Source organism: Algoriphagus mannitolivorans DSM 15301 (assembly GCF_000429425.1).
Taxonomy (GTDB): Bacteria; Bacteroidota; Bacteroidia; order Cytophagales; family Cyclobacteriaceae; genus Algoriphagus; species Algoriphagus mannitolivorans.
The window spans coordinates 56,304-113,201 of sequence record NZ_AUBV01000016.1 but is presented as its reverse complement, the minus strand read 5'-3'; the positions used below and the strand labels follow the sequence as shown (position 1 = coordinate 113,201).

At 44.1% G+C, this 56,898-nt stretch carries 55 protein-coding genes and 4 tRNA genes (2 of these 59 running past the window's edge); 27 read left to right on the top strand and 32 right to left on the bottom strand.

The genetic code is table 11. The features are described from left to right. Window positions 1-445: the beginning of a ribonucleoside-diphosphate reductase subunit alpha gene (locus tag G458_RS0116240; protein WP_026952829.1), read on the bottom strand. It extends 1,952 nt beyond the left edge of the window; only the first 445 of its 2,397 coding nucleotides appear in the window; its start codon is at window positions 443-445; the stop codon falls past the left edge of the window. A 41-nt stretch (window positions 446-486) separates the two neighbouring features. Further along, window positions 487-1,467, bottom strand: coding sequence for a ribonucleotide-diphosphate reductase subunit beta (locus G458_RS0116235; RefSeq protein ID WP_026952828.1), 981 nt, complete (start codon window positions 1,465-1,467; stop codon window positions 487-489). 579 nt (window positions 1,468-2,046) lie between these two features. Here G458_RS0116235 and rplU point away from each other — a divergent pair. From rplU to G458_RS0116215, 3 genes are all read left to right on the top strand, one after another. Then, window positions 2,047-2,358 carry a 50S ribosomal protein L21 gene (gene rplU, locus G458_RS0116225; RefSeq protein WP_026952827.1) on the top strand — a complete coding sequence of 104 codons (312 nt, stop codon included), beginning with the start codon at window positions 2,047-2,049 and terminating at the stop codon, window positions 2,356-2,358. Window positions 2,359-2,393: 35 nt separating this feature from the next. After that, window positions 2,394-2,654 carry a 50S ribosomal protein L27 gene (rpmA, locus tag G458_RS0116220; RefSeq protein WP_026952826.1) on the top strand — a complete coding sequence of 87 codons (261 nt, stop codon included), beginning with the start codon at window positions 2,394-2,396 and terminating at the stop codon, window positions 2,652-2,654. Window positions 2,655-2,805: 151 nt separating this feature from the next. After that, window positions 2,806-5,862 (top strand): WD40/YVTN/BNR-like repeat-containing protein, encoded by a 3,057-nt coding sequence (locus G458_RS0116215; RefSeq protein ID WP_157359833.1) that lies wholly within the window; start codon window positions 2,806-2,808, stop codon window positions 5,860-5,862. Between the two features lie 85 nt (window positions 5,863-5,947). Here the strand turns inward: G458_RS0116215 and G458_RS0116210 are convergent, their stop codons facing one another. From G458_RS0116210 to lipB, 6 genes are all read right to left on the bottom strand, one after another. After that, window positions 5,948-6,577 carry a rhomboid family intramembrane serine protease gene (locus G458_RS0116210; protein WP_026952824.1) on the bottom strand — a complete coding sequence of 210 codons (630 nt, stop codon included), beginning with the start codon at window positions 6,575-6,577 and terminating at the stop codon, window positions 5,948-5,950. A 3-nt stretch (window positions 6,578-6,580) separates the two neighbouring features. Further along, window positions 6,581-7,567 carry a polyprenyl synthetase family protein gene (locus G458_RS0116205; protein WP_026952823.1) on the bottom strand — a complete coding sequence of 329 codons (987 nt, stop codon included), beginning with the start codon at window positions 7,565-7,567 and terminating at the stop codon, window positions 6,581-6,583. Beyond that, window positions 7,530-9,740 (bottom strand): ribonuclease R, encoded by a 2,211-nt coding sequence (rnr, locus tag G458_RS0116200; RefSeq protein WP_026952822.1) that lies wholly within the window; start codon window positions 9,738-9,740, stop codon window positions 7,530-7,532. The genes G458_RS0116205 and rnr overlap by 38 nt, the downstream gene beginning before the upstream one ends. Window positions 9,741-9,787: 47 nt before the next feature. After that, the gene (locus G458_RS0116195) at window positions 9,788-10,537 is read right to left on the bottom strand and encodes a 3'-5' exonuclease (protein WP_026952821.1); all 750 of its coding nucleotides are present in this window, start codon (window positions 10,535-10,537) and stop codon (window positions 9,788-9,790) included. Window positions 10,538-10,548: 11 nt separating this feature from the next. After that, window positions 10,549-10,950, bottom strand: a complete 402-nt coding sequence (locus G458_RS0116190; protein WP_026952820.1) for a hypothetical protein — start codon at window positions 10,948-10,950, stop codon at window positions 10,549-10,551. 148 nt (window positions 10,951-11,098) lie between these two features. Continuing rightward, window positions 11,099-11,818 (bottom strand): lipoyl(octanoyl) transferase LipB, encoded by a 720-nt coding sequence (gene lipB / locus G458_RS0116185; RefSeq protein WP_026952819.1) that lies wholly within the window; start codon window positions 11,816-11,818, stop codon window positions 11,099-11,101. A gap of 168 nt (window positions 11,819-11,986) precedes the next feature. On the opposite strand from lipB, the gene G458_RS0116180 reads away from it, so the two are divergent. After that, window positions 11,987-12,343, top strand: a complete 357-nt coding sequence (locus tag G458_RS0116180) for a YraN family protein (RefSeq protein WP_026952818.1) — start codon at window positions 11,987-11,989, stop codon at window positions 12,341-12,343. A gap of 29 nt (window positions 12,344-12,372) precedes the next feature. Here G458_RS0116180 and G458_RS0116175 read toward each other — a convergent pair whose 3' ends face one another. Then, entirely contained in the window at window positions 12,373-13,233 is an 861-nt protein-coding gene (locus G458_RS0116175; RefSeq protein ID WP_026952817.1) for a toxin-antitoxin system YwqK family antitoxin, read from the bottom strand. 174 nt (window positions 13,234-13,407) lie between these two features. On the opposite strand from G458_RS0116175, the gene G458_RS0116170 reads away from it, so the two are divergent. The 6 genes from G458_RS0116170 (at window position 13,408) to amaB (ending at window position 20,100) form a co-directional block, all read left to right on the top strand. Continuing rightward, window positions 13,408-14,610 carry a pyridoxal phosphate-dependent aminotransferase gene (locus G458_RS0116170; RefSeq protein WP_026952816.1) on the top strand — a complete coding sequence of 401 codons (1,203 nt, stop codon included), beginning with the start codon at window positions 13,408-13,410 and terminating at the stop codon, window positions 14,608-14,610. Window positions 14,611-14,701: 91 nt separating this feature from the next. Next, window positions 14,702-15,412 carry a glycosyltransferase gene (locus G458_RS0116165; protein ID WP_026952815.1) on the top strand — a complete coding sequence of 237 codons (711 nt, stop codon included), beginning with the start codon at window positions 14,702-14,704 and terminating at the stop codon, window positions 15,410-15,412. Window positions 15,413-15,417: 5 nt separating this feature from the next. Further along, window positions 15,418-16,230 (top strand): rhamnan synthesis F family protein, encoded by an 813-nt coding sequence (locus G458_RS0116160; protein WP_157359831.1) that lies wholly within the window; start codon window positions 15,418-15,420, stop codon window positions 16,228-16,230. 21 nt (window positions 16,231-16,251) lie between these two features. Beyond that, the gene (locus G458_RS0116155; protein WP_157359829.1) at window positions 16,252-17,052 is read left to right on the top strand and encodes a DUF4422 domain-containing protein; all 801 of its coding nucleotides are present in this window, start codon (window positions 16,252-16,254) and stop codon (window positions 17,050-17,052) included. Window positions 17,053-17,507: 455 nt separating this feature from the next. Then, window positions 17,508-18,506, top strand: coding sequence for a DUF4421 domain-containing protein (locus G458_RS21035; RefSeq protein WP_157359827.1), 999 nt, complete (start codon window positions 17,508-17,510; stop codon window positions 18,504-18,506). Window positions 18,507-18,555: 49 nt separating this feature from the next. Continuing rightward, window positions 18,556-20,100 (top strand): L-piperidine-6-carboxylate dehydrogenase, encoded by a 1,545-nt coding sequence (gene amaB, locus G458_RS0116140; protein WP_026952812.1) that lies wholly within the window; start codon window positions 18,556-18,558, stop codon window positions 20,098-20,100. A 58-nt stretch (window positions 20,101-20,158) separates the two neighbouring features. Here the strand turns inward: amaB and G458_RS0116135 are convergent, their stop codons facing one another. Next, the gene (locus G458_RS0116135; protein ID WP_245579282.1) at window positions 20,159-21,109 is read right to left on the bottom strand and encodes a polyphosphate kinase 2 family protein; all 951 of its coding nucleotides are present in this window, start codon (window positions 21,107-21,109) and stop codon (window positions 20,159-20,161) included. 149 nt (window positions 21,110-21,258) lie between these two features. On the opposite strand from G458_RS0116135, the gene G458_RS0116130 reads away from it, so the two are divergent. From G458_RS0116130 to G458_RS0116120, 3 genes are all read left to right on the top strand, one after another. Then, on the top strand, window positions 21,259-22,350 hold the full coding sequence (locus G458_RS0116130) for a 6-phosphofructokinase (protein ID WP_026952810.1): 1,092 nt from the start codon (window positions 21,259-21,261) through the stop codon (window positions 22,348-22,350). Window positions 22,351-22,453: 103 nt separating this feature from the next. Next, window positions 22,454-22,849 carry a PAS domain-containing protein gene (locus G458_RS0116125; protein ID WP_026952809.1) on the top strand — a complete coding sequence of 132 codons (396 nt, stop codon included), beginning with the start codon at window positions 22,454-22,456 and terminating at the stop codon, window positions 22,847-22,849. Beyond that, complete coding sequence (locus tag G458_RS0116120; RefSeq protein WP_026952808.1) at window positions 22,846-23,682, top strand: MBL fold metallo-hydrolase; 837 nt, start codon at window positions 22,846-22,848, stop codon at window positions 23,680-23,682. The genes G458_RS0116125 and G458_RS0116120 overlap by 4 nt, the downstream gene beginning before the upstream one ends. 65 nt (window positions 23,683-23,747) lie before the next feature. Here G458_RS0116120 and G458_RS0116115 read toward each other — a convergent pair whose 3' ends face one another. Beyond that, window positions 23,748-24,533: a DUF3050 domain-containing protein gene (locus G458_RS0116115; protein WP_026952807.1), complete on the bottom strand. Its 786-nt coding sequence runs from the start codon at window positions 24,531-24,533 to the stop codon at window positions 23,748-23,750. Window positions 24,534-24,770: 237 nt separating this feature from the next. Further along, a complete protein-coding gene (locus G458_RS0116105) occupies window positions 24,771-25,514 on the bottom strand; it encodes an MBL fold metallo-hydrolase (RefSeq protein WP_026952806.1) in 744 nt (247 codons plus the stop codon). A gap of 175 nt (window positions 25,515-25,689) precedes the next feature. Here G458_RS0116105 and G458_RS0116095 point away from each other — a divergent pair, with 175 nt between their 5' ends. Further along, window positions 25,690-26,088: a DUF2784 domain-containing protein gene (locus G458_RS0116095; RefSeq protein ID WP_026952805.1), complete on the top strand. Its 399-nt coding sequence runs from the start codon at window positions 25,690-25,692 to the stop codon at window positions 26,086-26,088. 152 nt (window positions 26,089-26,240) lie between these two features. On the opposite strand, the gene G458_RS0116090 is transcribed toward G458_RS0116095, so the two are convergent. From G458_RS0116090 to G458_RS0116065, 6 genes are all read right to left on the bottom strand, one after another. Next, entirely contained in the window at window positions 26,241-26,807 is a 567-nt protein-coding gene (locus G458_RS0116090) for a hypothetical protein (RefSeq protein ID WP_026952804.1), read from the bottom strand. 104 nt (window positions 26,808-26,911) lie between these two features. Continuing rightward, a complete protein-coding gene (locus tag G458_RS0116085) occupies window positions 26,912-27,784 on the bottom strand; it encodes an ORF6N domain-containing protein (protein ID WP_026952803.1) in 873 nt (290 codons plus the stop codon). A gap of 18 nt (window positions 27,785-27,802) precedes the next feature. Continuing rightward, window positions 27,803-29,341, bottom strand: coding sequence for a YifB family Mg chelatase-like AAA ATPase (locus G458_RS0116080; RefSeq protein ID WP_026952802.1), 1,539 nt, complete (start codon window positions 29,339-29,341; stop codon window positions 27,803-27,805). 64 nt (window positions 29,342-29,405) lie between these two features. Beyond that, window positions 29,406-29,774 carry a hypothetical protein gene (locus tag G458_RS0116075; RefSeq protein ID WP_026952801.1) on the bottom strand — a complete coding sequence of 123 codons (369 nt, stop codon included), beginning with the start codon at window positions 29,772-29,774 and terminating at the stop codon, window positions 29,406-29,408. A 30-nt stretch (window positions 29,775-29,804) separates the two neighbouring features. Beyond that, window positions 29,805-31,637, bottom strand: coding sequence for an ABC transporter ATP-binding protein (locus tag G458_RS0116070; RefSeq protein WP_026952800.1), 1,833 nt, complete (start codon window positions 31,635-31,637; stop codon window positions 29,805-29,807). Between the two features lie 58 nt (window positions 31,638-31,695). Then, window positions 31,696-33,435, bottom strand: a complete 1,740-nt coding sequence (locus G458_RS0116065) for a hypothetical protein (protein WP_245579281.1) — start codon at window positions 33,433-33,435, stop codon at window positions 31,696-31,698. A 129-nt stretch (window positions 33,436-33,564) separates the two neighbouring features. On the opposite strand from G458_RS0116065, the gene pafA reads away from it, so the two are divergent. Beyond that, window positions 33,565-35,193, top strand: coding sequence for an alkaline phosphatase PafA (gene pafA / locus G458_RS0116060; RefSeq protein ID WP_026952798.1), 1,629 nt, complete (start codon window positions 33,565-33,567; stop codon window positions 35,191-35,193). A 134-nt stretch (window positions 35,194-35,327) separates the two neighbouring features. Here pafA and G458_RS0116055 read toward each other — a convergent pair whose 3' ends face one another. Beyond that, entirely contained in the window at window positions 35,328-36,491 is a 1,164-nt protein-coding gene (locus tag G458_RS0116055; RefSeq protein ID WP_026952797.1) for a homogentisate 1,2-dioxygenase, read from the bottom strand. A 128-nt stretch (window positions 36,492-36,619) separates the two neighbouring features. Between G458_RS0116055 and G458_RS0116050 the strand changes: the two genes are divergently transcribed. Together G458_RS0116050 and G458_RS0116045 are read left to right on the top strand one after the other, a co-directional pair. Further along, window positions 36,620-37,423, top strand: a complete 804-nt coding sequence (locus tag G458_RS0116050; RefSeq protein WP_026952796.1) for a glycoside hydrolase family 16 protein — start codon at window positions 36,620-36,622, stop codon at window positions 37,421-37,423. A gap of 89 nt (window positions 37,424-37,512) precedes the next feature. After that, entirely contained in the window at window positions 37,513-38,163 is a 651-nt protein-coding gene (locus tag G458_RS0116045; RefSeq protein ID WP_026952795.1) for an MCP four helix bundle domain-containing protein, read from the top strand. On the opposite strand, the gene G458_RS0116040 is transcribed toward G458_RS0116045, so the two are convergent. The 5 genes from G458_RS0116040 to G458_RS0116020 all read right to left on the bottom strand — a co-directional run bounded on the left by G458_RS0116040 (window position 38,160) and on the right by G458_RS0116020 (window position 43,512). Then, complete coding sequence (locus G458_RS0116040; protein ID WP_026952794.1) at window positions 38,160-39,053, bottom strand: sugar phosphate isomerase/epimerase family protein; 894 nt, start codon at window positions 39,051-39,053, stop codon at window positions 38,160-38,162. The genes G458_RS0116045 and G458_RS0116040 overlap by 4 nt on opposite strands. A 66-nt stretch (window positions 39,054-39,119) precedes the next feature. Continuing rightward, window positions 39,120-39,674, bottom strand: coding sequence for a gluconate 2-dehydrogenase subunit 3 family protein (locus tag G458_RS0116035; protein WP_026952793.1), 555 nt, complete (start codon window positions 39,672-39,674; stop codon window positions 39,120-39,122). 20 nt (window positions 39,675-39,694) lie between these two features. After that, window positions 39,695-41,374, bottom strand: a complete 1,680-nt coding sequence (locus G458_RS0116030) for a GMC oxidoreductase (RefSeq protein ID WP_026952792.1) — start codon at window positions 41,372-41,374, stop codon at window positions 39,695-39,697. A gap of 25 nt (window positions 41,375-41,399) precedes the next feature. Next, complete coding sequence (locus G458_RS0116025) at window positions 41,400-42,272, bottom strand: hydroxypyruvate isomerase family protein (RefSeq protein ID WP_026952791.1); 873 nt, start codon at window positions 42,270-42,272, stop codon at window positions 41,400-41,402. Between the two features lie 19 nt (window positions 42,273-42,291). After that, on the bottom strand, window positions 42,292-43,512 hold the full coding sequence (locus tag G458_RS0116020; protein WP_026952790.1) for a nucleoside permease: 1,221 nt from the start codon (window positions 43,510-43,512) through the stop codon (window positions 42,292-42,294). A gap of 235 nt (window positions 43,513-43,747) precedes the next feature. On the opposite strand from G458_RS0116020, the gene G458_RS0116010 reads away from it, so the two are divergent. From G458_RS0116010 to G458_RS0115995, 4 genes are read left to right on the top strand one after another with little or no spacing between them, the layout of a single operon-like run. Then, window positions 43,748-44,917: a Gfo/Idh/MocA family protein gene (locus G458_RS0116010; protein WP_026952789.1), complete on the top strand. Its 1,170-nt coding sequence runs from the start codon at window positions 43,748-43,750 to the stop codon at window positions 44,915-44,917. Window positions 44,918-44,950: 33 nt separating this feature from the next. After that, window positions 44,951-46,003 carry a sugar phosphate isomerase/epimerase family protein gene (locus G458_RS0116005; RefSeq protein ID WP_026952788.1) on the top strand — a complete coding sequence of 351 codons (1,053 nt, stop codon included), beginning with the start codon at window positions 44,951-44,953 and terminating at the stop codon, window positions 46,001-46,003. Between the two features lie 20 nt (window positions 46,004-46,023). Continuing rightward, a complete protein-coding gene (locus G458_RS0116000) occupies window positions 46,024-46,449 on the top strand; it encodes a c-type cytochrome (RefSeq protein WP_026952787.1) in 426 nt (141 codons plus the stop codon). Window positions 46,450-46,452: 3 nt separating this feature from the next. Continuing rightward, complete coding sequence (locus G458_RS0115995; protein WP_026952786.1) at window positions 46,453-47,193, top strand: DUF1080 domain-containing protein; 741 nt, start codon at window positions 46,453-46,455, stop codon at window positions 47,191-47,193. A 29-nt stretch (window positions 47,194-47,222) separates the two neighbouring features. Here G458_RS0115995 and G458_RS0115990 read toward each other — a convergent pair whose 3' ends face one another. After that, on the bottom strand, window positions 47,223-47,846 hold the full coding sequence (locus G458_RS0115990) for a tetratricopeptide repeat protein (protein ID WP_245579280.1): 624 nt from the start codon (window positions 47,844-47,846) through the stop codon (window positions 47,223-47,225). A 283-nt stretch (window positions 47,847-48,129) separates the two neighbouring features. Here G458_RS0115990 and G458_RS0115985 point away from each other — a divergent pair. The 5 genes from G458_RS0115985 to G458_RS22085 all read left to right on the top strand — a co-directional run bounded on the left by G458_RS0115985 (window position 48,130) and on the right by G458_RS22085 (window position 48,854). Further along, a tRNA-Lys gene (locus tag G458_RS0115985) sits at window positions 48,130-48,202 on the top strand. Between the two features lie 39 nt (window positions 48,203-48,241). Then, window positions 48,242-48,315, top strand: a tRNA-Pro gene (locus tag G458_RS0115980). A 29-nt stretch (window positions 48,316-48,344) separates the two neighbouring features. Beyond that, window positions 48,345-48,418: transfer RNA gene (locus tag G458_RS0115975), tRNA-Arg, on the top strand. Between the two features lie 176 nt (window positions 48,419-48,594). After that, a tRNA-Lys gene (locus G458_RS0115970) sits at window positions 48,595-48,667 on the top strand. A gap of 43 nt (window positions 48,668-48,710) precedes the next feature. Continuing rightward, the gene (locus G458_RS22085; RefSeq protein ID WP_084438890.1) at window positions 48,711-48,854 is read left to right on the top strand and encodes a GIY-YIG nuclease family protein; all 144 of its coding nucleotides are present in this window, start codon (window positions 48,711-48,713) and stop codon (window positions 48,852-48,854) included. A gap of 278 nt (window positions 48,855-49,132) precedes the next feature. Here the strand turns inward: G458_RS22085 and G458_RS0115960 are convergent, their stop codons facing one another. Continuing rightward, window positions 49,133-49,753 (bottom strand): LON peptidase substrate-binding domain-containing protein, encoded by a 621-nt coding sequence (locus G458_RS0115960; protein WP_026952784.1) that lies wholly within the window; start codon window positions 49,751-49,753, stop codon window positions 49,133-49,135. A 90-nt stretch (window positions 49,754-49,843) separates the two neighbouring features. Next, a complete protein-coding gene (gene gap / locus G458_RS0115955; protein WP_026952783.1) occupies window positions 49,844-50,848 on the bottom strand; it encodes a type I glyceraldehyde-3-phosphate dehydrogenase in 1,005 nt (334 codons plus the stop codon). A 255-nt stretch (window positions 50,849-51,103) separates the two neighbouring features. On the opposite strand from gap, the gene G458_RS0115950 reads away from it, so the two are divergent. Then, window positions 51,104-51,976: a S1 family peptidase gene (locus G458_RS0115950; RefSeq protein ID WP_026952782.1), complete on the top strand. Its 873-nt coding sequence runs from the start codon at window positions 51,104-51,106 to the stop codon at window positions 51,974-51,976. Between the two features lie 34 nt (window positions 51,977-52,010). Here the strand turns inward: G458_RS0115950 and G458_RS0115945 are convergent, their stop codons facing one another. From G458_RS0115945 to G458_RS0115925, 5 genes are all read right to left on the bottom strand, one after another. Then, entirely contained in the window at window positions 52,011-54,239 is a 2,229-nt protein-coding gene (locus G458_RS0115945) for an NADP-dependent isocitrate dehydrogenase (RefSeq protein ID WP_035468384.1), read from the bottom strand. A gap of 180 nt (window positions 54,240-54,419) precedes the next feature. Beyond that, window positions 54,420-55,217: an amidohydrolase gene (locus G458_RS0115940; protein WP_026952780.1), complete on the bottom strand. Its 798-nt coding sequence runs from the start codon at window positions 55,215-55,217 to the stop codon at window positions 54,420-54,422. Further along, window positions 55,217-55,771 carry a peptide deformylase gene (gene def, locus G458_RS0115935; protein ID WP_026952779.1) on the bottom strand — a complete coding sequence of 185 codons (555 nt, stop codon included), beginning with the start codon at window positions 55,769-55,771 and terminating at the stop codon, window positions 55,217-55,219. Before def ends, G458_RS0115940 begins: the two co-directional genes overlap by 1 nt. Further along, window positions 55,768-56,181: a Holliday junction resolvase RuvX gene (ruvX, locus tag G458_RS0115930; RefSeq protein WP_026952778.1), complete on the bottom strand. Its 414-nt coding sequence runs from the start codon at window positions 56,179-56,181 to the stop codon at window positions 55,768-55,770. The genes def and ruvX overlap by 4 nt, the downstream gene beginning before the upstream one ends. Then, window positions 56,181-56,898, bottom strand: partial view of a hemerythrin gene (locus G458_RS0115925; RefSeq protein ID WP_026952777.1) — the 3' portion only. 41 nt of this gene lie beyond the right edge of the window; only the last 718 of its 759 coding nucleotides appear in the window; the start codon falls outside the window, past its right edge; it ends in the stop codon at window positions 56,181-56,183. Before G458_RS0115925 ends, ruvX begins: the two co-directional genes overlap by 1 nt.

Below are 56,898 nucleotides of genomic sequence, written 5' to 3'. Positions count from 1 at the left end.
TGTACCCAAAATAATCATACCCAAAGTCCCTTTTGTAATCAATTGCCTCATCCAGTTTGGCCGCATGCTTTTTGATGATGCCATACACTTCTGTATCGATCAGCTGAGCATTTTCACCTGTTTTTGGATTGACATAGGTGTACAGCCTTTTCATGGTATTAGAAAAGGACTGGCTAGTAGTCTTGTGCAGATTGGAGATGGCAATTCTTGCCGCCAAAATTGCATAATCCGGATGCCGTACCGTCAAGGAGGCACAGACCTCTGCGGCTAGGTTATCCAGCTCGGAGGTCGTTACCCCGTCGTAAAGTCCATCGATCACTTTTTTAGCAACCTCGATGGGCTGGATGAATTTGGGATCCAATTCATAGCAAAGATTCTCGATCCTTGCGGTGATTTTGTCGAATCGTACTGATTCGCGTCTTCCGTCTCGTTTGATTACTAGCATACTAAAGATATTTAAGGGTGGGGAATTGGGAAAAGTGGTGGTTAAAAGTCTTCTTCAATGGAGAATCTTGAAGAGGACTCAGTGGCTTCAGTAGACTTCATGACACCAGCTTTTTGGTAGTCTCCCACTCTTTTCTCAAAGAAGTTGGTTTTACCTTGAAGAGAAATCATGTCCATAAAGTCAAATGGATTGGTGCTGTTCCAAACTTTTGGGCAACCCAGCTCCATGAGGAGACGATCAGCAACAAACTCGATATATTGACACATTAGGTCGGCATTCATACCGATCAGTCTCACTGGAAGAGCATCGGTAACGAATTCTTTTTCGATGGCCACCGCATCCATGATGATCTCTTTCACGGTCTCTTTTGGAAGCTGGTGGACCACATGTTTGGTATAAAGGTGACAAGCAAAATCACAGTGCAATCCCTCATCACGGGAGATAAGCTCATTGGAGAAGGTCAAACCTGGCATCAAGCCTCTTTTCTTCAACCAGAAGATGGAGCAAAAAGATCCGGAAAAGAAAATCCCTTCCACTGCTGCAAAGGCGATCAGTCTTTCCTGAAAGTTGCCATTGTCGATCCATCTAAGAGCCCATTCTGCTTTCTTCTTGACACAATCGATATGCTCAATGGCGTTTAGTAGTTTGTCTCTTTCTTGGGCATCTTTAATATAAGTGTCGATCAAGAGAGAGTAAGTTTCGGAATGGATATTTTCCATGGCAATCTGAAACCCGTAGAAAAATTTAGCCTCGGTGTATTGAACTTCAGATACGAAATGCTCAGCGAGGTTTTCATTGACAATCCCATCACTGGCAGCAAAGAAAGCTAGCACGTGAGAAATGAAATGTCTCTCTCCGTCATTTAGATTTTTCCAATCGGTCAAGTCCTGACCCAAGTCAATTTCCTCAGCAGTCCAAAAGCTAGCTTCTGCTTTCTTATAATACTGCCAGATGTCATTGTGCTGGATTGGGAAGAGGACAAATCGGTTATTGTTCTCTAAAAGTATTGGTTCTTGCTGCATCGTTCTCTCAGGTTTTAATTTTTATGAATAATAAGAGAGCAAAACTCTCTTAAGTAAGTCCAGGGATGACAAAAGCGGCTTTTGCATGACCGCCCTGAACAAATATGTAAAGCAAATCGGTAAAAAAAAACCTCTAAAGTACCGGTTTAGGCTAGTTTTTGACCGATATTCGAAAAATGTATAAAATATTGTAAATCAAAAAGTAAGGATATAATAGATAAATCATAGAATCAATCATTTTGGGAATTATGGGGGTGCTGAATAATTTTCAACATTTTCGAAAAAGTTTTCCACAAACAAAATCGACTCATATTTTGACCAATGGTCAGAAAAAATATCTCTTCCCGGCTGAATTAATCCCTTTGAAAATCAAGTTGTTTGTTTTTTCAGGGGGATTTTGGTGAGCCATCTCTTGCGGAAACAAGCTGGAATTTGTAAGAGAATTCTCAGAGTGAATTGGTCTTGTAAAGGTAGGGGATTCCAAGGTTAACTTTGGAAAGGGGAGTATTTTGGAGTCATGTTTTTTTCTTCAAAATCTCTTTCTTATATTTGCACTCCGATTTCGATAAATCAATTATCATGTACGCAATTGTAAACATCGCAGGTAAGCAGTTCAAAGTAACAAAAGATCAGTTCGTCTATGCTCCAAAGTTGGAAGGCGAAGCTGGCGCTTCCGTGGAATTTGACCAAGTATTGTTGGCTGAAGCTGACGGTAATGTGTCTGTAGGAGCTCCCCTATTGGCAGGAGCCAAGGTGTCCGGGAAAATCCTGGATCATGTAAAAGGTGACAAAGTGATTGTCTTCAAAAAGAAGCGTAGAAAAGGCTACAAGAAGAAGAATGGTCACAGACAAGACTTCACCAAAGTATTGATCGAAAATATTACACTCTAAGATCTCCTTCTGGGGGTCCATAAACGAATAAAACCATGGCACACAAAAAAGGTGTAGGTAGTTCCAAAAACGGTCGTGAGTCACATTCCAAAAGATTGGGTGTGAAGAAATTTGGCGGTGAGGCAGTTATCGCCGGAAATATTTTGGTAAGACAAAGAGGTACTAAGCATCATGCTGGCCTCAATGTGGGAGTTGGTAAGGATCATACCTTGTTTGCATTGTCTGACGGGGTGGTTGCTTTCAAAACCAAGTCTGACGGTAAGTCTTACGTAAGTGTAGTTCCTTCTCAGGCCTAATACTTTCCTACAAACAAAACATTAACCTCTTCTTCGGAAGAGGTTTTTTTTTGCCCGTCCGAAATTTTTGCCACTGGTCAAGAATTGAATGGTTTTTCAGGGATTACCCCTAACTTTTGAATTGAATCAACACCAACCAAATTAGATGAAGATGATCACTAGATTTTCCTGGTCGGGACTTGTCTTGCTCCTGACGCTTGCCGGGAATCTGCTTTTTGCGCAGCAGGTACCCGATCCCAAAGTTTATGATGCCGTCCAGTGGCGCTTGATTGGTCCCTTCCGAGGCGGTAGAGCCGATGGAGTTACGGGTGTAAACGGAAGTGACAAAACCTATTATTTTGCTTCCACTGGGGGAGGAATTTGGAAAACCACCAATGCTGGACAAACTTGGAAATCTGTATCTGACGGATTTTTCGGCGGCTCCATGGGAGCTGTAGCTGTGGCTCAGAGTGATACCTCCGTGGTGTATGCAGGAGGGGGAGAGAAGACAGTCCGTGGGAATGTCTCTTTCGGATATGGCATGTGGAAAAGTACCGATGCCGGCAAGACCTGGTCCAAAGCAGGACTTGAGAAAAGCAGATTCATTTCTCGACTTCGAATTCATCCGACTAATCCTGACATCGTCTATGCGGCTGTTTTGGGGGATATTTTTCAACCCACCGATATGCGAGGAGTTTACAAAACTACCGATGGAGGAAAAAACTGGGAGAAGATCCTGTATACCAATGAGCAGGCTGGTGCAGTGGATTTGATTTTGGATCCCAACAATCCGGAAATAGTCTATGCCACAACTTGGGAAGTTAAAAGAACTCCCTATAGCCTAGAAAGCGGCGGACCGGGTTCCAAAATGTTTAAGTCCACCAATGGGGGCAAAAACTGGGAGGAACTTTCCGCCAAAGAGACTTTCCCGAAAGGGGTGCTGGGGATCATGGGAATTACTGTTTCTCCAAAAAATTCCAACCGTCTCTATGCCATCATCGAAAATGACAACGGCGGGGTGTACACCTCCAAAGATGCCGGACAGACTTGGGAAAAAGTGAATGAGGACCGCAGCCTTCGTCAACGAGCCTGGTACTATTCCAGAATTTTTGCAGATACTCAAGACGAAGAGACGGTTTACGTCCTTAATGTGAGCTATCACAAATCCACCGATGGAGGCAAAACATTCAAGGGATCCAATGCCCCTCATGGAGATCACCATGACTTGTGGATCGACCCGAATAACAATCAGCGGATGATCATTGCTGACGACGGAGGTGCACAGGTTTCAGAAGATGGGGGAGAAAATTGGTCCACCTATATGAATCAGCCTACTTCTCAGTTTTATAGAGTCACCACCGATAACAGTTTTCCTTACCGAATCTACGGCGCACAGCAGGACAATTCTACTGTCCGCATCCGTCACCGAAATGACGGCGGAGCCATTACCGAAGACGATTGGGAGCCAACAGCCGGAGGGGAATCCGGATGGATTGCTCCAAATCCCCTAGACAATGACATAGTGTTTGGAGGATCTTATGGTGGTCTTTTGACTTGGGAAAATCACCGAAACGGAACTTCCCGAACTGTTAATGTATGGCCTGACAACCCGATGGGACATGGGGCTGAGGGCATGAAGTACCGATTCCAGTGGAACTTCCCGATATTCTTTTCCCCTCATGATCCGAAATTACTTTACACGACCAGTAATCAGTTTCACCGATCGACGAATTATGGGCAAAGCTGGGAAGTGTTTTCTCCGGATTTGACTCGGAATGACAAGAGCAAATTGGGCCCTTCTGGCGGACCAATCACCAAGGATAATACCTCGGTAGAATACTACGCGACCATTTTCACTGCGGCTGAGTCGCCCTTAAAACAAGGTGTGATCTGGGCGGGTTCGGATGATGGCTTGGTGCATGTGACCACGGACAATGGAAAAACCTGGCAAAACGTCACCCCGAAAGACATGCCGGAGTGGCTTCAGATCAATTCGATCGAGGCAAGCCCATTTGAGGCAGGGGAGGCTTATTTTGCTGCCACTGGATATAAAATGGGGAACTACCAGCCATATCTCTACAAGACCAAGGATTATGGGAAAACCTGGACCAAGATCGTAACGGGCATCGATCCGGAGCATTTCACCCGAGTGGTACGAGCAGATCCTGTGAAAAGAGGAATGCTCTATGCCGGTACGGAAACAGGCATGTATTACTCCAAGGACGATGGAGCAAGCTGGCATTCTTTGCAGTTGAATCTTCCTATCGTTCCTATCACGGATTTGACGATCAAGGAAAACAACCTGATTGCGGCAACGCAGGGACGATCATTCTGGATCATCGATGATTTGACCGTCTTGCATCAGGCAGAGCCTGGAATCGAAAACAAATCTTTCCACCTGTACAAACCTCAGGATTCCTACCGAATGGACGGAACGAAAAGAACCAGTTTGACCAATGGAACCAATCGTCCGGGCGGTGTTTTGGTCTACTATTTTCTGAAGGAAAAGCCTCAAGACGAGCTTAAAATCGAGTTTTTCAATGCTAATAAAGAACGTATCCGATGGTTTTCTACCAAAGGGGTGAATGGAGATACCCTGAAAGTGAAGCCTGGAGCTGGGGAATTTAACTGGAACTTGAGGGTAGAAAATGCGGAAGGATTCGATGGCTTGATCATGTGGGCTGCTAATCTTCGAGGTCCTAAAGTGGTGCCGGGAACCTACACGGTGAAAATGACAGTCGATGGACAGGTTCAAGAGCAATCCTTCAAAGTACTGGCTGATCCACGCTACGAATCCACTCAGGCCGAGTTGGAAGAGCAGTACAACTTCCTTTTGGCAGTTCGGGATAAAATCACCGAAACTCATCAGGCGATCAAGTTGATCCGGGCGTATCGATCCGAGTTGGATTCCTTGGAAAAAAAGCCGGCCAATCTCGAGAAGATTAAGGCGGAAATGCAGGAGATTGAGGAGACTTTATATCAAACTCAAAACAGAAGTGGTCAGGATCCGCTGAACTTTCCGATTCGTCTCAATAACAAACTGGCTCATTTGAGCAGCGTGGTTGGCAATGGAGATTTCAAGCCTACGGATCAGTCCGAAGCGGTAAGAAAAGAGCTGACTGAACAGATCGATGTACAGCTGGCCCGATTCCGAAAACTGGAACGGGAGCAGATATCCCGACTGCTCAATATTGAGGAAATGAAAACCAAACTCGAAATCAAGAAATAAAGGAAAAGGCCTCCGGAGCGATCTGGAGGCCTTTTTTTGATTAAATGATTCTGAAGGTTTTCATGATCCGAAAGGTCATTAGGTTTCAAAACAACTTGAAATCTTTGAGTTGGCTGATAAACTGAAGAGCACTCGAGGGAGAAAGAATCAAAATAAACACAATCCCGAAAATGGCTCCATACAGGTGTGCGTCGTGGTTGATGCCGTCACTGTCCTGCTTGCCTTTGACATAGGAATAGATTAAAAACAAGCCTCCAAGAATAAAGCCGGGAAGACAGAGAATCCCAAAGAGGCAGATGTCCGCCAGCGGCATGATAATGATACTCGCAAATACCGTGGCCGCAGTACCTCCGGATGCTCCCAAAGCCCGGTAGTAGCTGTTGTCTTTGTGCTTGAGATAAGTGGGGATATCCGAAATGATAATTCCCAAGAGGTAAAAGGCCACAAAAACGACTCCTCCCAAGCCCTGACCAAATTGATACTTTAAAAACATTTCCACCACTCCTCCAAAGAAGTAGAACGTAAACATGTTGAACAGCAGGTGGACGTAATCTTTGTGGATAAAGCCCGAGAGGATAAAGCGGTCCCATTGGTTTCGGTGTTTGATCCGATAGGGGGTAAACATCCATCGGTCGAGAAGCTCGGGCTTGCTAAACCCGAGGATGCTGGTAATCGCCGTGATCCCGATGATCAAGGTCGTCAAAGTCAGTTCCATAATTTATTTTTCCCGGTGAACGAGGTCTTGGACAATGGCCGAAAGGGTTTGAAAATAGTCTTCATTTTTGAAGTGGATGCTTTCCAGCTGCCTAAAACCGGCATCGAAGTAAAATTGCATTTTGGCTTCTGTCAGGGCTTTTATTCCCAATTTTTCATAGATGGTTTTTACGGCATTTACTTTTTCATCCTTGTCAAACTCCTGAAGAGAAAGCCAATGATTTAATTCCTCTGCATCAGATCCTTTCGCCAGTTCCAGAGCTTTGAGCAAGAGGAAGGTTTTTTTATTGGAAATGATATCCCCTCCAACCTGCTTTCCGAATTTCGCTTTGTCCGCATAGACATCGAGCAGGTCATCTTTCAGCTGAAATCCCACGCCGATATTCACCCCGAAATCATAAAGCTTTTGGGCATCTTCCTTTTCAGCTCCTGCCAGAACGGCTCCGAGCTGTAGTGCAAAGCCCAGTAACACGGCAGTCTTCAGACGGATCATGTTGATGTAATCGGCCTCGTGGACAGTCTCGTAGGCTTCGAAATTCATGTCAAACTGTTGTCCTTCGCAGACCTCTGCAGCTGTTTTATTGAACAGGCGGATGACTTCCGGAAGTAAAAGGGGGGCAGTCGGCAATAAAAGATCATAAGCTCGGACCAACATGACATCCCCTGAGAGAATCCCGATGTTGGCATTCCACTTTTCATGGACGGTAGCCTTTCCTCTCCGCAATGGAGCATTGTCCATGATGTCGTCATGCATCAGGGTAAAGTTGTGAAAAACCTCTACCGCGGCAGCCTGGCTAAGAATTTCCTCTGGATTTTTTCCATAAATCCCATAAGCCAACAAGGAAAGTAGCGGACGGATCCGCTTTCCTCCAAGGCTTAGGATATAGGTAATTGGTTCGTAAAGTTCTTGTGGTGATTCTCCGAAATTGTGGGAGGTAATGTGATGCTCAAGCTTAGTTAAAAGCGCGTTGGCGAGGCTTTTTTCTGTCATTGTCTGCAAATTCCAAATCGATGGTTCGTCGGTCGATATCGGTATTAACTACCCGGACGACTACTTTGTCACCCAAAGTGATCATTTTTTTACTTCGCGTCCCAATCAGGCGCATGTTTCTTTCGTCAAATTCATAGTAATCATCGTCCATGTCCTGAACTCGGATCATGCCTTCACACTTGGTTTCGGTGATTTCCACAAAGACTCCCCACTCGGTCACTCCACTGACAATGCCCTCGTAATCTTTAGCTTCTGCCAAGGACATGTATTCCACTTGCTTGTATTTGATGGAAGCTCGCTCAGCGTCCGCAGCTCTTTTTTCCCTTTCGGAAGAATGCAGACATTTTTGCTCCCAAGGCTCGGCCTCCGGAGATTTTCCTCCATCCAAATAATGCTCCAGCAAGCGATGTACCATCATATCGGGATATCGGCGGATAGGAGAGGTGAAGTGGGTGTAATGAGGAAAAGCCAAGCCAAAGTGCCCTTTGGGTTCTGTGGTGTATTTGGCTTTGGCCATGCTTCTGATGGCGAGTTGCTCCAGGACATTTTGCTCGGGTTTGCCCTGAATCTCATCCATCAATTTATTGAGAGAGGCTGAGATTTTCTGCACATTGGTCACGTCCATCTGATGGCCAAATCGCTTCGCAAAGCCGGAGAAAGTCTCCAATCGATCCAAATCAGGACTGTCGTGCGTTCGGTACACAAAAGTGTCGGCTCCCTGATTTTTCCGGAAGATAAATTCTGCCACATACTTATTGGCGAGAAGCATAAACTCCTCAATGAGCTTGTGGATGTCTTTTCGTTCCTTGACAAAAAGCCCGAGCGGTGTTCCTTTTTCATCTAGTTTAAACTTCACTTCGACGGTCTCAAAGTTGACCGCGCCTTTGTCAAATCGCTGCTTCCGGATCTTTTTAGCCAATTCATTGAGCAAGGTCAACTCTTGGAAATAATCCCCGGATTGGGTATCGATGCATTCCTGGGCTTCCTCGTAGGCATAGCGTCGATCGGAGTGAATGATCGTTCTCCCAATCCAATGATTGACCACTCGGGCCTCTTTGTCCATTTCAAAGACGCAGGCAAAAGTCAGTTTGTCCTCGTTGGGTCGGAGGGAACAGAGTCCATTACTCAAACGCTCGGGAAGCATGGGAATGGTCCTGTCCACGAGGTAAACGGAAGTGGCCCTGTTGTAGGCTTCTTTTTCCAGTTCTGTTTTGGGCTTCACATAGTGAGTCACGTCGGCGATATGCACGCCGATTTCCAAATTTCCGTTTTCCAGCTCCCTATAGGAAATCGCATCGTCAAAGTCCTTGGCATCGACCGGGTCAATGGTAAAGGTGAGTACATCGCGGAAGTCTTTTCGGGCTTTGATTTCCTTGCTAGAGATCTTTTCCGGAATGGCATTGGCTTCGGCATCGGCTTCTTTGGGATATTCAAAAGGCAATCCGAATTCTGCCATGATGGAGTGCATTTCGACCTCATGGAGCCCGGCCTTTCCGAGAACTCTTGTGACTTTTCCGGTGGGGTTTTTATCTCCGTCTCTCCATTCGGTGAGTTTGACCACTACTTTCTCGTTGTGTTCAGCGCCCATCAAATCTCCCCGGTGTACGAAGATATCCTTGTGCATTTTCTTGAAATCCGGAACAATGAAGGCAAAGCGCGGGGAGATTTCCACTCTTCCAACAAATTCATCCCGACTTCTTTCCAGGATTTCCAATACTCTTCCTTCTGTTCGTCCGGTTTTTCCTTTCACAGGAAATACCATCAGGCGAACTTTATCACCGTCTAAGGCCTGTTTCAAATCGGCTTCTTTGACCAAAATATCTCCTGTTTCCGACTTTGGGTCATCGGGCACAATAAATGCAAAGCGGGGATTGACATAATCAACCGTTCCGGTGATAAAGTCTGGGTCTTTGGTCGAGGAAAAGTAATTACGGGAGTTTCGGGACACTTTTCCCTGATCCACCAATTTATGGAGGACAGGCTCTACGCCTCCTTTATTCAAGGCGTCCCGGATTTCCAGCCGTTTGATGATTTGCTTGGAATTGAATTCCTGTCCAAAATGTGCGTCTAAAAATTGGAGAATTCTTTGGGATAATGCCTCAGCATCATTTCTTCCCTGATATCCGCCTGTATTTTTTTTCTTGGATTGTTTTCTGTCTGATTTTCTTCCCATGATGGGTTAGTTTGTTCTAAGGTAAAAAGATTTATATGCCCTATTAATTAATCTTTGAGATCTTTTTTGGATTCTTCACTGGGGACGACTTCAATTTTCAATTCGTCCCATTCCGGATGCATGGCCATGAAAATCCGGGCGGTGACTTCCACGTCTCTTAAGCAATACTGGGTGATTTTGGCGAGATCTTTTTCCTTATAAAAAGTAGCATTGACCTCGCTGCCATCAATTGACTCCTTGGAGGATGGAATTCCAAAAGTTGCAGCCAAAAGCTCCAGTCGAGTGTAATATTTGTAATCCCCGAATCTCCAAAGCTCCATGGTATCCAGATGGCGGATTTCCCAGGGCTTTTTTCCTGCGATTTGAAGTGGTTCAGGTAGGGCAACACCCTGAATCAGCATTCTTCGGCAGAGGTAAGGAAAATCAAATTCCTTCCCATTATGTGCGCATAGCACCCACTTTTTCTTTTCCAATAAAGCCTTTAACTCCAAAAGAAGTTCCTTTTCGGATTCCTGAGCAAAAGCTTTAGACCGGAAGAAGAGCTTTTTTTCTTTCTTTTTGGTCTGAAAATACCCAACTCCCACGCAGATGATTTGCCCGAACTCCGCATGGATTCCTGCCCGGTCAAAATACAGGGAGCCTGGTTCAGATACCGGAGTTTCAGTCCGGATTAATTTTTCCTTTTTGACCCATTCCTGCTGAAGTCTGGGGTCAAGATCTTCAAAATGCTCGGTCTGGGAGGATGTTTCAATATCCAAAAAAAGAATCTCTCCGAGTTGGTCCAAAAAATCTGCCATACGCTGAAAGTTTAACTGTGAAGTACTCCTTCCAGTCCCAATTCTGAGATCATCCGGAAGTTGACAGAATCAAAACTGCCTGGAGTAAAGATAAACTTTTTGTCAAAAATTTGATCGAGAATGTAATAGCTCACCCAGAACTCATTGGTCAGAGAAAAGACGGCTGGATCAATGGGCTCTACCTTTGCGACAGACTGGGCTCCGAGTTCCTGGATCATGTGTCGAAGGGTGGAGGTTTGGCGCTTTTCCCCTTCCAAAATCCCATATCCTTTGGAGGTGATCATGACCGTATTCAGTTCGATCAGGTTGAGGTTGATGATATAAACAGCCCATTCGGTGCCGGTTGCGGATTCTTCTTTGGCGATGGCTAGTTTTACTCCCGTCACGGGAGAGAAGTCTATGTCTTTTTTCATTTTCCTATATGAGTATTCAGGAATTGCTTTTTTCGTGCAATCAATTTTTTAAATCCCCCTAGCCCCCGTAGGAAGGGGGAATTGCCAGATTTAGAACCTCAAACCCCAGGGCTAAAATTTGAAGGTTGTTATTTTTTTAAATCAATTTTCATTCAATCAGATTCATTTCAAAAAGCTCTGCGAGGTGTTTTTTCATTTGAGCTTTGACCAGATTTTCATCCACTGCCTTTCCAAGTTCCAGATGCAGGGAAGTAACAGCTTTGTCGTCGATGCCGCAAGGGATGATGTGGCCGAAATAATTCAGGTCGGCGTTTAGGTTGAATGCAAATCCATGCATGGTGACCCAACGACTGGACTTCACGCCCATGGCGCAGATTTTTCGGGGATTTTTTTGGACTATATGATCTAGCCATACTCCAGTCAGCCCATCAATTCTTCCAGCTTCGATGTCGTATTCTGCCAAGGTTCGGATCACCGCTTCCTCCAAAAATCTGAGGTATTTATGGATATCCGTGAAGAAATTGTCCAGATCCAAAATCGGGTAACCCACCAGCTGCCCGGGGCCATGATAGGTGATGTCTCCACCCCGGTTGATTTTATAATAGCTGGCTTGATGAGCTTCCAAGCCTTTTTCATCCAAAAGCAGGTTTTCTGGTTTTCCGCTTTTTCCTAAGGTGTAAACATGGGGATGCTCCACGAAAAGGAGGTAATTCGGGGTGAGAGCTTGCTGTGCAGGAGGTAAATTTCGGTTCTGGATTTTCAGGGAAACGATTTCTGCGAAAATCTTCTCCTGGTAGTCCCAAGCCTCTTGGTAATCCATGCGGCCCAGATCTCGGAATTCTACGGTTTTATTGATATTTTCATTCATGTGTTTTCTTTGATTTCCAGTTGTCACATGGAATCTTGCAGAAATGATCATCCACCGGTGTGACTCTTTGATAATGCTTGATTTCATCGGAATTCCTTCCGGAACCTACTTTTAACCATCAAATAGAACACATCGTTCTACGATTTTTCAAAATTAACCAATTCTCCAATGGCAGAACACAATGAATCGGGAAGACTAGCCGAACAATTGGCAGCTGAATGGTTGGTCAGCAAAGGGTATGAACTGAAAGAGACGAATTACCGGCATGGCTATGCAGAGATCGATCTGATCTTGGAGCATAAAGGCTTGCTAATATTTGTGGAGGTGAAATTTCGCTCCGGAACAGGTTTTGGATACGCGGAAGAGTTTGTGGATTCGGTAAAGAAAAAGTTAATCGTGAAGGCAGCAGACCAATATATCCATGAAAATGACTGGAAAAAGGATATCCGGTTTGATATTGTCGGAGTGTATAAAGACCGGGAAGGAACCGTGAGATTCAAGCAGTTTGAGGATGCCTTTTATTGAAGATTCAACTTTTTGAGGAAAAGAAAGGGTTAATTCAGTCCGGGTTTTCGATAAACCAGATTCCCGTCTTTATCCCATTCTGCACGGATGTAAGGGCGGAAATTTTTGGTGTATGGCTTTTCTTGGTACTGAATTTCCCGTTTGCGGATTGCCTTGGTGTTTTTGGTGTCCCAGTATTCAGTCCATAATCCTACTTTTTCCCCATACCGATATTCACCGGTTACCGCGATTTGTTGGTCTTCATGAAAGTAAAAATAGTTTCCTTCCTCAAGTCCATATTGTACGGGGATGATTTCTTCTACAGACTTGGAAGTTCTGTTGTAATAGGAGATGCGGGATTCTTTGGGCCAACCCTCGCTGTAATGTGCTTTGTCCTGTAAGACATTTCTTTCATCATAAACCATCCAGGTCTTATGCTTGGTTCCGTAATAGAACATACCGGATTCTACTACCGTCTCATTGACCACCCGTTCGTAGGGCCCGTGAAGCAGGTATCCTTTTCCAAGAATATAGCCTTCTGTGCGGATTGCCTTTTCGCTGGGATCATACCAATACACATCCCGGATATAGGGATCAGGGTTTCTTGCCGCGTCGGTGTAGTTGAAGAATTCGTAGTAAGTCTGGCCCCGTAATTCTCTTTTAGTAAATCCCCGCTGGGTTTTTACGCCAAACCAAATGTTTTTTCTTGCCTTTTTCTTTTTCTCCTTCTTTTCCTCCTTCTCCTTTTCTTCGTCAAAAAGCAAAAGAGGAGCCACGGAAGGCAGCAATGCTGAGCTTACTATGCCGGAAGAATCCGGGTCGGATTTTCGGTCTGAATTTCCTTTTTGAGCCAAGGTCATTTTGCCAAGTCCAAAAACCAACAGAATTAAAACAGAAATTTCTCTCCTCATAAGAAAAAAACGGGGCGAAGGGCCAAGTATTTTATCCAAAAATAACATTTCGCCTGATTATAACTTGAATTTTATTGGCGGTGACTGCCTTTTCCCCATCAAATCATCGGGATTGTTTAGATTTTATAATCTTCTGCCTATTTTTGAGGAATTTGTAAAAAACGACCTATTAAAATGAATTCTATTCTATCAGATCGCATCTTGAATATGGAGGAATCAGCGACTCTTGCGATGGCCAAAAAGGCCCGAGAGCTGAAGTCCCAAGGTATTGATATCATCAGCTTGAGCTTGGGTGAGCCGGATTTCAAGACTCCCAAACACATCCAACAAGCCGCTAAGGATGCGATTGATGAAGGAAAATATTTTTCATACCCTCCGGTAGCTGGATACCAGGACCTCCGTGAGGCCATTGCAAAAAAACTCCGAGAAGAAAACAACATCGGATCTGCGAAAGCAGAAAATATCGTAGTATCTGTGGGGGCCAAGCATTCCATTGCCAATACCTTCATGTGTTTGCTCAATGAAGGTGATGAGGTAGTTATCTTCTCTCCTTACTGGGTGAGTTATGCGGAGATTATCAAGCTCTGTGGAGGTGTTCCGGTTTTGATTGAAGGAAATCTGGAAAACAACTTCAAAGCTTCCGCGGCTCAGCTGGAAGCTGCTATTACTCCTAAAACCAAAGCGGTAATTTATTCATCTCCTTGTAACCCAACCGGCTCGGTGTTTTCTCAGGCGGAGTTGGAAGCCATCGCTGCTGTTGTGATGAAGCATCCGAACATGGTGGTAATCGCAGATGAAATCTATGAATTGATCAACTTTACCGGGAAAAACTTCAGCATTGCTTCTATTCCGGGTATGTTTGAAAGAACAGTAACCGTCAACGGATTCTCCAAAGGATACGCCATGACCGGTTGGAGAGTAGGATATATCTGTGCACCTCTTGAAATCGCCAAGGCGGTGGAGAAAATGCAAGGTCAATTTACTTCCGGAAATACCGGGATTGCTCAGCGGGCGGCTCTGGCAGGAATCGCCGGAGATCAGACTCCTTCTCAGGAAATGGCGGCTCAATACCTTAAAAGAAGAGACTTGGTTTTGGGATTGTTGAAAGACATCCCAGGGATCAAAACTCACCTACCAGAAGGAGCTTTCTATTTCTTCCCGGACGTAACTGCCTTTTTTGGTAAATCCGCTCATGGGCATACGGTAAACAACGCAGATGACCTTTGTCTATACCTTTTGGCAGTTGCCAATGTGTCCTTGGTGACCGGGGCAGCTTTTGGCGCTCCTGAATGTGTGAGAATTTCTTATGCAGCTTCGGAAGCCGAATTGATCGAGGCGATGGCCCGAATCAAAAAGGCATTGGGGGAACTAGCTTAAGTTCAAGGATAAGTTTACTAAGCCCCGGTGCAAATCGGGGCTATTTTTTTGCAATACCAGAATGAAGTAATTTTAACCCAAATTCGATTTTATGCCTCAGGTTTTAGTTATTACCCCTGTTAAAAACTCCATCGAGACCACTTTAGATACCGCAAAAGCTATCCAGGGTTCTAGTGTGGAGGTCAAACACCTCATTTTTAATGATTTTAGCACTGAGGAAACCAAAACTACCTTGGAGGAAAAAAAGGACGAAATCGGTTTTGAGCTGATTCATTTGGAGGAGATCACTGATCATCCTTCGCCTAATTACAAATTGGTGCTTCAAATCGCTCAGAGAAGAGCCTTGGAAGAGAATCTACCGCTTTTGGTTGTAGAGTCGGATGTGGTCATAAAGCCGGATACGATTGAAAGGTTGCTAAAATCCTTGTCCGAAAATCCAAAAGCTGGATTGGTAGGCTCGGTCACTGTGGATGAGCAGGGAAAGGTGAATTTCCCCTACCTGAAGTTTAAAAATGTAAAGCAGGACATCATTCACACCCATAGAAGCTTAAGTTTTTGTTGCACTTTGTTTTCTCTGGAGTTTTTGAAGAGCTATGATTTTACTGGCTTGGACGAGGCCAAAGACTGGTACGACACCTTTATCTCCAAAAAATCCCTAGAATTGGGCTTCCAAAATACCGTATTGATGAATGCTCCGGTATGGCATCGTCCGCATGCCAGTCGGCCTTGGAAGCAGCTGAAGTATTCCAACCCAATCAAATATTACTTTCTGAAATTTTGGAAAGGCCTAGATAAAATCTGACCAGAATGGATTGTTGCATTTTTGTTCATTATGGCCAAAGCAATCGGCTGCCGATGACGGATTTTTATTACGTTTCAGAGCTTGCTAGGTACTTTTCCAAGGTCATAGTTGTGACCAATTCCCGTGACTTTCAATTGACAGACTTGCCTCAACATGTACGCTTGGAAATGGTGAAAAATGAAGGCTACGATTTTGGAATGTTCTATAAAGTGGTTCAGAATCTCGATTGGGAGCAATTAGCTTGTTTGGCTTTGGCAAATGATTCAAATCTACTCTTGGGGGATCTTGGTGAAAATTTGCGGAAAGGGAAAGAACTGGACACTGATTTTTGGGGATTGATCGATTCCTTTGAAAAGCCGTGGTTTTCCACCCATGCCGATAACTTCCATTTGCAAAGCCATTTTTTGGTTTGGAATAAAAAGGGGATTTCAATTCTCCGTGATTTTCTCCAAGAGATCAAGGTGGAGGAAATGTTTTCTGAAAGTGATCCCAAGGAACTGAGGAGAAAAGTTATCAATGCTTGGGAAATAGGCTTGAGTCAATATTTCATTTCCAGAAATTCCAGACCCAAAGCAATTTTTGAATCTGAAAAGATTACCTCCCAACTGGGGAAAAAGCGGAGTCTGAACTTGACTATGAAGCATCCAGCGTATTTACTGGAAATGGGCTATCCTCTTTTGAAAAAGAAATACATCCAAAAAAATGGTTGGCTGGATAGATTGCTCCGCCCCGGAAAAAAATGGGAGACTCTTGTTTCAAAATACCAGCTCGATGCAACCCGGTGTCAACAATGGATATCAGTATTGAAAAAAGCGTAAACGATAGATTTTAAGATAGTTGTGAAAGCACATATTTACACCATGTATTACAAACCCGGACGGATTCTGCCTCTGGGGGATTTTTATCAGCCTTTGTTTTGCGGGCAGTTTGCGGGAAAAAGTAAGCTAATTGGACTAAAGGACGATCAGGGGGAGAATATTTCTGACAGAAATGAGTTTTACAGCGAATTGACAGGGACCTATTGGGCTTGGAAAAACACGCAGCAGGAAATTGTCGGAGTCTGCCATTACCGAAGATATTTTACAGCACAGCCAGAGCCTTGGTATTTGAAGCTCAAGTATTTTATCACCCATCCTTTCAAGATTCAAAAAGGACCTAATCCGCTCATTTATACCAATAATGTCGAAAAATACATCCCCAAAATCCTGACAGAGGCGGAAGCTAAGGAGATTTTGGATGTTCATGACATTGTCTTGCCTACTGCCCGTAGATTTCGGTACTCCATTCGCACTCACTATTCCAAATATCATGACATTCGGGATATGGAGATCGTCACTGAGATTCTTAAAGAGAAATTTCCGGAGTATCTAAACTCCTGGGAAAAGGTGCTTTCGGGTAATGTTCTCTATGCCAATAACATGTTTATCCTGAAAAATGACTTGTTCCAAAAGTTTATGGATTGGTGGTTTGAGATGCTTTTTGAATTTGAAAAAAGGGAGAATTTGGAGTCCTATCAGGGTTATCAAAGAAGAATATTGGGTTTTGTGGCTGAAAGATTATTGACACTATGGGTGATTCACAATGAATTGAAAATAAAAGAGTTGAAGCTGATTTACTTTAAAAAGTTTAAGAGCCACTAAATTTTCTGAGCTTAAGGTTCCGTTTTGGACTGAAATTATTTAGTTCATGCCCTCCAGGAAATTATATGGGCTATTTTATATAGGTATTTCCGCTTTCGTACCAGTAGGCCGTACACAATTAATAAAATCACGCTTGAAGTTCAGTTTTAGCCAGCTTCGGACTTCTGACTTCGGTCTTCCGACCGCCCAATCCAAGGAATTTTGGATTGTGGTGCAATTGCTGATAATCATATTTTTCTATAATTCGAATGATTGTTTGAGAAAATTCCAATAATATATTTGATTAGTCTTATCGACTTTTTAAATTAGATCCGGTGATTAACAACTTTTCTCAAGTATTCTTTCTGAAAATGTGATTGAAAAATCCATTTTTCGAGCTCAAATTATTTGTAAGAACCTTGGCCTCGGTCAGGGTTCTTTTTTGTTATCTTCCATTCTTGCCTCAAAATCATCCTATGAATAAAGTGTTTCTAGTTGTGTTTTTCCTGTTTTCATTCGGAAATCTATCCGCACAGGATCTAGGATATGACACGGCTTATATTGAAAAGTCAGTGGATAAATTGATTTTCCGAACCTACGTTTCCAGAAAATTCACCGATCTACGATTCAATGACCCATCCATTCGTTTTGAGCCAAACAGCACCTTGAACCTTGGAGTCGGTTTTACTTACCAAAAATTCACCTTAAATCTTGGGGTGCCTGTCTCTTTTTTGAATCTCAATACACAGGAAAATTGGCCAAGGTTTTTTGATCTTCAGTCGCATGCCTATCCTCAAAACTGGGTTTTGGATCTGTTCGGTCAGTTTTACAAAGGATATATCGTCCATGATTATCCCAGAAGCGAGGAGCAATTGCTGAGAAAGGATCTTCAGGTGTTAAAGTTGGGAGTAAGTGCTAATTACTTATTCAATGGGGATAAGCTATCACTCAAAGCAGCTTTCCATCAGTCCGAAATCCAAAAGAAGTCGGCGTTTTCACCCATGCTCGGCTTTGAAGTTTACCGGGCTAAAGTCAGTGGAGATTCTTTGCTAATTCCCGAGGAATCCTCGCCTAGGGGTAATTTTTCGAGAGCCGACTTTTTCCATTTGGGACCCAGCGTTGGACTGGCAGGGACACTTGTTTTTGGGAAAGGCTTCTTCCTCTCCGGTTCTGCTTCAGGGAATGCCGGACTGGGATTTTCCAAGGCTGATCAAGATTCGGATTCTAGAGAAATCGGAATTAATACCGGGGTATTCTTAAGGGGATTTGTGGGATATAACGGAGAGAAATTCTCGATCAATGGGAATTATGTCTTTAAAAATCTTAATCTGAATGAAGTGAATTCCATATCCCAAGAGCTTAATACCGGGAATTACAGAATCAATTTGGTGTACAAATTCAGCCCGGGGCCAAAATTCAACCGAACCTATTCTAAGTTCAATCCGCTACAGATAATCCAAAGGATGTTCGACTGATCTTTGAAATATTTTTAGCTTTGACAGTATTAATCAATTGCCCAAATACATGACTAACCCATACGGAATTCTTCAATCTTTAGAGAAAATCGGAATTAAGCCCGAAAATATCGGAACCTCAACCGGCGTAAATTGGATCAATACCGGTGAATCCTACCTATCTTCTTTTTCTCCTGCGGATGGTAAGCTGATTGCCAAAATCCAAGAAACCGGCAAATCAGGATATGACCAAGTCATCCAAACTGCCCAAAAAGCCTTTGAAACCTGGCGAACTGTCCCTGCTCCAAAAAGGGGAGAAATTGTTCGGGAAATCGGGAATGCATTGAGAGAAGTGAAGGCAGACTTGGGGAAACTGGTCTCTTATGAGATGGGTAAATCTTATCAGGAAGGTCTCGGAGAGGTGCAGGAAATGATCGATATCTGTGATTTCGCAGTTGGGCTATCCCGCCAGCTTTATGGCTTAACGATGCATTCCGAGCGGCCAGGACACCGCATGTATGAGCAATGGCATCCACTGGGAATAGTTGGGATCATTTCAGCTTTTAATTTTCCGGTAGCAGTTTGGTCGTGGAATACGGCCTTGGCTTGGGTATGTGGAGATGTCTGCGTGTGGAAACCTTCCGAAAAGGCACCACTTTCAGCAGTAGCCTGCCAGCTGATTGTTGGAAAAATATTCGAAAAACACGGCATGCCGGAGGGTATCTCCAACCTTGTCATCGGAGATTATCAAATTGGGGAATTGCTATCTCATGACTCCAGAGTTCCCTTGGTCTCAGCCACAGGATCTACCCGTATGGGTAAATTGGTGGGGCAGGCCGTAGGGGGCAGGCTTGGAAGATCTCTTTTGGAGTTGGGCGGCAACAATGCCATCATCATCACCGAACATGCGGATCTGGATATGGCCATTCGAGGTGCTCTTTTTGGAGCGGTAGGGACCGCGGGACAACGATGTACTTCTACCCGAAGATTGATTATTCATGAAAATGTTTTTGAAGAAGTGAAAAGCCGATTAGCCTCTGCCTATTCCAAGCTGGTGATTGGAAATCCATTAGATGAGAAAAACCATGTAGGACCACTGATCGATCAGGATGCAGTGAAGGGTTATTTGGCGGCTATTGAAAAAGTGAAGGAAGAAGGAGGTAAGGCAGTCGTCGAAGGAGGAGTGCTGTCAGGCGAAGGCTATGAGTCCGGTTGCTATGTGAAGCCTGCTATCTATGAAGCCAAAAATCATTTCCAGATTGTTCAGCATGAGACTTTTGCGCCAATCTTGTATTTGATCAAATACAAAACCATGGATGAGGCAATCGCTATCCAAAATGGTGTGCCGCAAGGGCTTTCTTCAGCCATCATGACGACAAATATGCGGGAAGCAGAAGCCTTTCTTTCGGTAGCAGGATCGGATTGTGGAATTGCCAATGTGAATATCGGTACTTCCGGGGCTGAAATCGGAGGAGCTTTTGGAGGAGAAAAAGAAACCGGTGGAGGTCGTGAATCCGGGTCCGATGCTTGGAAAGCTTATATGAGACGACAGACCAACACGATCAACTATTCCTCAGAATTGCCTTTGGCTCAAGGGATAAAATTTGATATCTAAGATCAGTTAGATAAAGACGAAAGCCCCAAAAGTTGTCATTTCACTTTTGGGGCTTTTTTTATCCTTTTTCTTCCAAGAGGATTTTTCTCATTTCCTGTAATTTCCCCTGTTCCTCTTCGCTGAGTTTGGGGAAATCCAGTTCCATTTCATCCAATGCATTGATGATGGCTGAGGCGACCACAATTCTGGCATAAGCTTTTTTATCCGCAGGGACAATGTACCAAGGGGAGTCTTTGGTGGAGGTTTTTTGAATCATCTCCTCATAAGCATCCATGTATTGATTCCAATAGCCTCTTTCTTTCACATCACCAGAGCTGAATTTCCAGTTTTTATCCGGCTCATCGATTCTCTCTAAAAATCTTTCCTTTTGTTCTTCCTTGGATACATTCAAAAATATCTTGATGATTTTGGTGCCATTGCGTGTGAGGTATTTTTCAAAATTTCTGATGTCCTCGAGTCTTTCGTCCCATATCTTTTTAGTGATGAGTTTTTCGGGCAATTTCTGACTCCTGAGAATTTGCTGGTGTACTCTCACTACCAACACTTCCTCGTAATAAGACCGGTTGAAAATCCCTATTTTTCCTCTCTCAGGTAATTCTTTGACACATCTCCAAAGGAAATCATGGTCGAGCTCTTCGGCGCTGGGGGCTTTGAAAGAATTGACATGACATCCCTGTGGGTTGATTCCTGAAAGTACATGTTTGATCGCTCCGTCTTTGCCCGCAGCATCCATGGCTTGAAACACAACCAATAAAGACCATTTATCTTGGGCGTATAAAACTTCCTGGAGTTTAGCCAGAGCATCTATGCCTTGTTCCAACGCCTCCTTGACCCTTGGCTTGTCCTCTGGACCCAAAGTCATCTTAGGCTTGCTGGAATAATCTTTGAGTTTGAATTTCTTCCCATCGCCGACACAATATCGCTTGGAAAATTTCTTGGCGCGGCGAATTAGTTCGGGGTCACTCATTTTTTTGAGTGTTTCTACAGTGAGGTTTGGGTCAATGATCATGGGGTTGTGATTTTTTGAAAAGCTGAGGTCTAGAATATCCTGAGGACTTAGGGATGAATTCTTAAGTTAAACTTTAAAATTCAAAAAAGTAATTTAACTTCTATTGTCTAAACGAGTAAGATAAGGAAACATCTATTTTATTGATTCATATGAAAAAGCTATTGGTATCTACAGGAGGAGGAGATTGTCCTGGTCTTAATGCTGTCATCCGTGGAATTGTCAAAAGGGCTTCTCAGGAGCAAGATTGGGAAGTTTGGGGATGTTATGAGGCGTTTAATGGAATCATGGAAGATCCCATACGCGTCATCAGACTGGATGAAAAAGCCGTGGCTGGTATTCATGTGCAAGGAGGGACAATCCTGGGGACCACCAATAAAGGAAATCCCATGCAGTTTCCGGAAAAGCAGGCGGATGGGACTATAAAAAAGGTAAACAGAATCCCTTGGCTTGTGGAAAGGTTCAAATCGAATGGCTTTGATGCGATCATCAATATTGGAGGAGATGGCTCTCAAGCGATTTCTCAGGCGCTCTTTGAAGCCGGCATGCCGGTAGTTGGGGTTCCAAAAACCATCGATAATGACCTTTCCTCGACTGATTTCACTTTTGGGTTTCAGACAGCTGTCCAGACTGCTACAGATTCATTTGACCGCTTAGTCACCACTGCTAATAGCCACCATCGCGTCATGATCATGGAAGTGATGGGAAGAAATGCTGGCTGGATTGCGCTGTACACTGCAATTGCAGGGGGAGCAGAAATATGCCTCATTCCCGAAATTCCTTATGATTTGAATAAGGTAATCGAGAAGATTGAAAGCAGATATAACAATGGACGAGGCTTTGTCAATATTGTGATTGCGGAAGGAGCGATGGCAAAAAATGGGACCATTACCTCCTCCAAGGGAGAGGAGGGAAGAACTTCCATCCGTTTGGGTGGGGTTTGTTTTACCTTAAGTCAGCAGCTAAAAGATGCAGGATTGGAAGCGGACGTTAGGGAGACAGTATTGGGACATACCCAGCGTGGAGGAACTCCGGTAGCTTTCGATCGGGTGATTGCCTCAGTTTTTGGAGTTAAGGCCATGGAATTGGTTTTGGCAGGTAAATTTGGGCGACTGGTAGTGCTTAAAAACAATGATTTTTCCTCCGTAACCATCAAAGAGGCCATCAGTGAATACAATTATGTGGATCCAAAAGGAACACTGGTGCAGTCTGCCAAAGGATTAGGGATATCTTTTGGAGATTAAACTGGCTTAGAATTTTCTGATTCAGTTTGGGATATTTCCCCAGAATCCCGATTGTTTTGTAATTTTTTGTTAAATTATATTCTAATTTTTAGATCCTGATTCTATGCCCGCACAACCTCTAGAACTGATTCTTGCTAGGCAATTCGGCGATAGTCTGAATATGCCCATCTTCTTAGTGGATCCAGAGGGGAATCTATTGTTTTATAATGAGCCTGCCGAGGAAATCCTCGGACTTCGATTCAGTGAGACTGGGGGAATGCGCTTGGAGGAGTGGGCTACTGTTTTTCGTCCATTGGATAAGGATGGGAATTCTCTGAAGCCAGAGGATCTTCCTTTGGTGAAAACCTTGACCCACCGGATTCCAGCTAGCGGTTCGTTTTATATAGACAGTATGAAGGGAGAAAGGTATTTGATCTCGGTTACGGCCATACCGATCATTGGTAGAGCAAACCGCTACTCAGGAGCTATGGCAATGTTTTGGAAAACCGTAAAGACATGAAAGTTAAAATCTGGGGATGTCGGGGCTCCTTACCAGCTCCTGGTCCTGAAAATATGGTCTATGGAGGAAATACCTCCTGTATTCAAGTCAATCAAGGGGATACCTTTATTATTTTGGATGCCGGATCAGGTATTCAGAGATTAGGAAAATACCTTAGTCCAGAAATCAAGGAGATTCATATTCTCCTTACCCATTTGCACATCGATCACATGATGGGCTTGGGTTTTTTTCAGCCGCTTTACAATCCAGAAGTGACTGTTCATGTCTGGGGGCCAGATACTGGCAAAGAATCCCTTCTTTCTAATTTGCGCAGGTATTTTTCACCTCCATTATTTCCCGTAATGTTCAGTGAGCTTCCCAAGCATCCAGTTATCCATGAATTGAGTCATAATACCTTTCGTATTGGGGAACTGGAGATTTTTGTGGATTATCTATGTCACCCGGGAGCCACGCTTGGGTACCGAGTCAGCAACGGGAAATCAGTTTTTACTTATATCCCTGATCATGAATTAGCTTTAGGCTCTGCCAATTTTCCCCATGATCCTGAATGGACCAGTGGCTATGAAATTGCAAAATCAGCGGATCTTCTGCTGCATGACTCCTCTTACAATTCCAAAGAGTATTCTTCCAAAATCGGCTGGGGTCATAGTTCTGCCCGTGATGCAATCTCTTTTGCCAAAATGTGCAAAGTGAAAAAGCTTGCCCTTTTTCATCATGAGCCTGCCAGATCTGATGAGCAGCTAGAGACATTACTGGAAAATGCCCTTCGGAATCAAGAATTGGACTTTGAAGTTTTTCTTTGCGCCGAAGGGGATGTATATGAATTAGACTGATACTTCTTTATTGAAATCTGATTTATTCCTTCCTGAATCTAAAGGGTTCAAAGGGCTGATTGAGCTTAATCAGCCAAAGTGGTTTTTTCCTCCAAAATCAAATCATGGATAGCATCCCAAAGCGAAATTCTTTTGATCAGGGATTCCTTGGCTACTTCCAATACCTGATCCCATTTTGTCTGATCAGAGCCGCATAATTCTGAAATCAATTTCAAAGAAAGCGGTCCATGCTCATCTCCGTCCAGCTCAATGTGTCGCTCCAAATAATAGGTCAGCTTGTTGTATTGGGTGTTTTCGGAATCGGATTTTTTCAAAATTTCCAAAAACATATCCGGAATCAAATCCTCTCTTCCAAAGGTGAAGGCAGAGGCAACGAGGTGAGTATAGCCTGTTTCGATGACAGAAAAAGTGTAGGTCACAAACTCCTTGACTCGGGAATCAAGGACTAGACTGTCCAAGGCAGGAGAAACCGAAATTCCGGAATCGATCAGGCGGATCAGCTTGTGGATCTCGGTGGTGTCGGCCTGAAGCTGCTCCATGGCCTCCAAATACATTTCAAAATGGCTTTTGGGCTCCCCTAGTTCATTGAGATCACTTTCTTCTCCATGGACAATCTCGTTGATAAATCTGGCCAGGGAAGGATTTGGAGCAGGCGTCCATGGAATCTGTACCCTAGTGATTTTCAATTGCAGAGCCTTAAGGAGGGACATGAAATCCCAAACCGCAAAGACATGGTTTTCCATGAAGGTTTGAATGTCAGATATTTCCTTCAAATTCTCATAGAGCGGGTGATTGCGAAGTTGATTTCTTAATCCAGAGATTTCTCTTTCGATAAGTTCTATCTGATTCATAGCGATTCAGGTAAGTTCTAGTTGGTTTGTTTTAGTTACGAATTCCAATCAAGATTTGGATTGGATTTTCAGGTTGCAAAAATAGACCTGATTTTGACAGGCGAACAGCTTGTTTTGGAGTTTTGTTTGGGGAAAAAAGTTAAAGCTCTCCAAAATGTCATCCTGTAAAGAAATCAGTTTGGAGAGCTTAATTGATTCGGTTTTGGTATTTATAACCAATAAAATGCGAGGTTGGGATTAATTCCCAGGATACCAGTTTCGAAGTCGGACGTCCACGCCGGGAGCGGAGGCATTGACCAGTTGTTTGAATTTTTCTACATCACTCAAGCCTTCGGTTCCTCGGTAATGATAGGGATAAACCATTTTGGGTTTGAACTCAGCCACCGCACTTGCCGCTTGCTCCACGTCCATGGTGTAGGGTAGGTTCATGCAGACAAATGCTGTGTCGATGTTTTTCAGGGCTCGCATTTCTGGAATATCCTCGGTATCTCCGGAGAAATAAAGTCTCTTTCCGCCAAGCTCAACCACATATCCATTTCCTCTTCCCTTGGGGTGACGACTGTCGGCTGTTTCGGGAAGATTGTACATAGGAATGGCGGTGATTCCGGCTCCAAGGAGAGTTTTGGAAGATCCGTTGGCAAGAACTTCAATCGCTTTGTATTTTCCGGCAGGAAGCTTTTCGGCTACCGCCTGAGGGGCTACCACTGTCGCTCCCGAAAGATCAAGTCCGTCCAAGGTTTCCTGATTGTGATGATCTCCATGAATGTCTGTGATCAGGACCAGATCGGCAGGCTTTTGACCCTCAAATCCCTTCGCTCCTCCGTAAGGATCTACATAGATGGTGAGATCCTGGTAGGATACGACCAAGGTTCCATGGAGAATGGGCTGGATGGTGATTGTGCCGTTTTTGGCTGGGATTTGGTCTTGGGCGAAGGTGTATCCCAAGCAAAAGATGAGGATACAGGTGAATAATGCTTTCATGGTTATGAGTTTTAGGTTTAACACGGTTCAATAAAGGATGTTTATCATGGGATGTGGAAAACAGGATTCCTTTAAGTTAGGGTTTTTTGAAGTGGAAAAAACCAGAAATTAAAAAGCATGGCATCCGAACCACATTGGCGGCTTCTCTTTCCTATCTTGTAGGTAAAGCTGCCTTATGATGATTTTCACCATGCTTTTGAACGTCCCGCTGATCCTCGCCGATTGGTTCTTTGTGGTTTTTCATTCTGCCTTGATCCTTTTTAATCTGTTTGGGTGGATTTGGAAAAAAACGAGGAAGGCCCATCTGATCACCATCAGCGTGACCTTGCTGTCCTGGGGGTTTTTGGGAATCTGGTATGGCTGGGGCTATTGTCCCCTGACGGATTGGCACTGGCAGGTGATGGAAAAACTCGGCACTCAAGACCTGCCCAACTCCTACATCAGCTACCTACTGGACCGAGTCCTTGACTGTCAACCCGATCCCAACTGGGTGGATATCGGCACGCTAGTCTTTACGCTATTGGCTTTCGGAATGTCGATTTGGGTGAATTTGGGGAGCGGGGTGAAGAAGTAGGGAGATTTGTTATTTTGACGGCTTGGCGTTGAGGCGGGTTTCTGACCACAAAGTTTCAAATAATTATTAAAGCTCATTAGAAGCACAAAGCTTCAAGTTTGCACGTCAGTCCGCCTGACGCAAAACTCGTGTTAGCGGTTCGGCTTGCTTTGTCAGCAAGTTTGGTGTATCCATTCGTATTTTCCATTTCTGTATGTTATGAGTCCACCACCAACTTCGTCCTCACCCAAAGCGATTGACGGATTTTTGAGTTTAACTGTTTTACTGTCCAATACGTCTCCGTCTTCTGTAAACGTTGTTTCACTTGTTTCTTTGTCTTGAACAAGTCCCCAATAGTCAACCCAATTGAATTCAGTCATATGTGCGAACTGTTTTCCAAAACCTATTTTTACTTGTTCATTTGTCTTCCCGTGTATTATTATTATTCCCGATGATTCGTTGTCTTTTTTATAAATCGCTTTGTCTAAAAATCCGTCTCCATTAAAGTCTGACATGATTGTTTCGGTCAACTTATATAATGTTGCTTTTTCAAATCCACTTAAAAATTGTTTTCTGTATTCTTCTGTCGAGAGTTTAGCAGTATGATTGCTGTGCGAAAAAGTTGTATCTGCAATCTGGTCAACCAAAGTGTCCAAAGCAATACTTGAATTCTGTTCAGAGTTGGTTTGTCCGCAACCTGATAAAATCAAAAATGTCAATATGTAGATTGTCTGTTTCATTGTCCTCTTTTAAGCTGACTGCTAACCTGTTTATTGTTACCCATATGTAGTGACTAGCCATCCAAAATAGCCAGCTAGTCACGGGTTTTATCATTTTTTATTCCTCATTCTTGGCTATTTATCTCTTTCAATAAAACTTCTGTAAAATCATCCATCCGAGAAAAAGCGAACCATTTTTTTCCAAGGTCTTTCAAAGAAGCTCCAAAATGGTAGAGTTCGGTATGGTCAAGGATTAAAAACCGATCGTGACTTTTGGAAAATTCTTTGACTTCAATTTTTGGATATTGCGAATTGTATTTTTCCAAATCCAGAAGTAAGCCTTGACTAATTACTTTATTAAGTAGGGTTGCTTTGACCCCAGGATTTCTTTTACTGAATAAGGTGAGCACCGATTCATTTACATAATTGTCAATCAGGATGATTTCCTTTTTGGCCTTTTTGATGAGTTTTGACAAAAACACATAGGCATCAAAAATTTGTCCTTCGAAAAATATCCCCTTATCGTGGTTTAGTTGATTCTTTTCTAGGGCGTTGAACAGTTGATCAAACTTTTTATCATTTTCAATCTGTTTGATTTCCAATTGGGCTATTCTTTGAAAAAGTGCTGCGTTTTGACCCAGAAATCTTCGCATTTCCACAAATGCTTGCATAATTTGAATACTGACTTCGATGGCAGTTTTAGTATGCAATACCGCTGAAAGCATGGCAATTCCGTGTTCCGTAAAAACAAAAGGTAATGTCCTTCTTCCTCCGTGTGAACTTGAAGTTCCAGATTGGTACTTCAAGTTTTCCCATTCATTTGTTGAAAGTTGGAACATAAAGGAGTCTGGAAAACGACTTGGATTTCTGTTTACAGCCCTGTTGATAAATTTGGTCTCCGTTCCATACAAGACTGCCAAATCACTATCCAACATCACCTGTTGCCCCCGGATCGTATGAATTTGATTTTCTATTTCTTGTTTTGTCAGCTGATTCATCTTTTGCCGAATAAAAAATTACCCCGCCCATCCTTCTCGGTCCAAACTTCGATACTGAATAGCTTCAGCCAGATGCTCGACTTTGATCGCTTCGCTTCCAGCGATATCGGCAATGGTTCGGGCTACCTTGAGGATGCGGTCATAGGCTCTTGCAGAGAGGCCCAAGCGCTCCATGGCGGTTTTGAGTAGGGCCTTGCCGGCTTCGTTGATCTGGCAGACTTCCTTGACCATATGGGATGGCATCATCGCATTGCAGAATACATCCGGGTGATTTTCAAATCTGGCCTTTTGGCGTTCTCGACCTTGGATCACCCGTTCGCGGATGACCTTACTCGCCTCCGCTTTCCGGGTGGAGGTCATCTCGTCAAATTTGACCGGAGTCACTTCCACGTGAAGGTCGATTCGATCCAGCAGGGGGCCACTGACCTTATTCAGGTAGCGCTGTACGATTCCCGGACCGCAGACGCATTCCTTCTCGGGATGGTTGTAGTACCCGCAAGGGCAGGGGTTCATGCTGGCGATCAGCATAAAGTTGGCCGGATAGTCCACAGATACTTTGGCTCGGGAGATGGTGACTTTTCGCTCCTCCAAAGGTTGACGCATCACTTCCAGCACGGTACGTTTGAATTCCGGAAGTTCGTCCAGAAACAGTACCCCGTTGTGAGCAAGAGAAATTTCTCCTGGTTGGGGATTACCGCCTCCGCCGACGAGCGCTACGTCACTGATCGTATGGTGAGGGCTTCGGAAAGGACGTTGAGCCAAAAGAGAGGCATTCTTTCCCAGTTTTCCCGCAACGGAATGAATCTTGGTGGTCTCCAAGGCTTCTTGTAGGGAAAGTGGAGGAAGAATCGAGGGGAGGCGCTTGGCCAGCATGGTTTTTCCTGCTCCGGGAGGTCCGATCATGATGACATTGTGTCCTCCGGCTGCAGCGATTTCCATGGCCCGCTTGATATTTTCCTGGCCTTGGACATCGGCAAAGTCAAATTCATTTTCTTCCAAGGAGTGATAAAAGATCTCCCGGGTATCGGTGACCAAGGGCTCGATGGCCAAATTTCCCTGAAGGAATTCCACTGCTTGGTCCAAACTCTCCACGCCGATAATGTCAATGTTGTTGACGATGGAAGCTTCTTTGGCATTTTCCAAAGGGAGGATAAATCCTTTGAAACCCCTTTTTCTAGCCTCAATAGCGATTGGCAGGACTCCTTTGATAGGCCTTAGGTTTCCGTCTAAAGAGAGTTCGCCCATAATCACGTAGCGTTCCAACTCCGGAAAACTCACCTGTTCAGAGGCTTGCAGAATCCCCATCGCAATGGGAAGATCATAAGCCGAGCCTTCTTTGCGAATATCCGCGGGAGCTAGATTGATGACTACCTTCTGGCGGGGCATCCGGAAATTGAAGTATTTGAGGGCAGATTCTACCCGCTGCTGCGATTCTTTGACTGCTGAATCGGGAAGGCCTACCATGAAGAAACTTGTGCCCTGACCCACATTGACCTCAATGGTGATCAGATTTGCATCTACGCCGGATACAGCACTTCCAAAAGTTTTTGCTACCATAGCTCAAATGAAAAAAGGAAACCAATTTGGCTTCCTTAATATACTCGTTTATGAAATCCGATTTTTATTGATCGGTGAAATTTTGTCTGGGTTTGATCCCCCCGGAGGTGTCTTCCTGGTTTTTTTGGGGAACAGGCTTCTCTTTTGGGCTGGTCTTGGGATGCTCCAAGTCATAGAGTTTGGCTTTTAAAGCATTCATTTCACTTTCCATTTTTTTGAGCTTGTCATTGAGACCGCTGCTATACATGGACACTGAGCCCCAGGTCGCCAAGAAAATAAAGGAACCGGTCAGGAAAATCTTCACCAATGAATCCGAAGTCAGCGGATCCATTCCAAACATTCCTCCCAGTGTTTCGAAGAAGATGAAAAACATCAAATACACCAGAAAGAAAAGCAATAATGCCAATTGAAGGTATTGAGCTATCTTTTTCATAAGATCAAAACTAAAGTATTTCCCAAATATTTATACCGCTTGGATGGAAGAAAGTTTCTGATACAATCCTTCCGATGCCATAAGCTGTGAATGTGTGCCCCTTTGGACAATTTTCCCTTTTTCTATGACCAAAATCTCATCCGCATGCTGAATCGTACTCAAGCGGTGAGCAATTACCAAAGTCGTCCGATTGTTCATCAGCTTGGTCAAAGCTTCCTGTACCAAGAGTTCGGATTCTGAATCCAAAGCCGATGTCGCCTCATCCAAAATCAGAATAGGAGGATTTTTGAGAACCGCCCGGGCGATGCTCAATCGTTGCCTTTGACCTCCAGAGAGCTTAGAACCCCGGTCCCCAATATTGGTCAGGTAGCCCTTTTCCAGTTGGGAAATAAAGTCATGGGCGTTGGCGATTTTAGCGGCTTCGATGACCTGAGATTCTGTCGCTCCTTCTATTCCGAAAGCGATATTGTTAAACACAGTGTCATTGAACAGGATAGACTCCTGGGTCACAATTCCCATCAAACTTCTCAAGTCTGAGGTTGAAAATTCCTTCAGGTCTGTACCATCCAGAAGAATCTGCCCCTGAGTCGGGTCATAAAATCTCGGAACTAAGTCCGCCAAGGTTGATTTTCCTCCACCAGAAGGGCCGACCAATGCGATGGTTTTTCCTTTCTCCAAAGAAAAAGTGATGTTTTGCAGAACGTTTTGGTCTTCGTAGGCGAAGCTCACATTTTTAAAATCGATGCTGGTATTAAAGGCATTCAGTGGCTTTGGTGTAGTAGGGGAAGATATCTTGGCATGGGTGTCTATCACTTGGAAAATCCGTTCAGCGGAGGCAATTCCCCGCTGAATGCTGCTTGCGGCCCTTGAGATTTCCTTTGCGGGATTAAGCACCTGCGTGAAAATAATGATGTAAGTGATAAAGTCTGAAGCTCCCAAGCTCGACTCTCCGCTCAGGACGAGACTTCCCCCGTAAACCAGAATTCCGGCAACTACCGACACTCCCAAAAACTGAGAAATTGGGGAGGCCAACTCATTTTTACGGGCCATATTCACGTTCACCTGCGAATAATATTCCGTCTCGGAATCGAACTTTCCTCGGATGAAATTCTCCGCATTAAAGGCCTTGACCACTCTCATTCCCCCGAGGGTCTCTTCCAAAATATTGACAATTCTACCCAGAGATTCTTGGCTTTGCACGGCCCTTCTTTTTAGTCTTTTGGTGATTCCCCCGATAATGGCTCCTGAGATCGGGATGATGAGAATCGTGAAAAGGGTGAGCTTGACCGACATGAAAAACAGCACCGCAAAGTAAAGAATGATCGTAGCGGGTTCCCGGAAGACCACTCTGAGAGATTGGACAATGCTGTTTTCTACCTCCTGAACATCATTGGTCATTTTCGACATGAGGTCGCCTTTTCGCTCATTGGAAAAGTATCCGATGTGGAGCTGGCTGACTTTTTCAAAAATATCCATCCGCATGCCTTTGATCACGACAGCTCTGACTTTCGCCAAAACCACCCCGGAGAGATAGGTGAAAAGGTTGGAAAGGAATACCGAGATTACAATGATGATGCAGACAAATACCAAGGTTCCCATTTTGCCATAGAGATCCTGAACATTCAGAAACTGGTGGTAAAAAAGGGAGGTAAAGTAGTCCACCGTCAATCCCAGTTCGGGAAGAGTCCGGTATTTTTCCAGACTTTCGGGGGCTACCTGCTCAAAAATCACATCAAAGAGTGGCTTGAGCAAGGTGAAATTTAACAGCCCAAAGACTATCGAAAGAAAGGCATAAAGGATATAGATCGGAGCAAACTTGCTAAAAGGCCGGGCATAGGAAAGGATCCGAAGATAGGTGTTCATTCAGTGACCAGGGGTAATTTGTCTGCAAGTTACGCAAAATAACCGGGGCTGGGTTTTTCTAATAGTTGAAGTCAGGCCGGATAAAATTCCATCTGAAGCCCAACGAAACAAATTGGCTGGTCTCTGGGGCATTTAAGTCTGCTGCTGTCCTTCTTCGGAAATAGTGAGACGCATCAATGAAGAAATTGTGGCGGAGCATGTAGGATGCGGTCAGATTGCTCTGTAGGACTTGATTTTCAATTCCCTGCCCGATGGAATTACCAAACAATCCGGTAGGACTTCCTTCCAGTCGGTTTTTCAACAGGTCTCCTCCCCAGTTAGTTTGAGCGTTTTCATCCGAGCCAAAAAGCTGATAAAACCCAGTCAGATTGATGTCTAGACGGGGAAGTGGCTGATAGCGGATAATTCCGACCAACTCCCTGAAGTTGGCTCCCCGTGGATGGGTGAGCGGAGTTCTCCAGTTGGTGTAAGACTGATAGTCGACTTTTTCCTGAAAGGTGTAGGGCCTGGCCTGATTCCATTCCAGCTGAAAATCCAGGTTGGACAGCCCGAAAGCATTGATGTACTTATAGCCCAGCTGGATTCCGTATTTGTTTCGCTTGGAGCCCTTGCCGTCGATTCCGAAAAACTCATTGAAAACAAATTCATCCAAGGCAAATTGCCCGTAGAGTTCCATTCCGGGGGTGAAGATCCATTTTCCATCCAAGCCCAGCATGACCTTGTCTGGAGTGCCTTGCTGCTGCTCCACCCAGCGAAGAAAAATAAAGGGATTGAAATAGTTGAAATTGATTTTGTCGGTCATGACGGAGGAATAGAAGCCGAAATTCATGCTTTTTCCCACATTCATCCCCAGACGATTGTAGGCAAAATATTTCTGTGGATACCTACCGTCGGTCGGCCGGCCACGGTTGTAAAACACATCCGCGGTCATTTGTGTCCATAGGTTGGTCAGCTGAAATCTCCAGACTTTGGTGTTGAACTTGACAAACATGTAGGGATTGGAAAAATCAGAAATCTGGAAGGAGCGATAGCCCTCTCCAGCAAAATTCCGGTCATGACCCACCTGCACCTCAATATGTTTGGTGATTTGAAAAGCCACATGCCCCAAGGCCGAGAAATAGCTAAAGCCTGTATCATTGTACTCTTTCCAAAAACCCTCTCCCGGCACCGCCCCATTATATCGGGCATAGCTGTTCACCCATGAAGGAAAGTAAACTTCCGAAGTGGTCAGGTAAGTATAAAACCCAACCTTTTTGTCCACTGAACCCCGAATAACCAAGCCACGGGAAAGTTGGGCGGGATTTTGGGAATTGTCTGTCTCAGTGCCCCCGCTTAGGTAAATTACAGGGCTGAGATGGATCCCAAAATCATCCCCTTCGTAGTAGGCGAAATCCCCCGGTCTTTTGTACAGCGATTTGAGGAATGGCTTTTTGGAATCAGGGATTGATCTGGAAGAAAATTCCCAAGAATCCTGACTGAGGTAATCCAGATTAAATTGATCGGCTTTAGATTGAATCAGGTTAGGATCCTCGGCCAGGCTATCCAAATACCCCGCCACTAAATCACGGCGATAGGGCTTAAATCCTGTGTTGAAATTGGGATTAGTCCTTTTTTGGAGGATTTCGTAGCGGTCTATTTTGTGATAATAATCCCGATTGTAGGGGATATAGGATCCTTGAGCAAAACTGAGATTTGTGAAAAATGAACAAATGATCAGCAAAAAGACCGCGCGAGCGAGGTTTTGGAGTGAAAAACTGTTTGGATGCATGTAGCTAAAATAGAAAATTGATAATTGCATTGATGCAAATTCAAATTTTGTTTTGGGAAATCCGAGAACCAATGAAGTAAACTAGGGGTTTCTAAAATAACAAAGTGTTAATCTGCCTGAAGCTTGGTATTTTTACCTTTGAAGAAAAATTATTGAATTATGCGAAGAATTTTTGTCATCCTGTTTTCAGCAATTCTGGTCTCCTGCTCAGTTTTGGCCCAGCAGAAAGCCGAAAAACCAAAGCTGGTTGTCGGGATAATCGTGGACCAAATGCGCCAAGAATATCTCTATCGATTTAATGATCGGTACACGGATAACGGTTTTAGAAGATTTATCAATCAGGGCTTCATGATGACCAATGGCCATTACAATTATATCCCAACTTTCACCGGGCCTGGACACGCTTCTGTTTATACTGGAACTACACCAGCCACTCACGGAATCATCGGAAACAGTTGGTACAATAAACTTTTGGCTAAATCCATCTATTGCGCTGAGGATAGCACCGTGAATAATGTTGGGGGGACTCCAGGAAACGGAAAAATCAGCCCTAGAAATATGCTGACCACGACCATTTCTGATGAAATGCGCTTTGCCACAGCCATGAAATCCAAGACTGTTGGAATAGCCATTAAGGATCGAGGAGCAAGTCTTCCTGCAGGACATACAGGGGACGCGTATTGGTACGATGATCAAAATGGGGACTGGATGACATCCACTTTTTACTATGACTCTCTTCCCAATTGGGTGGCTGCGTTTAATGCAAAAAAGCGCCCAGACCACTATTTGGGGATGACTTGGGAAACGCTTTTTCCAATTAACACCTACGTAAATAGCCTTCCGGATAACAATGAGTTTGAAGGTCCATTTATAGGAAAAGAAACTCCTACTTTTCCTTATCAGTTGGACACACTGCGTCAAAATAATGGCGGTTACGGTCTGATTGCTTCTACTCCTTTTGGAAATAGCCTGACTTTGGAATTTGCTTTAGCGGCAATTGAAGGGGAGAAGTTAGGTCAAAGAGGAGTGACCGATATGCTGGCAGTGAGTTTTTCAAGCCCTGATTATATCGGACACCGATTTGGACCCTCTTCTGTAGAGGTAGAGGATAATTACCTGAGATTGGACAGGGACTTAGCCAAACTTTTTGACTACCTGGACAAACTATTAGGTAAAGACCAGTATTTGGTGTTTCTCTCTGCTGACCACGCGGTGGCTGAGGTGCCAAGTTACTTGGTCAGCAAAAATGCTCCCGGGGGTAATTTTAATAGTTCCTCGGCCTATGGACAGCTTAGAGGATATACTAATGCAAAATACGGAGAAGGGGACTGGATCTTGAGTTTTTCCAATGAGCAGGTATTTCTCAACAAGGATTTAGCTCAGGAAAAGAAGGTGGATTTTGAAATGCTCCAAAGAGACATTGCGGAATTTGCCTTGAGGTTTAAAGGTGTAAAAGAGGCCTACACGGCATCGGACATGAGGACTAAGGAATTCACTCAAGGTAGAGCAGGTCTTCTTCAAAGAGGCTTTAATCACAAGGCATCGGGCGATGTGCTGCTTGTGCTGGAGTCAGGATGGCTTGCAGGAGGACAGAGAGGGACTACCCACGGCTCTGGATATACTTATGATACTCATGTTCCAATCGCTTTTTATGGATGGGGAATCAAGCCCGGCAAAAGTGCCACTTACACCTCGATTACGGATATAGCTCCGACCTTGGCAGTGATGTTGGGAGTCAAATTCCCAAGTGGAGCGACAGGGCAGCCGATTACAGAAATTCTCGACTAAAAGCAAAAAGAGGCTGTCTCAATGGTGGGGTTTGTCACATTGAGCGAAGTCGAAATGTGGTCCAAATAACTGGAAACCGCCTTCGACTCCGCTCAGGCTGACATCGAAACAATTTATGAGACAGCCTCTTTTTTTTATTCTGTCCAGCTCATGGGATAGTTTTTATCCACAAATTCAAGTGCATCGGTGGTGATGTACAGGGATTTAAAGGTGTCCAGCATCACCGCATATTCTTCAGTTTCTTTGGCACCAATGGATTTTTCCACTGTTCCTGGATGTGGGCCATGAGGAAGGCCTCCCATATGGATGGTGAAAGAACCACGGTCGATTCCCTTTCTGCTCATAAATTCCCCTTCAGCATAATAAAGAACCTCATCTGAGTCGATATTGCTGTGATTGTAAGGAGCAGGAATCGCCAAGGGATGGTAATCAAACAGTCTCGGTACAAAAGAGCAGATGACAAAGCCCCAAGCCTGGAAAGTTTGATGTACTGGAGGTGGCTGATGAATCCTGCCGGTTATTGGCTCGAAATCATGGATAGAAAGCGCATAGGGATATAAAAACCCATCCCAACCCACAATGTCCAAGGGACTGTGCCCATAGAGATATTGATGCAGCATTCCCTGCTTTTTGATCTGTACCAGATAATCACCCGGCTGATCTTCGATATGAAGTTCATGCGGTGGGCGAATATCCCGCTCGCAATAAGGGGAATGTTCCAGCAACTGACCTACCTCATTTCTGTATCGTTTGACCGTCTCTATTGGGCCATGGGATTCGATTACTAAAAGGCGAAGCGGGCCCTCTTCTTTAAATTCAAACCGGTAAATAGTTGTTCGGGGAATGACAACATAATCGCCTTTCCGTACTTCTAATTTTCCGAATTGGGAATACAGGACGCCTTCACCATCGTGGATGTAAATCAGTTCGTCTCCATCGGCATTTTTGAAGTAATAGTCCATCTTTCGCTGCTTCGGGGAGCAGATTCCCATCATCACGTCGCTATTCATCATCAGCATTCTTCTTGCGCTGAGGTAATCCTCACCGGTAGTCTCGATGCCGGAAGTCTTGAGATGGGTTTGATTCAAGCCATGTTCTTTCGCTGGTTGCCAAGAATAAGGTTTGGGAGTCCCGATGGATTTGACTGCATTGGGATTGTAGATATGGTAAAGATTGGAGTAAATCCCTGAGAAGCCCTTTGAGCTCACCAGCTCTTCTTTGTAAAGACTGCCGTCGGGTTGACGAAATTGTGTGTGTCTTTTTGGGGGGATTTTACCGAGTCTAAAGTAATAGGCCATGTTTTTGGGTTTTATTCAGAGTGCTAAAATACTATTTATCTGAAAGGAAAAGGTTCAACTTCTGCCAATTACTATTTCAACCCTAGGTCATCGAGGAAAGTTTTGTAATTTTCCCCATTCTTATTGCTATGAAAATCCTATTCCTAATCACTTCTTTCCTATTTATTTCCTTTTTTACATTTGCCCAAAGGCCCCAAAAAGCCAAATTGATCTGGGCTGATGAATTTAAAAAAGATGGACTTCCAGACTCCACCAAGTGGAATTATGATGTAGGAGACCACGGCTGGGGAAATGAGGAGCTTCAATATTATTCCAAAAAGGATCCTCAAAATGCCCGGGTTGAGAACGGTACATTGATTATCGAAGCACATGCTGATTCCACTCATCCAAAGGGCTATACTTCAGCACGACTAGTCACCAGGGGTAAAGCTGCCTGGCAATTTGGATACATCGAAGTGAGAGCCAAACTTCCCGAGGGCGTTGGGAGCTGGCCGGCCATTTGGATGCTGGCTGAAGAAAACAGACATGGAGGATGGCCCAGAAATGGTGAAATAGACATCATGGAGCATGTGGGATATGATCCAGGCGTGGTTCATGGCACTGTTCACACCGAGGCTTTCAATCATATTCAAGGAACCCAAAAGGGAGCTCAGACTTCGGTACCAACTTTTAAGGAGGAATTTCACACCTATGCCATTGATTGGACTGAGGAGAAAATTGATTTCTATAGAGATGGGGAAAAATATTTCACATTCGAGAATACAGGTGGGGATTATCAGGAATGGCCTTTTGATCAGCCCTTTCATTTGATTTTAAATATCGCAGTGGGCGGTGGCTGGGGAGGTCAAAAAGGCGTTGATCCCACGGTTTGGCCACAGAAGATGGTGGTGGACTATGTCAGAGTCTATGATAAAATGCCCAGTAAAAAATAGGCTTAGGCTAACGAACTAGGTAGTATTTTTGGAAAGTTATCAGAAGTATCTTATCTAGTATTATCCTTTTTGTTAGTAATACTCAAATCATGGAAGATTCTTTTGTAAGGAAGCGAAAAGTAAGAGCACTAATCATCATCGGGATTTTAATGCTGATGCTCTATGGTAAAAATCTCCTGGAACGACAATCTTTTCGAGAGATCAGCAGCACATTTACAGAAGTGTACAATGACCGATTGGTAGTTGAGAGCTACATTTTCGACATCTCTGAGCATCTTTTCCATATCCAAAAATTGATTGACCACTGTGATTTGGATTATGATTATTCCAAAGTGATCAATGAAATTTCTAGCCACGAAAGCCAGATTCTTGGAATTATATCGGAGTTTGAAGGGACGAAATTGACTGATCAGGAGGCAACTTATCTTTCTGATTTCAAAAAAATAATTGAAGTGGATCTCAATATCAAAAGTTATGATCTGCTTTATTCTGATTCTTCAGGTGTAAATCGTGACCGCGTAAAAGAATACGACAAAAAGATCAGCCGAGCCCGAAAAGATTTGGATGACCTCAGCCGAATTCAGCTCGAAGAGGGACAAAAACTAATCAGCAAAGCAAAAGTCATGATTAACCGCTCCCAGATTTGGGCTCAGTTTGAAGTAGCCTTGCTGATTATTTTATTGGTGGTGATGTTCTTGATGATTTTCAGGAAAACCTCCAGAAACGAAGGGATGATTTAAAACTCCAATGTGGCCAAATATTTGGCATTGGCTTCAGCAGCTTCCATAGGTGTGCCGGTTGGGAATCGTTCTTGTTCCACGATAAAATACTCCATCCCCAGCGTTTTAGTCCTTTTGATAAGCTCCGCGTAAGGAATTTCTCCCTGGCCAAGTAAAACGCCTCGTTGATGTGGATCGCCTGTTCCGGCTTCCGCGTCTTTCACATGGCAAAGTCTGAATCTTCCGGGGTATTTGGCAATGTAATCTCCTGGATTGACATTGGCGACATGAGCCCAGTACATGTCCAATTCAAAATCCACCAAAGCTGGGTCAGTCTCATTCATTAATACATCCTGAGGCAGTTGTCCTTCCAGCTCCACAAAGGTATAATCGTGGTTGTGGTATGCGAATTTGATTCCAAATGATTTGAGTTTTGCGCCTATTTGATTGAATTCAGCGGCTTTGCTTTGATAATCTGCGATTGATTTTTGAGGGCCAATCCATGGGCAGATCAGGTATTTCATTCCCACAGCAGCAGCTAATTCTGCCTGAGCTTCAAGGTTTTCAAATACGTTGCAGTGGGAGGAAATCATTTCAGTGTTTGCCTCGGCCATCAGTGCTTTAAACTCTTCTGGTTGAAGCCCCCAGAGGATTCCCTTTCCTCCATCATAGCCTTCCAGTTGTTTGTAGCCATATCCGCCCAAAGACTTGATGGTGGAAATTGAATCAATCGCCATGTCTTCCTTTACAGAGTAGAGTTGGATCCCGAATTTTTCAAGTGTTGATTTCATTTCATTTTCTTCCCCGCTTTCGGAGTTTTTGGAAGGAGTACAAAATTGGAGAGGCATAAAAGCAGCTCCCAAACCCATAAGGGCTGAGGATTGGATAAATTTTCTACGTTGGTTCTTCATAGATAAAGGGTAAATTAAAAAGCCTGCCCATTATAAGGACAGGCTGTATAGGTTGGAAAATTAGGATTAAATCGCGTAGGCTTTATCTCCTTTTTTATAGTCGATGCAGCCTTCATACCTTCCAGGGACCTCAATGAAATTCAAGGCTTGAGTGGCTCCGATTTCACTGGTAAAATATCCCAGAACCGTGAGGTCTCTCAGCATATTGATCACGATAGGCTGGCGAGCTTCTCCACTTGCTTTGAATTGCTCATGTAGGCCATTAAGGTAGGCAAGTCGGTCTTCAGCACTTGCTTTCATGAAGTCCGCTCCTTTTTGGTCTTTGAATTCCTTTCGGATGGTATTCAATCCATCAATGAAGGCTTGCTGCTGCTCCGCATCGTAGCAGTCCTTTACCATCATTTGCATAAACTCACCGATTTTGGTGGCTTTTGCACCTGGTGTATCCGTAGTTGGGATGATGGTTTCTCCGATTTCGTCCAAGAAAGCCAAATCATCCGGGGTAAAATTCAAATCTTCGATCTGATGATCAGGGGCACATCCTGTCAAAAGGGCTGTGGCACCAATCATCGTACCTCCCATCATCAAGGCGACACTTTTCAAAGCGTCTCTTCTGTTCATAGTTGTCATATCGTTTTGGATTAGAGGTTTTGCTTTTTAAGTTCTTCCACGGCAAAATTTGCAGCTCGAGCAGTCAGCGCCATATAGGTCAAAGATGGGTTCTGGGCAGCAGCGGAGGTCATACAAGCTCCGTCTGTCACAAACACGTTCTTCGCATCCCAAACCTGATTGTTACCATTCAAAACAGAGGTCTTTGGATCTCTTCCCATTCGGGCAGTACCCATTTCATGGATTCCTTGTCCGAAAGTATAGCCATTGTCATAAGTTTTGACATTTTTGAATCCTGCCACTTCAAGCATTTCGGCGGCATCATTCATCATGTCTTTGCGCATGTTCAGCTCATTTTCCTTGATTTCCGCACTCATTACCAAGGCTTCCATTCCCCATTTGTCTTTCACGGTGTCGCTCAGACGGATGTGGTTTTCATGATATGGGAGAATCTCACCAAAGGCCGTGATGCCCATGCTCCAAGGTCCCGGCTCAGTCAAGGCGTCCTTCATCGGAGCCCCAAAGCCCAACTCTGCAACATCTCTGCTCCATCCGCTTCGGCTAGCACCTCCTTGGTATCCAAAGCCTCTGAGATAATCTCTCTTTTCGCCATTGAGATTTCTGAATCTTGGAATGTATAGACCCGTTGGTCTTCGGCCAAAGTAATATTTGTCCTCGAAGCCTTCGTAAGTTCCTGCAGCACCCAATCTGAAGTGGTGATCCATCACATTGTGACCCAATTCTCCTGAGCTCGATCCCAATCCTCCAGGCCAAATGTCCGTGGCTGATCTCATCAGGATAGCCGTAGAATTGAAAGCAGAAGCACAGAGGAAAATGATTTTTGCATCAAATTCAATGGTCTGATTGGTCTGCCCGTCGATGATTTCAACCCCGGTAGCTTTTTGGGTGTCTTTGTCATAGATCAATCGGCGTACGATGGACCAAGGTCTAAGCGTCAGATTGCCGGTGGCCTGCGCTGCTGGTAAAGTAGAGGCCTGCGTGCTGAAATATCCTCCAAATGGACATCCCAAAGAACATTTGTTTCTGTATTGACAGCCAGGTCTTCCGGGAAGAGGCTGGGTGATATTCGCAGGACGTCCAATGGTCCAAGTTCTGGCTCCTTTGTAGTGTTCTTTAATTTTGGCAGCACCTGCCTCCTCTACGCAATTCATCGGCATTGGAGGCTGGAATTCTCCGTCAGGAAGAATATCCAAGCCATCTTTAGAACCGGAAACACCAATGAATTTTTCCACATAGCTATACCAAGGGGCAATATCATTGTAGCGAATTGGCCAGTCAACAGCGATTCCTTCTTTGGCGTTGGCTTCGAAATCAATATTTGCCCAACGGTAGGACTGTCTTCCCCATAGCAGGGATCTACCTCCGACTTGGTAGCCACGGAACCAGGTGAAGGGTTTTTCCTCCACATAAGGAGAATCACTTTCGTGCGCCCACCAGTCTAGGTTAAGTTCATTCAATACGTAATCTCTTCTCAGATTTGGATGGTTTTCCAATTGTTCCTGAGTTCTTCTGCCGCGATGAGGTACCTCCCAAGGCGGAAGGGTAGCTGTTTTATAATCTTTCACATGCTCGACCATCGGGCCCCTCTCCAGAAGCAATACTTTCAGCCCCTTTTCCGTCAACTCTTTCGCGGCCCATCCGCCGCTTATCCCTGACCCAACTACGATTGCGTCATATGATTCATTTGCCATAGGTTATGGTTTTTGGTTTAATTAGTTACACGTCACATACTTGCACTGCATGTCCCAATGCAGCGATTTTATCTTCTCCTTTTGGAATAAACTCATGGGATACATAACCCTTGAATCCTGTGTCAACAATTGCCTGCATAATAGGAGGGTAGTTGATTTCCTGCTTTTCGTCCAAGTCATTTCTCCCAGGATTTCCGGCCGTGTGATAGTGGCCAAAATACTGGTGATTATTTCGAATTGACCGGATGATATCCCCTTCATCTATCTGCATATGATAAATATCAAATAGAAGCTTAAAGTTTTCGCTGGAAATTCTTTTGCAAAGCTCAATTCCCCAAGCAGATTTGTCGCACATGTAGTCTTTGTGATCTACTCGGCTGTTTAGGAGTTCCATTTGGATTATTACTCCATGTTTCTCGGCAGTGGAAAGAATCTTTTTGAGTCCGATTTCACAGTTTTTCAAACCCGTCTCATCGTCCATTCCTCTTCTGTTACCTGAAAAAGCAATGATATTGGTATATCCAGCTTTTTGAACCAGTGGAATTACCTCTTTATAATTTTTCTCCAATTGATCATGAAATTTCGGGTCATTGAATCCATCCGGAATTCCAAGTTCTGCACCATTGCACATGGAGCAGTGGATATCATATTTTTTTAGAGTTTCCCAGTTTTTGGGTCCAATAAGGTCGATCGCTCCTACACCTACACTTTTGATGTTTTGACAAAGTTCTTCTAAGGAAAGAGGTCTCATGGACCAGGCACAAACACCGTGATTGATGTTACCTTTGAGGGGGGCAAAGTGCTCATTCTTCCATTCAAAAGAAGAAAGAGAGCCTACTGCCGCTCCGCCAAAGGCTAGTTTTTTGAAAGCAGAGCGCCTTCCTGAATTGAATTCCATGGGTTATTTAGGGTTAAGGTCAAGGTTTGATTTTTTCACTTTTGAAAAAGGAGATGAAAAATAGCAAAACCAAAATGGAAATCCCAGAAGGAATAATCCAAATTGCCATCCAATTGTGATTTCCGGCAGAGTTGAGGAAATGATTGGAGATTTGACCTGCAGCCCAAAAACCGATTAGCATGCCTATTCCATAGGTTGCCAAAGTGATTAAGCCTTGTGCGGAAGACTTATACCGCTCTCCCGCATGCGAATCGGTGTAGATCTGTCCACTGACAAAAAAGAAATCATAACATACTCCGTGAAGAGCGATGCCGACCAACAACATCCAAACACCCGAATCAGCATTGCCAAGGGAAAAGAAAACATAGCGTAAGGCCCACGCCAGCATGGCCACGATGAGGGTTTTTTTGATGCCAAACCGAGAAAAGAACACCGGCAAAGCCAACATAAACAGCACTTCAGAAATCTGCCCTATGGTCATTATGCCGGTCGAGTTTTCTACACCAATTTCTGTCAGGAAAGGGCTGGCATTTTGATAATAGAAAGCTAATGGGATGCAGATCAAGATCGAGGAAAGAAAGAATATCGCGTAATTTTTGTGCTTCAAAAGGGACAAAGCATCAAGGCCTAAAGCTTCGTATAGGTTGAATTTTCCGGAGGTTTGTGCTTGCGGAGGAGTGGAGGGTAGCGTAAAACTATAAATCCCCAATACCAGGGAAACAAAAGCAGCCATAATCCAAGTGTTTTTGAGCAGGCCTTCTGCAAGTCCTTGTTGGCTGTCCCAAGACAAATAAGAAATCAAAAGACCGGCCGCAATCCAACCTATAGTTCCCCATACCCGGATGACAGAAAATTCCTTTTCAGGATTACTCATTTGGTTGAAAGAAATAGAATTAACCAGGGCTAGGGTAGGCATAAACAAAATCATATAGATCAGTAAAAAAGGGAAAAAGCTTCCAAAATCGACCGAACTATATAGCATATACATCAATGCTGCCCCGACCAGATGAATCACTCCGAGGATTTTTTGAGCTTGGAAATACCGATCTGCAATGAGCCCTACAATAAAAGGAGCAATGATGGCTCCAAAGGATTGGGTGGAAAAAGCCAACGAGATGTCTTGATCTTTGGCTTGAAGGTTATTTCCTAAGAAAGTGCCCATGGTCACATACCATGACCCCCACACAAAAAACTCCAAAAACATCATTAAAGAAAGTCGGGTTTTGACTGAGAAATTCATGGGAGGCTAGTTTGGGGAAGGATGGAAATGTATGAGGGAATTTAGAAATTGGGCTTTTTGCTGTATTTTAAGCATCTCTTCTGAAATAGTGAAAAAAGGAGTAAAAAAGTTTTGGTCAAGCCATTCATAACCCAATGGTGCTATTGGTCCTAAAGCCAATTCATTACCCTCCAAGAATCCTCGAAATTTCAGTTTGAATCCAATCTACTACTCAAAAAACCTAAACTTTTGACCTATGTCAACAGCCAAAAAACTTAAGCTCGGTCTCGTCGGTGGAGGCCCGGGTTCTTTTATCGGAGCCATTCATTTGAACGGAGCTTTAATGGATGGAATGTACGAGCTCGTTTGCGGAGCTTTCAGTTCTAATCCAGTCAAATCCAAGCAAAAGGGAGATGAGCTCATGCTGGACCCTTCCCGAGTCTATGGAAGCTACGACGAGATGTTTGAAAAAGAATCCCAGCTCCCAGAAGGGGTTCGGATGGATGTCGTTGCGATTGTCACTCCCAATAATGTTCATTTTGATCCGACAGTAAAGGCCTTGAAGTATGGGTTTCATGTTGCTTTGGACAAACCTTTGACTTTGAATTATAAAGAGGCAAAGGAGCTTTACCATATAGTATCAGCTTCTGAAAAGCGATTTTTGCTCACTCATACTTACACGGGCTATCCCATGATCAAGCAGGCCAAGCAAATGATTATGGATGGGAAAATCGGAAAAGTCCGGAAAGTCTATGTAGAATATCCCCAAGGCTGGCTGTACAAGCTATTAGAGTCAGAAAATAACAAGCAGGCCGAATGGAGGACCGATCCTGCCCGCAATGGCCTGGCTGGTTGTATGGGCGATATCGGTACGCACGCTTTCAATATGGTGGAGTATGTGACCGGTGAAAAAGTCTCTCACATTTGTGCGGATCTTTACATTAAAATCCCGGGAAGGCCGATCGATGATGACGGAGTGGTTTTGCTTCGCTTCGAAAATGGTGCCTCTGGAGTCTTGATGGCCTCTCAAACAGATACGGGATGCGAAAACAATTTGAAACTTCGCGTTTACGGTGAAAAAGGAGGGTTGGAATGGGAACAAGAACTTAATAATTCTCTGACAGTCAGATTCCCAAATGAACCGGCCCAGATTTTCCGAGCTGGAACAGGTTACCTCGGTTCCTTGGCTCAAGAAAATACCCGAACTCCTGCAGGTCATCCGGAAGGATATGTAGAAGCTTTTGCAAATTTGTACCGCAACTTTGCCCGCTGTATTTATGCTGATCGAGCAGGTGAAAAGCCAAAGTGGGAATGGGAAGATTATCCCGGCATCGAAGATGGCATTCGAGGGATGGCCTTTATCGAGCATGTCCTACGAAGCAATACTTCCGATCAAAAATGGACTCCATTCATTGTAGAAAAATAAACAGATCTCAAATTATTCAAACCCATAACCAACATGAAAACGATAAAAGGTCCCGCGATATTCCTGGCACAGTTTGCCGACGATAAAGCACCTTTCAATAACCTTCCCAACATCACCAAATACATGGCTGATTTGGGATACAAAGCAGTCCAAATTCCTTCCTGGGATTCCAGATTGATCGATTTGCAAAAAGCTGCAGAGAGTAAGACCTATGCAGATGAAATCAAAGGAATTGTCGCTGATGCGGGAATGGAAATTTCTGAACTTTCCACACACCTTCAAGGACAGCTCGTGGCAGTACACCCGGCGTATAATGAGCTTTTTGACGGATTTGCTCCGGCGAATCTCAAAGGGGATCTCAAAGGCAAATCTGCCTGGGCCACCCAGCAATTAAAGTATGCTGCCAAAGCTTCTGCAAATCTTGGTTTGACGGCTCATGCGACCTTCTCGGGAGCCTTGATGTGGCATACGGTTTATCCTTGGCCTCAACGACCGGCTGGCTTGGTGGATACCGGCTTCACCGAATTGGCGAAGCGCTGGACTCCCATTCTGGATGAATTTGATAAGTATGGGGTGGACGTTTGCTATGAACTACACCCAGGAGAAGATCTTCACGACGGGATCACTTTTGAAATGTTTTTAGATAAAGTAGGAGGGCACAAGAGAGCGAATATCCTTTATGATCCCAGTCACTTTGTGCTTCAGTGTCTAGATTACCTTCAATTCATTGATTTCTATCACGATAGAATCAAAATGTTTCATGTGAAGGATGCGGAATTTAACCCAACCGGTAAGCAAGGAGTTTATGGAGGATTCCAAGGCTGGGTAGAACGTACCGGAAGATTCAGGTCCTTAGGCGACGGTCAAGTTGATTTTGCTGGTATATTTAGCAAACTTTCTCAGTACGATTATAGCGGATGGGCCGTTTTGGAATGGGAATGTGCAATCAAGCATCCTGAGCAGGGAGCGGCTGAAGGCGCACCATTCATTGCCGATCATATTATTCGAGTGACTGAAAAGGCATTTGATGACTTTGCCGGTACTGGTGCCGACGAAGACTTCAATAAGAAAATTTTAGGAATTTAAGTACCCAAAACAAATAAATCATGAAAATTACAAAACCATTAAACCTTGCTCTACTCGCTGTTGCGGGATTGACCTTTGCTTGTGGAGGAGGAGAAAAATCAACTGAGACCACTACAGAAGCTTCAACTACAGCAGCTGCACCGGCTCAGGAAATGAGCCTTGAGGACAAATACAAGGATAACCCGATCTACATCAAAGGTTTGGAGAAGGTGAAGGGATCAGATTGTACTTCTTGTCATATGGTGGAAAGAAAAATCGTAGGTCCATCTTATGCGGAAGTTGCAGCCAAGTATGAAAATACCGAAGAGAACATCACGATGCTGGCTCAGAAGGTAATCGCCGGAGGAGTTGGAGTTTGGGGAGAAGTTCCGATGCCAGCGCATCCAGGATTAAGTGAAGAGGATGCCAAGGATATGGTAGCCTATGTTTTGTTGTTGAAAAAATAAGAAATGAAGAAAAGTTATTTGGCTTTAATGGCAGCGGCAGGAATTCTTGCCGCTTGCTCTTCTCCAAAATCTGAAGGTGAAGTTTCTGCCGACTCTTTGGCTATTGAAGCACCTGCAGAGGAGTGGATCCCACTTTTTGACGGACAGACTTTTAATGGATGGTCCAAATATGGGGGAGGAGAAGTAGGAAAAGCCTGGAAAATTGAAAACGGTGAAATTTATCTAGATGCCGCTAATAAGGATGGTTGGCAGACTGGGGATGGTGGAGATATTGTCACCGATGAGGAGTTTGAAAACTTCCACTTCAAATACGAGTGGAAAATCGCGCCTAATGGAAATAGTGGTGTGATCTTCTTGGTTCATGAGTCTCCTGAATATCAGTATCCATGGCAGACAGGTCCAGAGATGCAGGTTTTAGACAATGAAGGACATCCAGATGCCAAAATCATTAGCCATAGAGCGGGTGATCTGTACGACCTTATTGTTAGCAGTGAAGAGACTGTTAAACCAGCTGGGGAATGGAATCAAGCCGAGATCGTTATCAATCAAGGTAAACTTGACTTCTTCCTTAATGGAGTAAATGTGGTATCAACACAGCTTTTCACTCCGGAGTGGGAAGCCTTAATTGCAAAAAGCAAGTTTAAGGATATGCCGGGCTTCGGAAAATACAAGAAAGGTAAGATTTCCCTTCAGGATCACGGGGACGTGGTTCATTTTAGGAATCTGATGATTAAAAAGCTATAAGTAGAAAAGGCTCCTCAAGGAGCCTTTTTTTATTGCCTGGTCACTTTTTCTTTTTTGATGTAAGCGATCTGATCTTTCCACTCTACTTCATACCAAACGTCCTTGGAAGAGCGGATTTTTACCCGATGACCAGGTTCTACCAAATCAATGAGTTCTCCCCCTGCAGAGGGTTTAGAAACAATGAAAGTAGGGCTTCCGGTAACCAAACCGGTGTTTGGGCCTTTTAAGAAATTATTGATGAGGAAAATAAGCGTAATCAAGAGTCCGGAAGGCCAAAAAAACCTGGCTTCCGTATCTCCTTTAGACCAGAGGAAAATTAAAGAGACAATGAGCAAAAGAGAGAGGACTCCTACGACTATTTCTTTGTATTCCACCAAAAACAAGACGAATCTCATTCCGTCGCTTACTTCGTAGCCTACCAATTCATTCTGTCCAGTTAGGCTTTTGATTTTTGTGATGGTTTGTGGATTGGGGCTAAGGTCGTAATATTTACTCAGGTATAATGCAGCGCTTTCTTTGTCTCCAATCCCTTCAGAAATGAAGGCCATTTTAAGGAGCATAGAGGGAGAATAGATGCCGGATTGGTAGTTTTCTTGATAAATACCCATTGCCTCTTTATAACTTCTCTGATTAAACAAAGAATCTGCAATCATAAGTTGAGGCACATCGGCCTGACAATGAATGGTTTGCAAAAAGAGGAAAAAAAATATGGAAAGTTTTGTGAGAAAGATTGATTTTAAGCTTTGCATTTAGAATTCAGAGTCATAAATTTGCAGTCCAATTACGGCAATGATCTGGCAAAAAGCAAGCTCAGGGAGTCAATTTGGAAGATTTAAGATTCCGTAGCTCAGCTGGTAGAGCAACCCGATTTTATCGGGTGGTCCCTGTAGTTGAGTTCGAGATAGAAGGTTAAAAGTAGCTTTCAAAAAAATATTAGATTCCGTAGCTCAGCTGGTAGAGCAATACACTTTTAATGTATGGGCCCTGGGTTCGAATCCCAGCGGGATCACAGTTTTAACTTGCAAGGAGTTAAAAATTGAAAAAGTTTCGGGGTGTAGCGTAGCCCGGTATCGCGCCACATTTGGGATGTGGAGGTCGTAGGTTCGAATCCTGCCACCCCGACTTATTATATAGCTAGAGATAGTTATCCAGGTCCGCTAGCTCAGCTGGATAGAGCAACTGCCTTCTAAGCAGTAGGTCTTAGGTTCGAATCCTAAGCGGATCACAAAAACAAAGAGCGGAATTCGTTCCGCTTTTTAGTTTATATCGATAGAGAGCAAAAGAGCTCCTTTATGAATATTAGATTCCGTAGCTCAGCTGGTAGAGCATCCCGATTTTATCGGGAGGGCCCTGTGGGAGAGCGCGAGATTGAAGGTTAAAAGTAACTTTCTAAAAATATTAGATTCCGTAGCTCAGCTGGTAGAGCAATACACTTTTAATGTATGGGCCCTGGGTTCGAATCCCAGCGGGATCACAAAAGCAGACTGAAAGGTCTGCTTTTTGTATTTTAGGCCTAAATAAGATCCATAGCCAGTACCTACATTCTTTATTCAAAAAAGCTCAACAAGTCTTATGTGGGTGCATGTATCGATTTGAAAAGGAGGTTGTATGAACATAATCTTGGTCATACGAAATTCACCTCCACGGGAGTTGGTCTATGAAGAGCAGTATTCAAATCTTTTGAAGGCAAAAAAGCGGGAAGCTCAAATCAAAAAAATGAAATCCAGAAAATACATCGAGGGACTAATTGCTTCTAGGGGTTGAGCATCCCGATTTAATCGGGAGGGCCCTGGGTTCGAATCCCAGCGGGATCACAAAAGCAGACTGAGAGGTCTGCTTTTTGTATTTTAGGCCAAAATGAAAAGGGATGGCCAGTTTTTGAGTTTCTTCTTAAACATTTCCTGATTTCTGGAAGAGTATAAACCGGAATAACCCCATCTTAAAAATTCAAGGGGTCCAAATGATTGAAGTGTCCATTTTGGCGAATCCTTGCCCTGGCTTGTTCGGCAGCTTTCAAAACAGGAATCATTCTCTTGAAGTGAATAATCAAAAACTCTGTCCGATCTTTCTCCGACTCCATTTTTAGCAGCTCCAATTCTTCTTCCAGGCTTAGTCCTAACTTGTGCGCAAACGTATAGGAGGTGAGCGTATCCAGCCTTATTTCGGGATTAAAACCAAGGAGGTGAAGCATTTCCTTCAAATAAAGAACATATTCATGCTGTAAGGGTGTGGGGATTCTCATGTCATCATTCAAATACTCCACTTCTCCTCCTGCATAGGTCTTTCCTTCCATGGGGTTGTCGAATGAAAGACTTCGAAATGCTCTCTTGCCTCTGGTTTTAATATCCAAGCGGCCGTCCTCATACCTTTTGAAGACCTTCTCTAAAACAACTTCAGTCCCGTAACCGCTCAGTTTGTCCGTAAAGGTCAAAATCCCGAATGGCCCTTTCTCATTTTCGATATCCATCATAAGTTCTTTATAGCGGGGTTCGAAAATGTGGAGATTAAGTTCCTCGCCGGGAAAGACAACAAGTTTTAGCGGAAATAGGGGGATGTACATAGAAAGACTATTAGGGCTAATTAAAAGTACGGATAACTCTCAAGTAATGATATCAAAAAAATAGCCCCGAATTCCTTCGGGGCTTTAAGCTTATTTTTTAGCGATATAGGTTAGTAAGTCGATGACTTTGTTAGAATAACCCCACTCGTTGTCATACCAAGACACAACTTTCACGAAAGTGTCAGAAAGCTGGATACCTGCTTCAGCATCAAAGATGGAAGTTCTTGCATCACCGATGAAGTCGTTGGATACTACTGCGTCTTCTGTGTATCCCAAAACACCCTTCATGGTAGTTTCGGATGCCTTCTTCATGGCAGCGCAAATCTCAGCGTATTTAGCAGGCTTTTTCAGTCTCACGGTCAAGTCAACCACGGAAACATCAGGAGTAGGTACACGGAAAGCCATACCGGTCAATTTGCCATTCAATTCAGGGATTACTTTCCCCACTGCTTTAGCAGCTCCGGTAGAGGAAGGGATAATGTTTTGGCCAGCGCCACGTCCACCTCTCCAGTCTTTCGCAGAAGGACCGTCAACAGTCTTCTGAGTTGCAGTAGTCGCGTGAACGGTAGTCATCAGACCTTCTTCGATGCCCCAGTTGTCATTTAATACTTTCGCAATAGGAGCAAGGCAGTTGGTGGTACAAGAAGCATTGGAAACAAATACCATGTCAGGAGTGTAAGAGTCCTCGTTTACGCCCATTACGAACATTGGCGTGTCATCCTTGGAAGGAGCTGACATGATCACTTTCTTTGCTCCTGCATCAATATGGCCTTGTGCAGTTTCTTTGGTCAAGAAGATACCAGTGGATTCGATCACATAGTCAGCACCTACATCACCCCACTTTAGGTTTGCCGGGCTTTTCTCAGCAGTAACACGGATAGTATTACCGTTTACAATTAGATTTCCGTCCTTTACTTCTACAGTGCCTTTAAACTGGCCGTGAGTGGAATCATATTTTAGCATGTATGCCATGTAATCCACATCGATCAAGTCGTTGATGGCAACCACTTGTACATCGTCTCTTTCCTGTGCTACACGGAAAGCCAAACGTCCGATTCTTCCGAATCCGTTGATTCCTACTTTAATCTTGCTCATAAGTATTATTGATTTTGAGTATAGGTTTGATTTCAAAAACTGCCTCAGGAGACCGATTTAGGTCAAAAGTTATCCGAGGGCAGGCTAAGTTATCACAAATAAATGGTCTGCCCAAACATCCGATGGATCCGAAAAACAGGAAATAGCCAGATTCCTATTTCAAACGATTTCGTAATTGAAAATTTTTAATTTGGTCTTCAGGAAGGTGAAAATTTTACCAATCCGGTATTTTATAAAATAGAAAATAGGCGTTTTATGTTTGTAGAAGCAATTCTGAAAGTCGCTGGGTTTACCCGTGCAATTCACTCCATTTCCAGAAATTTTGGCAGCCAAAAAGTGGATCGAGGAGCAGCAACCTTATTTTTTGTCAATGATGAAGGCTGGGCGTTGACTTGCAAGCATGTAGCCCAATGGATTTCTCAGGCGGATGCGATCAATAAGAAGTTTTCTCAATACCAAAATGAATCACGGGGGCTTTCTGCAAGTCTTTGCAAAACCGTAGCCAATAAATTGGGTCTAAATGATTCTCAAACAGGTGAAATGCGGATCACCTTTGTGGACTGTGTCAATCAGATCAAAAATATCCGGTTTTTTCTGCATCCTGAATATGATCTGGCACTGATGAAGTTTGAGGGGTTTACCCAAATGGTGACTTCGGGTTTTCCGGTTTTCATAGAAAATGATGCTGAAGTCCAGCCTGGACAAATGCTTTGTCGCCTGGGGTTTCCTTTTCCTGAGTTTTCGAATTTTCACCTGAATTTGCAAACCGACCAGCTGGAGTGGATCAATTCCGGTCAACCCCGATCCCCACGCTTTCCTATTGAAGGAATGGTGACTCGTTTTTTGGGAGATAAGAACGGAAAAGTCTATGGGATAGAAATGAGTACTCCCGGGCTAAGGGGCCAAAGCGGTGGGCCTCTTTTTGATGGGGAAGGGAAAATTATGGGGATGCAAAGCCGTACGAAGCACCTGCATTTGGGATTTGATATTGAAGACAAAGAGATTATGGCTCATGGCAAAATCAAAAAGATCAATGATTATGCTTTTATCCATTTGGGGGAATGTATCCATGTTTCGGTTTTGAAGGAATTCATGGACCAGCATGGGGTTAAGTTTCAGAAGGGATAAAAAAAACCGGGTTTTTAAAACCCGGCTTCTTGCTTTATGCCAATTGAGCTAAAATTTCATTGAAAGTCTGGCTCGGCCTCATTGCTGTTGAAGCTTTTGCTTCGTCTGGTCTGTAATAGCCTCCGATATCCACGGGAGTCCCTTGAGAGCTGTTGTATTCTTCTACAATCTTGGCTTCGTTTTCCTTCATGGCTTTTGCCAAAGGAGCAAATTTAGCAGCCAAAGCAGCATCTTTGGTTTGCTTGGCTAATTCCTCAGCCCAATACATGGCCAAATAGAAATGTCCTCCTCGGTTGTCCAGCTTGCCGACTACTCTTGCAGGAGATTTGTCTTCTTCCAGCCATCTTCCTGTCGCGTTGTCCAAAGTTTCCCCCAAAAGTATGGCAGTACCATTGTCAAAAGTCTGTCCCAAATGCTCTAGGGATACAGCCAAGGCCAGGAATTCACCTAAGGAATCCCAACGCAAGTGTCCTTCTTGAGTAAACTGCTCCACATGCTTTGGCGCAGATCCACCCGCACCTGTTTCAAACAAGCCTCCCCCGTTCATCAAAGGAACAATAGAGAGCATTTTAGCGGAAGTTCCTACTTCCAGGATAGGGAATAGGTCGGTCAAATAATCTCTCAGCACATTACCTGTCACAGAGATGGTGTCTTTTCCTTCGCTGATTCTTTGGCAGGAGAAAAGCGTAGCTTCTACAGGAGTCATGATGTGAATCTCCAAACCAGTCGTATCATGATTAGGAAGGTATTTATTCACTTTCTTAATCAATTCGGCATCATGTGCTCTGTTTTTGTCCAACCAGAATACGGCTGGGGTATTGGAAAGTCTGGCTCGGGTTACCGCAAGTTTTACCCAATCCTGAATCGGAGCATCTTTGGTCTGACACATTCTCCAGATATCACCAGCTTCTACTTCATGGGAAATCAAAACAGTCCCATCAGCATCGACAACGTTTACTTTTCCTGAGAAAGGAATTTCAAACGTCTTGTCATGTGAACCATATTCCTCGGCTTTTTGAGCCATCAAACCTACGTTTGGCACAGATCCCATGGTAGCAGGATCGAATGCTCCGTGAGTTTTGCAGAAATCTATCACAGCTTGGTAAACTCCAGCATAAGATCTGTCTGGGATGACGGCCTTAGTGTCTTGAAGTTTTCCAGCCTTATTCCACATCTGTCCTGAGCTTCGGATCATCGCAGGCATGGAGGCATCAATGATCACATCACTTGGAACATGAAGGTTGGTAATTCCTTTGTCTGAATTCACCATCGCCAAATCAGGGCTCTCAGCATAGCAGGCATCGATATCCGCCAGAATTTCAGCTTTTTTATCGGCTGGTAGCTTTTCTATACTCGCCAAAAGATCGCCGAATCCGTTGTTCACATCTACACCAACTGATTCCAAAGTAGCCGCATGCTTTTGGAATACCGGTGCAAAGAAAACTTTTACCGCATGACCAAAGATAATTGGGTCAGAGACCTTCATCATGGTGGCCTTCATATGCAGGGAGAAAAGCACCCCTTTTGCCTTAGCGTCTTCTTTGGCTTTTTGCAAGAAGGCCTTCAATGCGGAAATGCTTAGGCTTGAAGCGTCAATGACTTCTCCTTCCTGAAGTTTTAAACCGGATTTCAGAACTTCTTTATTCCCGTCTTTGCCTACCAATTCGATCGAAACGGTAGTGGCTGCAGGCATGGTCATGGATTTTTCACTTCCATAAAAATCCCCGCTGCTCATACTGTCCACGTGGGATTTGGAGTCTGGAGTCCATTTTCCCATGGAATGAGGATGTTTTCTGGCGTAATTTTTCACAGCCAAAGGAGCTCTACGGTCAGAGTTTCCTTCGCGGAGCACCGGGTTAACTGCAGAACCTTTGATTTTGTCGTATTTCGCTTTGATGGTTTTTTCCTCCTCCGTTTTAGGCTCTTCAGGATAGTCAGGAAGAGCATACCCTTGGGCTTGGAGCTCCTTGATAGCGGCCTTTAGCTGGGGAACAGAAGCAGAAATATTGGGAAGTTTGACAATGTTTGCTTCAGGTGTAGTGGCAATTTGCCCCAATTCTGCCAAGGCATCCTTGATTTGCTGCTCAGGCTTGAGGAATTCCGGAAAATTGGCGATGATTCTGCCGGAAAGGGAAATGTCCCGGGTTTCTACCTGAATTCCAGCAGATTTGGTAAAAGCTTGTACAATAGGTAGGAGTGAATACGTGGCCAAGGCTGGCGCCTCGTCGGTCAGCGTATACAGGATTTTTGGAGATTTACTCATGATTTCAATTGTATTCTAAAAAGGATGGACCTGTCGCTCCCTTTTTGGATTCGGCCACAAGGTGGGTGGGGCGATAAAAAAAGAGTAACAGGGTCGAAATTTTCGCGCCTAAAAATACGAAAATAAGAATGGTTTCAAATGCCACTCCAGTAATCGAGAGAGCACTTTAGGGACATTTTGTCAAAGGATGGTAAAGGAGTCGGAATCTCTCCAAGCTGGAAATTTCCTTCGGTATTCTTCCAAAGAATTGGCAGATAGAGTGAGAATTTGGATGCCTTCCTGCTCTCCAAGATCTAAAAGTTTTTCCCCTTTGAAATCATATGCGGCAGAATGTCCCTGGTAATCAATTCCATTTCCGTCTTTGCCGATTCGGTTGACCCCAATAGAATAGGCTAAATTTTCAATCGCTCGGGCAGGCAATAGGATGTCCCAGGCAGAACTCCGGGCTGCTGGCCAACTGGCCACATAAAAAATCACGTCATATCCAGCAATCCCATCTTCCCAGCCATTTCTTGACCAAACCGGAAATCTAAGGTCGTAGCAGATTTGGGGGCAAATATGCCAGCCCTTCAAAGGGAAAATTGGCAGTTTGGTTCCGGCTGAATAGGTTTCTTGCTCATTGGCCATTCTGAACAAGTGGCGCTTATCGTAATGGTCCGTGTATCCATCTGGTAATACCCAAAGGAGGCGGTTGTAAAATTTTCCTCCTTCAGTGAAAATGGCACTTCCGGTCACCACTGCATTTGTTTGGGCCGCCATCTGTTTCATCCATTTGTGGATGTTGAGGTTCATGGGTTCGGCGAGTTTGGTAGCTTCTATGCTGAAGCCAGTAGGAAACATTTCCGGAAGAATAATCAGATCACATTTACCCTTGAGATCCCAGATTTTCTCCTCCAGCATTGCCAGATTGGCTGTTTTGTCCTGCCAGTACAAGTCGGTTTGAACTAGGGCAATGCGGATTTCCGGGCTCTTTTCCATTATTTCAAGGGGTAAATCATTCTGTAGTCAGTAGATATTTTTCCTTTACTCACCTCAATGAGCTTGGATTGGATGAGTCGTTTTTTCAGACCTTTTAGATAATCCACAAAAAGAATCCCTTCCAAATGATCGTATTCATGCTGAATCACTCGTGCGGTCATTCCTGAGAATTCTTCCTCTTTGAGATTCCAGTTTTCGTCAAAATATTCAATCGTGAGTTTTTCCGGGCGAATAATTTCTGCACGTACATCCGGAATGCTCAGGCAGCCTTCTTCAAATCCAAAATTATCTCCATACTCATCGAGAATAATCGGGTTGATGAATGCTCTACGGATTCCTTTTTCCTCATCATTTTCGTCCAGCATCAGCGAGCTATCGATGACGAACAAACGTACGCCTTGGTTAATTTGTGGAGCAGCTAGTCCTACACCACTGGCATGGTCCATGGTGGCGTACATGTCTTGGATCAATTGGGAAAGGTCGGTGCCTTCAGCAATGTCTTCTGCCTCTTTTTTCAGGATGGGATTGCCGTAAGCGACGATAGGGTAAATCATTGTCTTTCTAAATAGGATTGTAGAATGATGGCAGCGGATACCTTGTCTAGGTTTCCGGCCTTTTCTTTTCTGTCTTTTTTCTTGGAGCCCATGGCTATCATGCTCTGCATGGCCATTTTTGAAGTGAACCGTTCGTCAATCAGGGCGATTTTCTTATCAGGAAAAGCTGCTTCCAGCTCTTCTTTGAGTTTCATGACTCTTGGAGTCATTTCATTGTCCTGTCCATTGAGTCTCGTGGGAAGGCCCAGCACTAGGGCTTCTACGGCTTCTTTGGCGCAGTAATTTTTCAGGTAGGCCATCAACTGAGAAGTCTCGATGGTTTCCAGGGGATTTGCGGTGATCTTCAACGGGTCTGTAACAGCCAAACCTGTCCGCTTAGTTCCCAAGTCTATAGCCAAAACTCTGGGCATCAGTTGGTCTGGATTTGTTTACGGATTTTGCGCAGGGCTTCTTTCTCTAGCTGAACGGCTTTGGGGAAAAGGAGTTCGTCTTCGATTTTGGAATGTATGGAAAGTTCTCGCTCAAAATTTTGAAGCTCATGATAAAGGACTTTCATGGTCAGAGGAGCATTCTCTTCCAAATAGTAATCCTTGGTCAGCTTTCGGATGCCTTCCATCTCGTCATCATGGATTTCATGGTGGTCAGCGAGCTGCTGTACGGGGTCTTTCTCCAAAATAACCAAAGCATCCTGAATGTGAAAGTGACCATCCTCAATATCCTGGAGCAGCTCAATCCTTTTGAAAAGTCGGCTTTCTTCCTCGTGGATGTGGTGAATAAAATCTTCCACAAAAAGCGGGAACATGATTTTCAAATCTTGCATCAAGGATTCAAATCCTGGCTCAGCTTGAATTCCTGAAATCATGTTGGATAAGAAGGGGAGTTCTTGCCTTACAAAGTAGTAATGCTTCTTTTTGAGGTAGGCAACCAATAGCTCGATTGGGTTGAGGTACAGCTCTTCGTTGGATGGGTCTTTTTGCTGAGCCCAGCTTTCGAGATGGGCAATCAACTGCATTGGGTTGACCTTGTGTTTTTTGCAGACTTTTTCCAGAGAGTCTGTGGAATATTGGTAAAAGCTGATTCCAAAATAATGGAGCACAGACGCAAAAACATAGTTTTCGGAAACTAAT

Coding starts and splice junctions, on each gene's coding strand:
- G458_RS0116050 (WP_026952796.1), top strand. CDS start 36,620: ATGAAAATCCTATTCCTAATCACTTCTTTCCTATTTATTTCCTTTTTT.
- G458_RS0116065 (WP_245579281.1), bottom strand. CDS start 33,435: ATGCAATTATCAATTTTCTATTTTAGCTACATGCATCCAAACAGTTTT.
- G458_RS0115995 (WP_026952786.1), top strand. CDS start 46,453: ATGAAGAAAAGTTATTTGGCTTTAATGGCAGCGGCAGGAATTCTTGCC.
- G458_RS0116075 (WP_026952801.1), bottom strand. CDS start 29,774: ATGAAAAAGATAGCTCAATACCTTCAATTGGCATTATTGCTTTTCTTT.
- G458_RS0116195 (WP_026952821.1), bottom strand. CDS start 10,537: ATGGCAGATTTTTTGGACCAACTCGGAGAGATTCTTTTTTTGGATATT.
- G458_RS0115990 (WP_245579280.1), bottom strand. CDS start 47,846: ATGATTGCAGATTCTTTGTTTAATCAGAGAAGTTATAAAGAGGCAATG.
- G458_RS0116010 (WP_026952789.1), top strand. CDS start 43,748: ATGTCAACAGCCAAAAAACTTAAGCTCGGTCTCGTCGGTGGAGGCCCG.
- G458_RS0116000 (WP_026952787.1), top strand. CDS start 46,024: ATGAAAATTACAAAACCATTAAACCTTGCTCTACTCGCTGTTGCGGGA.
- G458_RS0116085 (WP_026952803.1), bottom strand. CDS start 27,784: ATGAATCAGCTGACAAAACAAGAAATAGAAAATCAAATTCATACGATC.
- G458_RS0116120 (WP_026952808.1), top strand. CDS start 22,846: ATGAAAGTTAAAATCTGGGGATGTCGGGGCTCCTTACCAGCTCCTGGT.
- G458_RS0116235 (WP_026952828.1), bottom strand. CDS start 1,467: ATGCAGCAAGAACCAATACTTTTAGAGAACAATAACCGATTTGTCCTC.
- G458_RS0116105 (WP_026952806.1), bottom strand. CDS start 25,514: ATGAAAGCATTATTCACCTGTATCCTCATCTTTTGCTTGGGATACACC.
- ruvX (WP_026952778.1), bottom strand. CDS start 56,181: ATGCCCAGAGTTTTGGCTATAGACTTGGGAACTAAGCGGACAGGTTTG.
- G458_RS0116005 (WP_026952788.1), top strand. CDS start 44,951: ATGAAAACGATAAAAGGTCCCGCGATATTCCTGGCACAGTTTGCCGAC.
- gap (WP_026952783.1), bottom strand. CDS start 50,848: ATGAGCAAGATTAAAGTAGGAATCAACGGATTCGGAAGAATCGGACGT.
- G458_RS0116115 (WP_026952807.1), bottom strand. CDS start 24,533: ATGAATCAGATAGAACTTATCGAAAGAGAAATCTCTGGATTAAGAAAT.
- G458_RS0116210 (WP_026952824.1), bottom strand. CDS start 6,577: ATGGAACTGACTTTGACGACCTTGATCATCGGGATCACGGCGATTACC.
- G458_RS0116090 (WP_026952804.1), bottom strand. CDS start 26,807: ATGAAACAGACAATCTACATATTGACATTTTTGATTTTATCAGGTTGC.
- G458_RS0116020 (WP_026952790.1), bottom strand. CDS start 43,512: ATGAATTTCTCAGTCAAAACCCGACTTTCTTTAATGATGTTTTTGGAG.
- G458_RS0116175 (WP_026952817.1), bottom strand. CDS start 13,233: ATGAGGAGAGAAATTTCTGTTTTAATTCTGTTGGTTTTTGGACTTGGC.
- G458_RS21035 (WP_157359827.1), top strand. CDS start 17,508: ATGAATAAAGTGTTTCTAGTTGTGTTTTTCCTGTTTTCATTCGGAAAT.
- G458_RS0115960 (WP_026952784.1), bottom strand. CDS start 49,753: ATGTACATCCCCCTATTTCCGCTAAAACTTGTTGTCTTTCCCGGCGAG.
- pafA (WP_026952798.1), top strand. CDS start 33,565: ATGCGAAGAATTTTTGTCATCCTGTTTTCAGCAATTCTGGTCTCCTGC.
- rplU (WP_026952827.1), top strand. CDS start 2,047: ATGTACGCAATTGTAAACATCGCAGGTAAGCAGTTCAAAGTAACAAAA.
- G458_RS0116170 (WP_026952816.1), top strand. CDS start 13,408: ATGAATTCTATTCTATCAGATCGCATCTTGAATATGGAGGAATCAGCG.
- def (WP_026952779.1), bottom strand. CDS start 55,771: ATGATTTACCCTATCGTCGCTTACGGCAATCCCATCCTGAAAAAAGAG.
- G458_RS0115950 (WP_026952782.1), top strand. CDS start 51,104: ATGTTTGTAGAAGCAATTCTGAAAGTCGCTGGGTTTACCCGTGCAATT.
- G458_RS0116040 (WP_026952794.1), bottom strand. CDS start 39,053: ATGAAGAACCAACGTAGAAAATTTATCCAATCCTCAGCCCTTATGGGT.
- G458_RS0116160 (WP_157359831.1), top strand. CDS start 15,418: ATGGATTGTTGCATTTTTGTTCATTATGGCCAAAGCAATCGGCTGCCG.
- G458_RS0116165 (WP_026952815.1), top strand. CDS start 14,702: ATGCCTCAGGTTTTAGTTATTACCCCTGTTAAAAACTCCATCGAGACC.
- G458_RS0116035 (WP_026952793.1), bottom strand. CDS start 39,674: ATGAACAGAAGAGACGCTTTGAAAAGTGTCGCCTTGATGATGGGAGGT.
- G458_RS0116180 (WP_026952818.1), top strand. CDS start 11,987: ATGGCAGAACACAATGAATCGGGAAGACTAGCCGAACAATTGGCAGCT.
- amaB (WP_026952812.1), top strand. CDS start 18,556: ATGACTAACCCATACGGAATTCTTCAATCTTTAGAGAAAATCGGAATT.
- rnr (WP_026952822.1), bottom strand. CDS start 9,740: ATGGGAAGAAAATCAGACAGAAAACAATCCAAGAAAAAAAATACAGGC.
- G458_RS0116205 (WP_026952823.1), bottom strand. CDS start 7,567: ATGACAGAAAAAAGCCTCGCCAACGCGCTTTTAACTAAGCTTGAGCAT.
- G458_RS0115940 (WP_026952780.1), bottom strand. CDS start 55,217: ATGGAAAAGAGCCCGGAAATCCGCATTGCCCTAGTTCAAACCGACTTG.
- G458_RS0115945 (WP_035468384.1), bottom strand. CDS start 54,239: ATGAGTAAATCTCCAAAAATCCTGTATACGCTGACCGACGAGGCGCCA.
- G458_RS0116190 (WP_026952820.1), bottom strand. CDS start 10,950: ATGAAAAAAGACATAGACTTCTCTCCCGTGACGGGAGTAAAACTAGCC.
- G458_RS0116045 (WP_026952795.1), top strand. CDS start 37,513: ATGGAAGATTCTTTTGTAAGGAAGCGAAAAGTAAGAGCACTAATCATC.
- G458_RS0116080 (WP_026952802.1), bottom strand. CDS start 29,341: ATGGTAGCAAAAACTTTTGGAAGTGCTGTATCCGGCGTAGATGCAAAT.
- G458_RS0116055 (WP_026952797.1), bottom strand. CDS start 36,491: ATGGCCTATTACTTTAGACTCGGTAAAATCCCCCCAAAAAGACACACA.
- G458_RS0116125 (WP_026952809.1), top strand. CDS start 22,454: ATGCCCGCACAACCTCTAGAACTGATTCTTGCTAGGCAATTCGGCGAT.
- rpmA (WP_026952826.1), top strand. CDS start 2,394: ATGGCACACAAAAAAGGTGTAGGTAGTTCCAAAAACGGTCGTGAGTCA.
- G458_RS0116215 (WP_157359833.1), top strand. CDS start 2,806: ATGATCACTAGATTTTCCTGGTCGGGACTTGTCTTGCTCCTGACGCTT.
- G458_RS0116070 (WP_026952800.1), bottom strand. CDS start 31,637: ATGAACACCTATCTTCGGATCCTTTCCTATGCCCGGCCTTTTAGCAAG.
- G458_RS0116135 (WP_245579282.1), bottom strand. CDS start 21,109: ATGATCATTGACCCAAACCTCACTGTAGAAACACTCAAAAAAATGAGT.
- lipB (WP_026952819.1), bottom strand. CDS start 11,818: ATGAATGAAAATATCAATAAAACCGTAGAATTCCGAGATCTGGGCCGC.
- G458_RS0116130 (WP_026952810.1), top strand. CDS start 21,259: ATGAAAAAGCTATTGGTATCTACAGGAGGAGGAGATTGTCCTGGTCTT.
- G458_RS0116030 (WP_026952792.1), bottom strand. CDS start 41,374: ATGGCAAATGAATCATATGACGCAATCGTAGTTGGGTCAGGGATAAGC.
- G458_RS0116025 (WP_026952791.1), bottom strand. CDS start 42,272: ATGGAATTCAATTCAGGAAGGCGCTCTGCTTTCAAAAAACTAGCCTTT.
- G458_RS0116095 (WP_026952805.1), top strand. CDS start 25,690: ATGATGATTTTCACCATGCTTTTGAACGTCCCGCTGATCCTCGCCGAT.